Genomic DNA, 56,702 nt, shown 5'->3' with positions numbered 1-56,702 from the left:
GCCAGCTGATAAGCCTTCAGCACATTGTTCAGATACTCTGGGTTCACCCCGGCATTCGCCGCTGTGATCACGAAGCACATCAGCAGCGCCATGATCGAAGACATGTAGAACGCGAACACATATGGCGTAGCGCGTGGGCCTAGTTTGCGCCGGCTGCGCGTGTGGGACAGATTGCTCATGCGATCTCCTGAAGGTTGGCTGAGGGCGCAGGTTAGCAATGCCCCAGCCCGCGGCTGTAGACCATCGGGATTGAGTTCTTTATAAAGAGATTCTTACGAATCCAAGAGCCTGCCATGGATCTGCTCAACGCCATCCGCAGCTTCGTCAAGGTGGTCGAAGCCGGCAGCATTGCCGCTGGCGCCCGCAATCTCGGCCTCAGCCCGGCGGCGGTCAGCCAGAACCTGGCGCGCCTTGAAGGGCACCTGCACGTGCGCCTGCTCAGCCGTACCACCCGCAGCATGGCCCTCACGCCTGCCGGTGCCCAGTACTATGAACGGGTCAGGCACATCGAGCGCGACCTGGCCCTTGCCGAACAAGCGATCACCACGCCCGACAGTGAGCCCCAGGGGCGGCTGTGCATCGCCTCGACGTCTGCATTCGGTCGCCACGTCCTGGCACCGCTGATCCCGGCCTTCAGTGCCCGCTATCCGCTGCTTTCGATAGAGTTGATAACGACTGATCGCAAGGTCAATCACGCCCGCGAAGACGTCGACGTCAGCCTGCGCATCCCCCCGCAACTGGAAGACCAGCTACTGGCGCGGCACATCGCCCGAATCCCGTTCATCTGCTGCGCGTCACCGGGTTACATCGCCAGCAGCGGTCTACCGACCGCGCCAGAGGTGCTGCGTGATCACCGCTGCCTGGTGTTCCGTTACCCGGTGGACGGCCGATTCCTGCGTTGGGGGTTCGTGCGCGACGGCATGCGCTTCGAGGCGGAGTTTGGCACTGTATTGATCAGCGACGACATCGATGCCCTGACCCAGATGGCCCTCAATGATGGCGGAATCACCCGGTTGGCCGAGTTCATCGTCAGGCCACATCTGGCCTCGGGGGCGCTGGTGCCGCTGTTCGAATACAGCGGCAGCGGCCAGGCATATGCCCAGACCGAGCCGATGGATATCTACCTGTGCGTGGCCGACCGTTTCGCCATGACCGCTAAAGTGCGCGCATTCATGGACTACCTGCGCGATGCCTTGGGCGATACCTGGCAGGTCCGGGCATGAAAAAACCGCCACGAGGGCGGTTTTCTTGAGGCAGGTACGAATCAGAAACGGTAGGTGAGGGAAGCACCGATACCGTGAGCGCTGTTCTCGTACTTGGCCTGGTAACGGCCCTTGGTCGGGCTGGCCAGGTTGACCTTGGTGTCCTCTTCCCACAGGTAGGAGTAGGCCACGTCGATGGTCATGTCGTCGGTTGGGCTGTAACCGGCACCAATGCTGATTGCCTTGCGATCACCCGTAGGGATGCGCGGCGAGCGGTCGGTGTTGTTGGTTGGCGACTGGTCGACGGAGAAGCCGGTACGCAGCACCCACTCCTTGTTGACCTTGTAGGACGCGCCAATGGCGTGCGCCCAGGTGTCGTGCCAGTTCTGCTCCTCGCTGATGGTGCCGAACTGAGCGGCCAGCGGTGCCGGGACTTCGTTGTTGACGGTTATGTCTTTCAGGCGGCTCCAGCGGGTCCAGGTGCTGCCTGCGTACAAGGTCCACTGGTCGTCCAGCTCGTGGGTAACCGAGAAGTCCACCGACTCTGGGGTCTTGATCTTCAGGGTGGCGTCGAACTTGCTGCCGCTGAACGGCCCGATCAGGGCGTTGTTGATCTTGGTATTGCCTTCGAGCTTGTAGTCGACCATCGAATGGTAGGTCAGACCCAGGCGAGTGCGATCGGTGGCCTGAACCAGGATACCGACGTTGTAGCCGACGGCAGTGTCGTCGCCCTTGATCTTCACTTCGCCATCATTGACGCCAGGAGAGCGCGGGTTGATGGTGTTCGACCCCAGTTCGCCCTTGATCTTGTTGATGGTTGGGCCAAAACCGATCGAAACCACGTCGTTGAAGGCGTAGCTGACGGTTGGCTGGAAGGTGATGACCTCGACGTGGCTCTTCTTGCCCCAGTAGCGTGCGGCGTCGCCGCTGCCGTAGTCGGTTACCAGGCCGAACGGTACGTAGACACCGAAGCCGACGCTCCAGTGCTCATCGAGCGGCTTGACGTAGTAGCCCATCGGTACCCCTACCGTTGGCACCATGTCACCGTCGGTTTCGCCTGGCAGCGGGCTGCTGCCTGGGCCCGAGATGTCGGTCTTGGCGATGACGGCTGCGCCCCCCACGGTCACTTGCTGGCGCTTCAGGCGGGACATGCCGGCAGGGTTGCCATAAACCGTGCTGGCATCTTCGGCAGCGGAAGAACGACCCGCGAAACCTGTCCCCATGCCGCTGATGCTTTGTTCGTTGAGGGCGAAGCCGGCAGCGAACAGTTGGCTGGAAGCGAGAGCAACGGCTACGCCGAGGGAGGTTTTGAGCATTGCTTTTTTCATTATTAGAAACTCCTTGGGATCTCCGGGGCGAAAAGCTACCAACAAATCACGCGCCGCGCTATAGGCTGAATCACGGGAGATAGAGCGGTTTTGTAGGACAATCCGACCAAAATTCCCTTTTTTCCGGTATTGATGTAGGACGCTTCTTAAGACGCCTGTGGCAATTTCTGCTCAACACACAATTGCCAGGCTTGGGTGAAGTCGCGAAGGCGACCTTGAGGGTGGAAAATCTGCCGCCAGATACGTGCCAGGCCGAGCAGGTCGTCAGCCGCTGGCAAGGGCGTGGATTGCTCTTCGATGAGCATCCAGGCGATGGCGGTGGAGTAGCGCAGGTTCACCGTCAGCTCCAGGTGCGGCCCGCCGAGGAAGGCGTGCTGGCTTGCCAGGCCGCGGACCAGGCTGGCCAGTTCCGGGTCGCGGGCAAGAAAGTGGTCCCAGACGGCCTGGTGGCGGCTTTCGCCAATGCGGTAGAGGCCGTGGCCACGGCGGTCGTGCAAGGCTGAACCGAGTGCCGATTGGCTGGCCGCAATACCGAGCAGAAGGGCCTCGGCGCTGGCGCAATGACGATTCAGATAGACCAGGGTTGGTCGGATCACATACTGACACAATTCATTCGCCGCGATACCCATGATGCCCTCGAGCAGTAAAGGGCCGACGGGCGCTGGAGCTTGGCAGCTGGTGATTGGTCAGGCCCGCCGGAAGCGGTAAGGACCGCTCGAGTTGAAGTGTAGTGTGATAATCGTGGTGTAAAGGGCTGTTTTTAAATCGATTGCTGCCTGCTTCCCGGCGCTATATGCCCTGCGGCAATTAGGCCAAGAACGATCAGGCAGCTCGCGGCAGGTGCCATTCAGGCCTTGAATGCCACGATATTCGCCACTCACGCGGTGAGCGATTGGCGCGTGCGGGCGATCACTGCCTGCAGCGGTTCCGAGCGGCTGTACTGTTCGGGGTACAGGCGTTCGGTGTGGCAGGCGACGCCGTGTTCGTCCACCAGGGTGAAACTGAAGTTGCCCTTGCGTGGGGCAGTGATCAGGCACTTCAACGGCGAGAAGGCCTGGGAGAGGGTGCCAATGGCAGCCTGAATTTGATGATGAGTTTGCATATTGTTTGGATGTTCCTGCTTTAAACACGGGGTTTATGATCCGTGCATGATAGAAACGTTCCAGTGACGCCTTTATTAAGGGACGAACGAACCTGACTGGAACAGGGCAGCCAGAGAGAGCGCAATCAATGTGTGGGCGCTGGGGCTGACTGGTAGGTACTTCAGAAGGCAGGCAGCACGCCGGGGCCAAGGTTCTAGGCCATCGGGGTGGAATCCTGATCAATCTTCCGTTTGATTCGTGCTTGAACAGCGCTGGGCTGGCGAGGGAATCATCGAGTGGGCCGGTCCTGGTTTCAGCAGCGATCGTTCGGGAGAGCGAGTGGGCTGCAAGGACGCTTTTGGCCAGAATTGACTTTCAGCTTGGGTACTAACGGAGCGAACCTTACCGAAAATGTGCGGGCTTTGCAAGCGTTGTACATTTCTTGAGGCGAGCCGCGCAGTATGGCGCGTCTTTGTTCTGATGTGAAGAGGGGGCAACTGGCCTCCAACCGGCCCGATGTGCCAATTTCGTGCATCCAAACGCAGGCTTTCGGTGCACTTGTTCACATTCGAGGCGTGACTTGTAACAGCTCGGCAACAGCCCCGTTCGGGCTCGCCAATGACTTGACTGGCACCTTAAGTCAATGAAAAAAAACACTAATTTTAGCTGGTGAAAAAATCGTCAGTTTGACTGTAGGCCCCATTTCACGGGGCTTTGAGGGCTCATTGAAGGGGTTGTCCACCGAGTTATCCACAGGAACTGTGGATTGTCCCGAGCGCTTGCTCTAGGACGGGCGTGCCAGCAATTCAAAGAACTGTCCGACAATCGACAGGCATCAGCCGACCAGCCAGTCACCCACTCGAAAACGTCAAGAAAAAATCATCGAAAAAAAATTTCAATGCTCCGGAAATCGACAGGTCATGCACGAAAAAAAGGAGTAGAGTGGCGCGCCTTTCGAGTTGCCATTCTTGTTCGGTCATGAAGTTTCGCGGTAAATCCCTCGCCAGCCCCGCTGTTGCCTCACCAGCCCCTTCGCCCAAACGCTTTTCCCTGAAAGTGGCCCTCTGGTTGCTCGACAGCCCGCGCCTGGGTGACAAGCAGCAGGTCAAGCACATCGCCGGGCACTTGCTCAAGCAGCCCGCGCGCGAAGGCGTGGTGGTGGCGCAGAGCCGCTTGGGGCAGATGCTCTGCCGCGAATGCGGCAATGCCAGGGACCGTCGCATCGGTCATGAACTGCTGCGCCAGGCGGCGCGGGCCGGGGACCGGCGCGCGCAGCTGGAGTATGCGCGGCTGTTCCCGGCCGATGTGCCGGAACAGGCGCCCGACCCAGCAGACTGATAAGCTGCACACAACTCGCAATAGTGTGATCGGGGTAAGCATGGCAGTGGATCTGACCAGCATTCTGCTGGGCTTGGTGGCAGGGGCCTTGCCTTGCCTGGGTTGGCTCATGCAGGTGCAGCGCCGCCAGGGCGCGCGTCAGGGCGAGCAGGCCCTGCTCGAAGAGCGCCTGGGCAGCGCGCAACTGGCTCTGGCCGGCCTGCAGGCGCAACTTGATGCCAGCCGCGACGAGGTCAGCGACCTCAGCGAAGCCAACACCGTCAAGCAGACCCAACTGGCCGCCCAGGGTCGTGAACTGGAGCTGCTGCAGATCGACCGCGACAACGCCCGTGATGCCGCCCACGCCTGGCACCTCGAACGCGCCACTCGTGAAGCCGAACTGCGTCGTCTGGAGGCCCAGACTGCGCGTCTGGAGGCCGAACTGCGAGAGCAACAGGACAGTCATCAGCAGCGCCTGGAAGACCTCCAGGAGGCCCGTGACACCTTGCGCGCCCAGTTCGCCGACCTGGCCACGAAAATCTTCGACGAGCGTGAGCAGCGCTTCGCCCAGACCAGCCAGCAGCATCTGGGCCAGTTGCTCGATCCGCTCAAGGAGCGCATCCAGGCCTTCGAGAAGCGCGTCGAGGAAAGCTACCAGCAGGAAGCCCGCGAGCGCTTCTCGTTGGGCAAGGAGCTGGAGCGCCTGCAGCAACTCAACCTGCGCCTGTCCGACGAGGCCACCAACCTCACCCAGGCACTCAAGGGCCAGAAAACCCAGGGCAACTGGGGCGAGCTGATTCTCGAGCGGGTGCTGGAACATGCCGGCCTGGAGAAAGGCCGCGAGTACCAGACCCAGGTCAGCCTGAAGAGCGCCGATGGCGAGCGCTTCCAGCCTGATGTGCTGATCATGCTGCCCGGTGACAAGCAGGTGGTGGTCGATGCCAAGGTCAGCCTTACCGCCTACCAGCAATTTGTCGGCAGCAACGACGACGCCGCACTCAAGCAGCACGTGCAATCGCTGCGCAACCACGTCAAAGGCCTGTCGAGCAAGGACTACAACCGCCTCGAAGGCTTGCACAGCCTGGATTTCGTGCTGCTGTTCGTGCCCATCGAGGCGGCCTTCTCGGCGGCCTTGCAGGCCGAGCCAAACCTGTTCCAGGAAGCCTTCGACCGGCACATCGTGATTGTCAGCCCGACCACCTTGCTGGCCACCCTGCGGGTCATCGACAGCCTGTGGAAGCAGGAGCGCCAAGGCCAGAATGCCCGCGAGATCGCCGAGCGCGCCGGGTGGCTGTACGACAAGTTCGTGCTGTTCATCCAGGACCTGGACGAACTGGGCAACCGCCTGCAACAGGTCGACAAGGCCTACGCCGCAGCGCGCAACAAACTGTGTGAAGGGCGCGGCAACCTGGTCAGCCGCAGCGAGCAGCTCAAGCTGCTCGGGGCACGCGCCAGCAAGAGCCTGCCGGCCGAGCTGCTAGAGCGAGCCCTTTCGGACGAAGCACTGGCCGACGAGGCGGTTACTGAACCAGGCTCAGATGGCGATTGAGCAGGGCGCGCAAGGCTGCCGGCTTCACCGGTTTGGCTAGGTAATCCAGGCCTGCGGCATGCACGGTGGCCAAGGTTTCCTTGCTGCCGTCGGCACTGATCACCACACCGGGCACCGGCTCGCCCAGGCGCGTCCGTAGCCAGCCCATCAGCCCGGTGCCGGTATCGCCGTCGTCCAGGTGGAAGTCCACCAGCGCCAGGTGCGGGCGCATGCCCTTGGCCAGCAGCGCTTCGCATTCGGCGCGGTTGCGTGCGGTCCAGACCTGGCAGCCCCAGCGGCTGAGCAGGCTGTTCATGCCGATCAGGATGCTGTCTTCGTTGTCCACGCACAGCACCTGCAACCCGGCCAGTGGCTGGCTCGTCGTTTCCACCGGGGCGCTCGGCGCCACTGCGGCCTGCTGGGCAATTGGTACATTGACGCGGAATACCGTGCCCTTGCCGGGCCACGAGCGCACTTCCAGCTTGTGGCCGAGCACCCGGCACAAGCCGTCGGCGATCGCCAGGCCCAGGCCGAGGCCTTTTTCGGCGCGGGTCTGGTGGCTGTCCAGGCGCTTGAACTCCTGGAAAATCACCTGCAGCTTGTCGTCGGCAATACCCGGGCCACGGTCCCATACCTCCAGCCACAGATGATCCCCCTGGCGGCGCACCCCCAGCAGGATCGGGCTCTTGCCATAGCGCAGGGCATTGGTGAGGAAGTTCTGCAGCACCCGGCGCAGCAGTTTCATGTCGCTGTCGACCCGCAGGCGGCTGCCGCGCAGGCGGAACTCCAGGCCCTTTTCGGCTGCCAGCACCTTGAACTCGGCGCCTAGGGTGTCGAACAGTTCGTTGAGGGCGAAGGGTTTGGCGTCGGGGGTGATCTTGCCGTTTTCCAGGCGCGAGATGTCCAGCAGGTCGCTGATCAGCTCTTCGGCCGAGCGCAGCGAGCTGTCCATGTGCTGCACCAGTTGCTGGGCCTCTTCGTTCATGCCTTCGGCCTGTTGCGACAGGGCGGCGGAGAACAGCCGCGCGGCGTTCAGCGGCTGCATCAGGTCATGGCTGACCGCAGCGAGGAAACGGGTCTTGGACTTGCTCACCGCTTCGGCCTGGCTCTTGGCTTCCGAGAGTGCCTGGTTGAGCTGCGACAACTCATGGGTACGTTCGGCCACGCGCTGCTCCAGCCTTTCGTTGGCGTCACGCAGCGCCTGCTCGGCTTCGCGGAACGGCGTGATGTCGGTGAAACTCATGACGAAGCCGCCACCGGGCATCGGGTTGCCGATCAGCTCGATCACCCGGCCGTTGGGGAACAGCCGCTCGGAAGAGTGCGCGCGCCCCTGGCGCATCCAGTGCAGGCGCCGCGCCACGTGAACTTGCGCCTCACCCGGGCCGCACAGGCCGCGCTCGGCGTTGTAGCGGATGATGTCGGCGATCGGCCGGCCAACGCTGATCAGCCCGTCGGGGTAGTTGAACAGCTCCAGGTAACGGCGGTTCCAGGCCACCAGGTGCAGGTTCTGGTCGACCACGCTGATGCCCTGGTTGATGTTCTCGATGGCACCCTGCAGCAGGGCGCGGTTGAACTGCAGCACCTCGCTGGCTTCGTCGGCGATGCGCACCACGTCCTCGAGCTGCATGTCGCGGCCCTCGATGGCGGCCTTGACCACGGCGCGGGTCGAAGAGCTGCCGAGCACCCCGGCGAGCAGGCGCTCGGTGTGTTCGATCCAGTCGCCGTCGGCGTTCTGGTTGGGGTTGAAGCCTTTGCCTTGGCGGTAGGCAAAGCGAATGAAACTCTGCCGTGCGCGTTCTTCACCAACGAAGCGCGAGGCCAGGTTGAGCAGGTCATCGATCTGCACCGCCAGCAATGGTTTGCTGCTGGGCCGGGCGCTGGTCTGCTGGCCGATGAAGCGGCCTGCCTGCCAGTGTTCCGACACGCGGGTGCGCGACAGCATCGACACCCACACGAACAAGGTGAAGTTGCCCGCCAGCGACAGCACCACGCCCTGGGTCAACGGGCTGATCGGCAGGTCGAGCGGGTTGCCGTGCAGCCAGGCCAGGCCCGGGAACAGCCCGAGCGACAGGCCCAGGCTATGGGCGATGATCGGCAGCACCAGGGTGTAGAACCACAGGAAGATGCCCGCCGCCAGGCCGGCGAACACGCCGCGGCGGTTGGCCTGCTTCCAGTACAGCGCGCCGAGCATGGCCGGGGTCAGCTGGGTGACGGCGGCAAAGGCAATCTGGCCGATGGTCGCCAGGCTCGCGGTGGAGCCGAGCAGGCGGTAGCTGACATAGGCCAGCAGCAGGATCACCACGATGGTTACCCGGCGCACCGACAGCATCCAGTGGCGGAATGCCTCGAACGGCCGCTCAGCGTTGGTGCGGCGCAGCAGCCACGGCAGCAGCATGTCGTTGGAGACCATGGTCGACAGCGCCACGGCCTCGACGATGACCATGCCGGTGGCGGCCGAAGCACCGCCGATGAAAGCCAGGAGGGCCAGGCTCGGGTGCGCCTCGGCCAGCGGCAGGCTGATGACGAAGGAATCGGAAATCACCGTTCCTGGCAGCAGCATCTGCCCGGCCAGGGCGATCGGCACCACGAACAGCGCGGCCAGCGCCAGGTACAACGGGAATACCCAGCGCGCCAGGCGCATGTCCTGGGGTTCGATGTTTTCCACCACGGTGACGTGGAACTGCCGCGGCAGGCAGATGATCGCCATCATCGCCACGGCGGTCTGCACCACCATCGACGGCCAGTTGATGGTTTCCTGCCAGTAGCTGTCCAGCTGCACCGACTGGCGCGCCTGGGTCAACAGGTCGTCGAAGCCATCGTACAGGTTGAACACCACGAACACGCCCACGGCGAGGAACGCCAGCAGCTTGATCAGTGACTCGAAGGCGATGGCCAGGACCATGCCACGGTGGTGCTCGGTGACGTCCAGGCTGCGTGTGCCGAAGACGATGGCGAACAGCGCCAGCACCAGCGACACCACCAGCGCGGTGTCCTGCACGCGGGTACCGGTGGCGTCGGCATTGGCGCCGATCAGCAGGTTGACGCCGAGCACGATGCCTTTGAGCTGCAGGGCGATGTAAGGCAGCACGCCGACCAGGCAGATCAGCGCCACCACTACCGCCAGGGACTGCGACTTGCCGTAGCGCGCGGCGATGAAGTCGGCGATCGAGGTGATGTTCTGCTGCTTGCTGATCAGCACCATCTTCTGCAGCACCCAGGGCGCGAAGATCAGCAGCAGGATCGGCCCGAGGTAGATCGGCAGGAACGCCCAAAGCTGTTCGGCGGCCTGGCCGACCGCGCCGAAGAACGTCCAACTGGTGCAGTACACTGCCAGCGACAGGCTGTACACCCACGCACGCAGACGCGGCGGCAACGGTGTGCTGCGGCGGTCGCCGTAGAAGGCGATGGCGAACATGACGGCCATATAGGCCAGGGCGACCACGGCGATCAGCCCGCTGGACAACGACATGAAAACTCCGGAGCAAAAAGGATAACGCGGTCCCGATCAATCAGTCTGGCACGCGGGCGGCGCTTCGTCAGCGCAGACGATGGTCGCAGCGGCGAGTCGTCGCAGGGTCAGCGTTTGCCTGTACTGGCCTCTTCGCGGGACAAGCCCGCTCCCACAGGGATCGCGCCAGATTCTAGAAATTGAGCAAGACAGTTGCTCCCACAGGAAACTACCGTGCTCAAGAGCTGCAGCGAACCTGTGGGAGCGGGCTTGTCCCGCGAAGAGGCCAGTAGTGACAACCTCAACCTCTGCGGGTGCCCAGCCAGTAAAACACCCCTGCCAGTATCACCGACATCACCAGCAGGTAGAAGATCACCCCCGGCCACCACCGACCCAGGGCAAAGCCCACCATCACCGGCCCCAGTGCCGCCCCGAGGTTGGACAGGTTCTGCGCCCCGTAATACACCCCGCGCAGGTGTTCCGGGGCGATCAGGTCGATGAACATGTACTCGGCGGGTATGACGATGATCTCACCAAGGGTGAACACCAGCATCGCCAGGCACCAGGCCATTACCGACCCGGCCATGGCGAAACCCAGCAATCCGGCAATGAACAACGCCATGCCGGCCAGCAGCCAGGGCATCAGCTGCTGGCGGCTGATGCGCCGGCCAATCAGGTACTGCAGGGCGATCACCGTGACCGCGTTGGTGGTCACCAGGTAGCCGACCAGCCGTGCCGCTTCGCTGGCGCTGCTGGTCACCACCAGGTACTGCGACAGGTAGGCGGTGAACTGGCCGAACACCACCGCGCTCAGCACGCCCCCCAGGGTAAAGCACACCAACCGGCGGTCGCGCGCCAGCCCCAGAGCCACCTGGGCGAACCCGGCACTTTGCTGCTCCTGGGCGCTGGCCTGCAGCCCACGGTCGCCGAGCCGCCAGTAAGCCAGGCACATGCCCAGGCCGGTCAGCGCCGAGGCGATGAAGGGCAGGTGGTCATCGAACTCGAGCATGGCGACGCCGAGCATCGGCCCGACGGCGTAACCGATATTGCTCAGGGTGTACTTGATGGCGAACACCTCGGCCCGCTGCGCCACGGGCAGCAGCGCGCAGAAGCCGGCCTTGGCGGCAATGTCGACCACGGCCAGGGCCAGGTTGATCAGCACCAGGCAGAGGAAAAACAGCAACGCCGATCGGCTGGCAATGGCGGCCACGAAGGCCATTGCAAACACCAGCGTGCTGGCGCTGACCAGGGTGTGATTGCGCACGGTGTCGACCAGGTGCCCGCCGTACAGGCTCAACAGCGAGGCAACGATCAGCGCGCCACCGATCAGCAGGCCGATCTGGCCGACCGCAAGCTGGAAGTTCTCGGCCAGGTAGACCACCAGGTAGGGCAGGGTGATGGCTCGCGCCACGGTGAGGGTGAAAGTGGTGGCCAGCAGCAGGCGGACGCTGGTGGGGTAGCCTTTGAGGGCGGCGAGCATTGCCACGTCCTTGTTGTGGGTGTTTCCGAAGCCTGAGGATATGTGAGGCCGGCGGCGGCGACCAGCGGAGGATTGACAGCCCGTCAGTCACCGGGAATACTCTGGAAAAATTCATATATATGTTTACATAACAAGACGAGAGCCGACCCATGCACCCACTGTCCGGTGATGCTCGACTGCCACGCTATCAACAGCTGCGCGATCACCTGATCGAGCAGATCGCCAACAACCGCTGGCGCCCGGGCGAGGCCATTCCGACCGAAGCGGCCCTGGCCACCGAGTTCGATATGTCCGTCGGCACCGTGCGCAAGGCTGTCGATGTACTGGTCGCCGAGGGTGTGCTGGAGCGCCAGCAGGGCCGTGGCACCTTCATCCGCCGCCCGCAGTTCCAGTCTTCGCTGTTCCGCTTCTTCCGCTTCGAGACCGCCACCGGCGAGCGGGTGGTGCCGGAAAGCCGCATCCTCTCCATCGAGCCGGTACCGGCACCCTCGGCCGTTGCCCAGGCCCTGGGCCTGGCCGCCGAGGCCGAGGTCATTCGCATTGTCCGTACCCGTCTGCTCGGCGCCCAACCGGTGCTCGCCGAAGAGATCTGGCTGCCGCGCCAGACCTTCCAGCCGCTGCTCGACGTCGAGCTGCAAAGCAAAGGCCCGTTGCTGTACCCGATCTACGAGGAACTGTGCGGCCAGGTGGTCGCCTACGCCGAAGAGACCCTGACCGCCGAAGCGGTCGACGCGGCCCATGGCCGCTTGTTGCAACTGCCGGTCGACAGCCCGGTGGTGGTGATCGAGCGCCTGGCCCGCGATTACGCCGGCAAACCTCTGGAATGGCGCCGCTCGCGCGGCCACGCGCAGCACTTCCGCTACCGCGTCGACATTCGCTGAGCCGTTAACCCGGCCGCTTCGCCTTTTACCCGTCTGCGCCGTTCTGCCACGGCGCAGTGGCTTCGCCTGCCCGGTCGCCAGCGTGCCAAGCGCTTCGGCGCGCCCGGCCGGAACACACACGACTAGAAGGATAACAATCATGTTCAGCTGGTACCGCCAGATCACTTCACGGGAACGCAAGACGTTCTGGGCCTGTTTCGGTGGCTGGTCGCTCGATGCGCTGGAAGTGCAGATGTTCGGCCTGGCCATTCCCGCGCTGATCGCCGCGTTCTCCCTGACCAAGGGCGATGCCGGCCTGATCAGTGGCCTGACCCTGGTTACCTCGGCAATCGGTGGCTGGCTCGGCGGTACCCTGTCGGACCGTTATGGCCGCGTGCGGACCCTGCAGTGGATGATCCTCTGGTTCTCCTTCTTCACCTTCCTCTCGGCGTTTGTCACCGGCTTCTACCCACTGCTGTTCGTCAAGGCCATGCAGGGCTTCGGCATCGGTGGCGAGTGGGCGGCCGGCGCGGTGCTGATGGCCGAGACCATCAACCCGAAATACCGCGGCAAGGTCATGGGCACCGTGCAGAGTGCCTGGGCCGTGGGCTGGGGCCTGGCGGTGGGGCTGTTCACCCTGATCTACTCGCTGGTACCGGCCGAGTACGCCTGGCGGGTGATGTTCTTCGTCGGCCTGCTGCCATCGCTGCTGATCATCTGGGTGCGCCGCAACGTGCCGGAGCCGGACAGCTTCCAGCGCCTGCAGAAAGACAAGGCCATCCCCGGCAGCTTCTTCAAGTCCATGGCCGGCATCTTCCGCCCCGAACTGCTGCGCGTGACCCTGCTCGGCGGCCTGCTGGGCCTGGGTGCCCATGGGGGTTACCACGCGGTGATGACCTGGCTGCCGACATTCCTCAAGACCGAACGCAACCTTTCGGTACTCAACTCTGGTGGCTACCTGGCGGTGATCATTTTCGCCTTCTGGTGTGGTTGCGTGGTCAGTGGCCTGCTGATCGACCGCATCGGCCGGCGCAAGAACATCCTGCTGTTCGCCCTGTGCTGCGTGCTGACCGTGCAGGCCTATGTGTTCTTCCCGCTGAGCAACACGCAGATGCTGTTCCTCGGCTTCCCGCTGGGCTTCTTCGCCGCTGGCATCCCGGCGAGCCTGGGGGCGTTCTTCAACGAGCTGTACCCGGCTGACGTGCGCGGTGCCGGGGTCGGCTTCTGCTACAACTTCGGCCGCGTGCTGTCGGCGGTGTTCCCGTTCCTGGTGGGCCACATGAGCGAATCCATGTCGCTGGGTAGTGCGATCGGTATCGATGCCGGCATCGCCTATGGCGTGGCCATGCTCGCCGCGCTGTGCCTGCCGGAAACCCGTGGCCGCACCCTCGAGGCCACACCCGCGCCGGCAATGGCTGGCGCTGTCGCCAAGTAACCTGACTGTCCTGTGAAAACCATGCCCGACGTTCCTGCTTCACACCTGACCGCCATCGACAGCCATGCCCACGTGTTCAGCCGTGGGCTGAACCTGGCCAGCGAGCGGCGTTACGCGCCCAGCTACGATGCGCCGCTGGGCGATTACCTGGGCCAGTTGCTGGCTCATGGTTTCAGCCATGGCGTGCTGGTGCAGCCCAGCTTCCTGGGCACCGACAACCGCTACCTGCTCAGTGCCCTGCAGACCGTGCCGGAGCAACTGCGCGGGGTGGTGATGCTTGACCGGGACGTCGAGCGTGAAACGCTGCAGCAGATGGATCGGCTTGGGGTCAGGGGGGTACGCCTGAACCTCATGGGCCAGCGCCTGCCAGACCTGACCGGTGGCGAATGGCGGCCGTTGCTGGAGCGCATCGGCGAGCAGGGCTGGCACCTGGAACTGCACCGTCATGTGGCGGACATTCCGGCACTGGTGCGGGCACTCGAACCTTATGGCCTGGATATCGTGGTCGACCACTTTGGCCGGCCCGATGCCCGGCTGGGCCTGGGGCAGCCGGGCTTTGCCGAGCTGTTGACGCTGGGCGGCAAGGGCAAGGTGTGGGTCAAGGTATCGGGCATCTACCGGCTGGAAGGCTCGCCGGAGCAGAATCTGGCGTTTGCGCGTCAGGCCCTGGGGGCCCTTGAAGCGCACTATGGTGCCGAACGGTTGATGTGGGGCAGCGACTGGCCGCATACCCAGCATGAGTCATCCGTGAGCTTTACCACGGTGGTCGAGCAGTTCGAGGCCCTGGGGTGTTCGGCGGAACTGCGCCGGGCGCTGCTGGTGGATACTGCGCGGGCGCTGTTCGGCTTCGAGTGATGTGGCGCCTGTGCCGGCCTCTTCGCGGGCGCGCCCGCTCCCACAGGATCACCAAAGGCTTGAAGACTGCGCGGTACCTGTAGGAGCGGGTGCGCCAACTCCCATAGGATCACCACAGTCTTGAAGACTGCGCAGTACCTGTGGGAGCGGGCATGCCCGCGAAGAGGCCGGCAAAGGCGAAGTGACTTTGAAAGATGCCCCACGGCCTTCACAGGCAGCGGGGCTTTATTATTGATCAGAACCGGAACCGGCTGATCATCTGCTGCAACTGCCCACCCAGTCGCGCCAACTCCACGCTGGATGCCGAAGTCTGCTGGCTGGCCTCGGCGGTCTGTTCGGAAATATCCCGTACCGTCACCACGCTGCGGCTGATTTCTTCAGCCACCGCACTCTGCTGCTCCGAAGCCGCGGCAATCTGCTGGTTCATCAGCTGGATCCCCGACACACGCTGGGTAATCCCCTCCAGCGCCACCCCGGCCTCACGCACCAGCGCCACGCTGCTTTCGGTCAGGCTCTGGCTCTGCTCCATCAGCTCGCTCACCGACCGGGTGCCTTCCTCAAGGCTGCTGATTGCCGACTCGATCTCCAGTGTGGATGCCTGGGTACGCTGTGCCAGGCTGCGCACTTCATCGGCCACCACGGCAAAGCCCCGGCCAGCTTCACCGGCCCGTGCCGCTTCGATGGCGGCATTGAGCGCCAGCAGGTTGGTCTGCTCGGCCACGGCCTTGATCACGTCCATGACCTTGCCGATCCGCTGGCTTTCGCTGCGCAGGGCATCCATGGCTTCGCCAGTGGCATCCACCTGGCTGGCCAGGCGGCTGATCTGGACCACGGCGCGGTTGACCACGCTGTCGCCTTCACGGGCTTCCTCATCGGTGGCGCTGGCGGCCTCGGAGGCTTCGCCGGCATTGCGCGCCACCTCGTGCACGGTGGCGGCCATTTCCTGCATGGCCGTGGCCACCTGGTCGGTTTCCACCTTCTGGTTGTTCGCGCCGGCGCTGGTCTGCTCGGTGATCGCCGAGAGTTCCTCGGTGGCGCTGGCTATCTGCGAAATGCCATCGCGCACCTGGGCGATCAGCTCACGCAGGTTGCGGGTCATGCCCTGCAGGGCGTTCTGCAACTGGCCGACTTCGTCACGCCGGCGGCTGGCCGGTTGTTCGCTGAGGTCACCGGCGGCCACCTGCTCCATGGCGCTCAGTGCCTGGCGCAGCGGCTGGCTGATCTGCCGGGCAATCACCATGGCCGCCAGGGCACCGATCAGCAAGGCGAGCAGGGTGGTGGCAATTTGCAGGGTTCTGGCGAAATGGCTGTCTTTGGCGACCAGCATGGCCTGGTCATCGAGCAGTTGGCCAATGACGCCGTTGAGGGTTTCGATGTCCTTGGCCATGGCCGCGCGGTAGCCGACCAGGTTGCTGACCTCGCCACGGAACGCTTCGACAGCCGCGGCATAAGCCTGCACTTGCTGCTGCAGTTGCTGAAACTTCTGTGGGAAGTTGCCATTGAAGCGAGCGATTAGCCCTGGCAGATCGTTCACCGTGGTGGCGATCTGGGAGTTCATCAGCTTTTCGGTCTCGGCGTTGGTGTTACCCGTGTAGCCGCGAACGTGGTAGCGCAGCAGAATCAGGTTTTCGCGGATCTGGTTGATCGCCTCGCTACGCACAAATCGCTGCTCGGCGTCGGGCAAGGCACGTACCTGGTTGCGAATCTGCTCGATGCTGGCGAACGACTGGGTGGCCAGCACGCCCATTTCCTTCTGCGCTGCGCGCATCTTTTCATAGGCACGGAAACTGGCGGCCTGGTTGGCGCTGTAGCCCTGCAGTGCCTGGTCGGCGGTATCGATCAGCGCCTGGCTCTGCGCCCTGATCATCACTTCGCGCAGCTTGGCCAACGTGGGCTTGAACGCCTCCAGCGCGGCCTGCAACTGTTTGCTTTCGGCGGGCGCACCATTGGCCATGGCGTGACGCAGGCGCGCTTCGCGCAAGTCGCCCAAGGCGTCGTTGAGGCGCGAAACATCGCTCACCACCTCGCTGCGCCGCACCAGGCTGCCCAGGCCATCCCAGCTGATCAACGATTGTGCCAGTGTCAGGCACAGCACCAGGCCGAAACCGAGGAAGAGTTTGTGGGCGATCCTGAGGTCGCCGAACCAGGTAAACATTACTGCCGAGCTCCTTTTCTTATGCGTTGGAGGAGACCTGAGGTCTGTTCCTTCTGTCAGATATAGTCATCTATATGAATTATCGGCGCGTGTAACAAAATCTGAACAGTGCTTTTGATGAAATTGGTGTCACGGTGATATCAAACTGTGCGCTGGTTCCCGAGTCGTCCGGTGTCGCTTGCCAGTGCAAGGCTTTCCCATGAAGATTTGTGGCTTGCAGCGCTCTGCGTGCCTCCAATGACAAAAGACACTCAGGAACAAGGACGATGAGTCACCCCTCGCAATTCACCTTGCTCGGCAAGCGGCGTTTCCTGCCGTTCTTCGTCACCCAGTTACTGGGTGCCTTCAACGACAACCTGTTCAAGCAATCGCTGATCCTGGCGATCCTGTTCAAGCTCAGCCTGGGCGACGGTGACCGTTCGATCTGGGTCAACCTCTGCGCGCTGCTGTTCATCCTGCCGTTCTTCCTGTTCTCGGCACTGGGCGGGCAGTTCGGCGAGAAGTTCGCCAAGGACGCGCTGATCCGCGCGATCAAGCTGGCCGAAATCGCCATCATGGCGGTCGGCGCCATTGGCTTCGTTACCAACCACCTCACACTGATGCTGCTGGCCTTGTTCGGCATGGGCACCCACTCGGCGCTGTTCGGCCCGGTGAAGTACTCGATCCTGCCCCAGGCCTTGCGCGAAGAAGAGCTGGTGGGGGGTAACGGCCTGGTCGAGATGGGCACCTTCCTCGCCATCCTGGTCGGCACCATCGGTGCCGGGGTGATGATGGCCACCGACAGCTATGCCACGGTGGTGGCCGGTGGCGTGGTCGGTACCGCCGTGCTGGGCTATCTGGCCAGCCGCTGGATCCCGCGGGCTGCGGCCGCGTCGCCGCAGATGGCTCTGGACTGGAACATCTTCAAGCAGTCGTGGGTGATCCTGCGCATGGGCCTGGGGCAGACCCCGGCAGTGTCGCGTTCGATCGTCGGCAACTCGTGGTTCTGGTTCGTCGGCGCCATCTACCTGACGCAGATTCCGACTTACGCCCAAGAATGGCTGCACGGTGACGAGACCGCAGTGACCCTGGTGCTGACCCTGTTCTCGGTGGGCATCGCCCTCGGTTCGCTGCTGTGCGAACGCCTCAGTGGGCGCAAGGTGGAAATCGGCCTGGTGCCGTTTGGCTCGTTCGGCCTGACCGTGTTCGGCCTGCTCTGGTGGTGGCATTCCGGCGATGTGCCGGCTGGCGCTGTAGCGCACGATTGGCTGGCGCTGCTGGGCATGCACCAGGCCTGGTGGATCCTGCTGTCGATCGTCGGACTGGGTGTGTTCGGCGGTTTCTACATCGTGCCGCTGTATGCCCTGATCCAGGCGCGCACCGCCGAGGATCAGCGGGCCCGGGTGATCGCTTCCAACAATATCCTCAATGCCTTGTTCATGGTGGTCTCGGCGATCTTCACCATTGTCCTGCTGAGTGTGTTCAAGCTGAGCATCCCGCAGCTGTTCCTGGTGGTGTCGCTGCTGAACGTGCTGGTCAACGCCTACATCTTCAGGATCGTGCCCGAGTTCACCATGCGCTTCCTGATCTGGCTGCTCAGCCACTCGATGTACCGCGTGCAACACCGCGACCTTGAGCGCATCCCCGATGAAGGCGCGGCGCTGCTGGTGTGCAACCACGTGTCGTTCGTCGACGCGCTGCTGCTGGGCGGGGCGATCCGCCGGCCGATTCGCTTTGTCATGTACTACAAGATCTACAACTTGCCAGTGCTCAACTTCGTGTTCCGCACGGCGGGCGCCATTCCGATTGCCGGGCGCAGCGAAGACCAGGCCACCTACGAGCGCGCCTTCGCCCGTATCGCCGAGTACCTGGCGGACGGTGAGCTGGTGTGCATCTTCCCGGAGGGCAAGCTGACCGGCGACGGTGAAATCGATGTGTTCAAGGGGGGCGTCAGCCGCATCCTCGAAGAAACCCCGGTGCCGGTGATTCCCCTGGCGCTGCAGGGCTTGTGGGGGAGCTTCTTCAGCCGCGACCCGGCCAAGGGCTTTTTCAAGCGCCTGTGGTCGCGGGTGACCATCGTGGCAGGCGCCGCCATCCCGGTGGAGGCGGCGCAGCCAGACGCCTTGCGTGAGCAGGTCAGCCGCTTGCGCGGCGGCCTGCGCTAAGGGAGGGGATCAGCTGGCGCTGACTTTCAGGCCGACCAGGCCGGTAACGATCAGCGCCACGCTGACCAGCCGCACCAGGGCCATCGACTCGCCGAACAGGATGATCCCGGCGATCACCGTGCCGACGGCGCCGACGCCGGTCCAGATGGCATAGGCAGTGCCCAGCGGCAGTTCCTTCATGGCCAGGCCCAGCAGGCCCAGGCTGATGGCCATGGCGGCGACGGTGAGCGCGGTCGGGAGGGGTTTGCTGAAGCCGTCGGTGTACTTCAAGCCGACGGCCCAGCCGACCTCGAACAGGCCGGCGAAGAACAGGATGATCCAGGACATGATGCGTCTCCATCGTTGCGAAAGATGGGGCCGTCCCCGGGATGGTCACGCGGTGCGTCGTGAGGTCGTCCTCACTGTAGGCACTATGGTGCACACCAGCAGCTTTGCGGGCAAGCCTGTACCAGCCCTTTCGCGGGCTTGGCCCGCGAAAGGGCTGGTACAGGCGACATCATTGTCGGGCCGGCTCACCACCTTGTGCTTCTACCGACGGATCCTCCATCCGGCGGAACCAGGTCGATAGCAGCGCCCCGGAAATGTTGTGCCAGACACTGAACAGCGCGCTCGGCACCGCCGCCAGCGGCGAGAAGTGCGCTGCCGCCAGCGCCGCCCCCAGCCCCGAGTTCTGCATGCCCACCTCCAGCGCCAGCGACTTGCGCTGGGCCAGCGGCAGCTTGCAGAGCCGGCCGGTCAGGTAGCCCAGCAGATAGCCGAAGGTGTTGTGCAGCACCACCACCGCCATGATCAGCAGGCCCGATTCGGCGATCTTGGCCTGGCTGGCCGCCACCACCGCGCAGACGATCATCACGATGCTTACCACCGACACCAGCGGCAGCACCTGCACCGCCGTCTGCACCCGTGCACCCAGCAAGCGTTGCGCCAGCACGCCGAGCACGATCGGCAGCATCACCAGCTGCAGGATCGACCAGAACATGTCCATGAAGGACACCGGCAGCCAGGCGGAGGCGAGGAACCAGATCAGCGCCGGGGTCAGCAGCGGGGCGAGCAAGGTTGTGACCGAAGCGATCGCCACAGCCAGCGCCAGGTCGCCCTTGGACAGCCAGACCATCACGTTCGACGCCGTGCCACTCGGGCAGCAACCGACCAGGATCACGCCCACGGCGATTTCCGCTGGCAGGTGGAACAGCTGGCACAGCAGCCAGGCCATGCCCGGCATGATCACGAAGTGCGCGACCACGCCGAGGGCTACACGCCAAGGCTGGCGGGCGAGGGCGGCGAAGTCGTCGAGCTTGAGGGTCAGGCCCATGCCGAACATCACCAGGCCCAGCAGCGGCACGATGGCGACCTTGAGGGCGATGAACCACTGGGGCATCAGGAAGGCCAGCACGGCGAACACCAGCACCCACAGGGCGAAGGTGTTGCCGACGAAGCGGCTGAGGGCGGCGAGGGCACGCATGGGGCAATTCCTTTTCTAGTTATAGCTATCTGAATTTCACTGGCCCCTTCGCGGGACAAGCCCGCTCCCACAGGTACTCCACAGTTTTCAGATTCTGTGGAGTACCTGTGGGAGCGGGCTTGTCCCGCGAAAGGGCCGGCACTGGCTAACACTGAACATCAGGCCAGCACCGGTCTTTCAAACCACATCAGACCCCTTGCGGAATCTCTTCGCCACCGAGCACTTCGAACAGCGCCGGCAGGAATTCGGCAAAGGTCATCATCATCAGCTGGAAGCTGGCATCGAACTGTTGCGCGGCTTCATCGCCACCGTCCTGTTCGGCCTGCTCCTGCAGCAGCTCTTCGAACTTCAGGCGCTTGATCACCATCTTGTCGTCGAGCACGAACGACAACTTGTCCTGCCAGGCCAGGGCCAGCTGGGTGACCACCTTGCCAGTGCTCAGGTGCAGCTGGATTTCCTCGCTGGTCAGGTCCTGGCGCTTGCAGCGCACGATGCCGCCGTCTTCGGCGGTGTCACGCAGCTCGCACTCGTCCAGCACATAGAAGCCTTCGGCAGCCTGTTGCGACTTGACCCAGTCCGTCATGGTCGCGGCTGGTGCGATCTTCACCGTGGCCGGGCGTACCGGCAGCGAACCCATCACCTCGCGCAGGGTCGACAGCAGGTCTTCGGCACGCTTGGCGCTGGCCGAGTTGACCAGGATCATGCCCAGGCGCGGGGCGATGGCGGCGAAGATCATCGAGCGGCGGATGAATGCGCGTGGCAGGAAGGCCTGGATGATCTCGTCCTTGATCTGGTCGCGCTCTTTTTTGTAGACCTTGCGCATTTGCTCGGTCTCGATCTCTTCGACCTTTTCCTTCACCGCATCGTTGACCACGCTGCTGGGCAGGATGCGCTCTTCCTTGCGCGCGGCAATCAGCAGGAACTCGCCGCTGACGTGCACCAGAGGAGCGTCTTCGCCCTTGCCGAACGGCGCGATGAAACCGTAGGTGGTCAGCTCCTGGCTGGCGCAGGGGCGGGCCGGCTTGGAGGCCAGCGCAGCTTCCAGCGCTTCAGGCTCGAACGGTACTTCCTGGGTCAGGCGGTAGGACAGCAGGTTCTTGAACCACATGAGGGGGAATCTCTCCTTAATGCATAAGGCGGGCATTATTCTCCGAGCAGTGGTCCCAGGCCAACCCTGTCAGAGGGCCACCAGGGCCATATAAGGCAAGAAAACCCCCGGCTGCGCTAGGTCGTTGAAAGGCCTGGGTTTTTTTTTGAAAAAAGTTGAAAAAGTGCTTGCCAGGGTAACGGACCCTCCGTAGAATGCGCGCCACACCGAGACGAAGGGTGATTAGCTCAGCCGGGAGAGCATCTGCCTTACAAGCAGAGGGTCGGCGGTTCGATCCCGTCATCACCCACCACTCGATGTATAGCGCAGCGGTAGTTCAGTCGGTTAGAATACCGGCCTGTCACGCCGGGGGTCGCGGGTTCGAGTCCCGTCCGCTGCGCCATATTCCACTTCCAGGGCCCACTGAACACCCGGAAGTAACAAAGAAAGCGACCTTAGGGTCGCTTTTTTTGTGCCCGAAATTCGCGATTGATAATTTTAGCGAAAAAGTTGCATCAATGGCTTGCCAGGCTGCTGGAACGTCCGTAGAATGCGCGCCTCACCGAGACGAATGGGTGATTAGCTCAGCCGGGAGAGCATCTGCCTTACAAGCAGAGGGTCGGCGGTTCGATCCCGTCATCACCCACCACTCGTTGAATAGCGCAGCGGTAGTTCAGTCGGTTAGAATACCGGCCTGTCACGCCGGGGGTCGCGGGTTCGAGTCCCGTCCGCTGCGCCATATTCCGCTTCCAGGGCCCACTGAACACCCGGAAGCCACAAAGAAAGCGACCTTAGGGTCGCTTTTTTTGTTTCTGGTCTTACCGGTTGCGCTCTTCTTCGCGCAATGTCAGCACCTCGACCCCATCCTCGGTCACTGCCACGGTATGCTCCCATTGCGCCGACAGGCAGTGGTCCCGGGTAATCACCGTCCAGCCATCCTTCAATGTCCGCGTCCCGCGCCCACCCTGGTTGATCATCGGTTCGATGGTGAACACCATCCCCGGCTGCAACTTCATGCCCATGCCGCGCATACCGAAATGCAGTATTTCGGGCCGTTCGTGCATCTGCTGGCCGATGCCATGGCCGCAGTACTCGCGTACCACGCTATAGCCCGCCGCTTCGGCATGGGCCTGGATGGCGTGGCCGATATCGCCCAGCGTCGCCCCCGGGCGTACCTGCGCGATGCCTTTCCACAGCGCGGCGTAGGTGGTATCGACCAAACGCTGCGCGTCCTCGCTGATCGGCCCGATGCTGTACATCTTCGACGAGTCGGCAATGTAGCCGCCCTGTTCCAGGGTGATGTCGACGTTGATGATCGAGCCTTCTTTCAATACTTCATCGACCTTGGGGATGCCGTGGCAGACCACATGGTCAACCGAGGTATTGAGCGAGTAGGGGAAACCGTACTGGCCCTTGCTGGCCGGGCGGGCCTTGAGGGTGTCGACGATGAACGCCTCGGCGCGGTCGTTGATCTGCATCGTGGTCACGCCGGGGCGGATGAAGCGGTCGAGGTCGGCGAACACCTGGGCCAACAGCTGGCCGGCGTTACGCATCAGTGCGATTTGAGCGGGGGTCTTGAGGATCACCTTGGCCATGAAATGCGGGCTGTAGCTCTTGCTGGAAATTGCCCCAGCATAGCGCCATGGATAGCTTGCTTGCCACCGCGTGGTGCGCTGCCTGTGCCGGCCGCTTCGCGGGTAAACCCGCTCCCACAGGTACTGCGCAGTCTTCAAACCTGTAGCGGTCCTGTGGGAGCGGGTTTACCCGCGAAGAGGCCGGCACAGCTGGCCCACTAATTGCTGAATGACCACTATCCAGGGCTATCAACGTCGACAGCCCAATCCACTCACGACAAAGGCGCCGTGTTGCCCCGCTTGCTTTGCAAGCCCGGGCAGCCGGCGCCTTTTGCGTTCCTGAAAGAGGAGACCGCCCATGACCACCCGCGAAGTACGCAGCGTTTGCCCCTACTGTGGCGTCGGTTGCGGCATCGTCATGAGCGTCGCTGACGGCAAGGTCAGCAAGATCAGTGGCGACAAGCAGCACCCCAGCAACTTCGGCCGCTTGTGCACCAAAGGCCTCACCGCCCACCTGCCACTGACCGCGGCCGGGCGCATGGAAGACGCCTACGTGCGCCAACACCGCAGCCTGCCGCCAGCACGCAGCAGCATGGACCAGGCCATTGCCCAGGCCGGCGAGCGCTTGCGCGGCATCATCGACCAGCACGGCGCGGACGCGGTGGCGCTGTATGTGTCCGGGCAGATGTCGCTGGAGGCCCAGTACCTGGCCAACAAACTGGCCAAGGGCTTTATCCGCACCCGCCATATCGAGTCCAATTCGCGGCTGTGCATGGCCAGCGCCGGCAGCGGCTACAAACTGTCGCTCGGCGCCGATGGCCCGCCCGGCAGCTACCAGGATTTCGAGCGCGCCGATGTGTTCCTGGTCATTGGCGCGAACATGGCGGACTGCCACCCGATCCTGTTCTTGCGCTTGCTCGACCGGGTCAAGGCTGGCGCCCGGCTGATCGTTGTCGATCCGCGGCGCACCGCCACCGCCGACAAGGCCGATCTGTTCCTGCAGGTGCGCCCCGGCACTGACATGGCCTTGCTCAACGGCCTGCTGCACCTGCTGCACCACAACGGCCATACCGATCCTGACTTCATCGCCCGTCACACCGAAGGCTGGGACGAGCTGCCGGCTTTCCTCGACGATTACACGCCGGCGCGTGTGGCCGCCCTGACCGGCCTGAGCGAAGCCGACATCCGCCAGGCCGCCGAATGGATCGGCACTGCCGGGGAGTGGATGAGTTGCTGGACCATGGGCCTCAACCAGAGCGTCCACGGCACTTGGCACAGCAACGCCCTGTGCAACCTGCACCTGGCCACCGGCGCCATCTGCCGCCCGGGCAGCGGGCCGTTTTCGCTGACCGGCCAGCCCAATGCCATGGGCGGCCGCGAGATGGGCTACATGGGCCCGGGCCTGCCGGGCCAGCGTTCGGCGCTGGTGGCGGCTGACCGCGCCTTCGTCGAGGCACAATGGCAGCTGCAACCGGGCAGCCTGCGCAGCGAAGGCGGCGAGGGCACGATCGCGCTGTTCGAACAGATGAAAGTCGGCGAGGTGAAAGCTTGCTGGGTGATCTGCAGCAACCCGGTGGCCAGCGTCGCCAACCGCCAGCAGGTGATCGACGGCCTGCGCCAGGCCGAACTGGTGATCACCCAGGATGCCTTCCTCGACACCGAGACCAACCGCTACGCCGATATCCTCCTGCCCGCCGCGCTGTGGGCCGAAGGCGAGGGCGTGATGATCAACAGCGAGCGCAACCTGACGCTGATGCCGCGCGCGGTCCAGGCGCCCGGTCAAAGCCTGGCGGACTGGCAGATCATCGCCCGGGTCGCCTGTGCCATGGGCTACGCCGAGGCCTTCGACTACCCCGACGCCGAGGCGGTGTACGACGAGATCCGGCGCTTCTGGAACCCGGCCACCGGCTACGACCTGCGCGGCATCGGCTATCAACAGTTGCGCCACAGCCCACGGCAGTGGCCCTGCGCGCCGGGCCGCGAAGATGATCGCAGCCCGCTGCGTTACCTCAACGACGGCAGCAGCCAGCACCGGTTGCGCGATGCCGAGGGCCAGGCGCCTGCCCTGGCATTCCCGACCGCCAGCGGCAAGGCGCGTTTCTACGCCCGGCCCTGGCTGCCAGCGCCCGAGCTGCCGGACGCCGACTACCCGCTGGTGCTCAATACCGGCCGTGTACAGCACCAGTGGCACACCCTGACCAAGACCGCCAAGGTGCCGGCGCTGAACAAGCTGGAGCCTGGCCCCTTTGTCGAAATCCACCCCGAGGATGCCGCCCGTCTGGGCATCGCCGACAAGGACCAGGTCGCCATTCGCTCGCGGCGCGGCCAGGCCGTGTTGCCGGCACGCCTCAGCGACCGGGTCATGCCCGGCAACTGCTTTGCCCCGTTCCACTGGAACGACCTGATCGGCGAGCAACTGGCGATCAATGCCGTGACCTGCGATGAAGTCGACCCACTGTCGCTGCAGCCAGCGTTCAAACATTGCGCCGTGGCCCTGCAGCGGGTCTCTGGCGAGCGTATCGATGCCCTTGAGCTGAACACCACTATTCCGGAGCCTGCGCGCATGCCGACCGCGACCCTGTCCCGCCTGCTTGGCCTGGACACCCTGCCAGCCCCGGTGTTGGCCGATGACGAGCGTCATTATCTGCAGGGCTTTTTGCTCGGCCTCGACCAGGCGCGTGCCGAGGGCGTGCCCAGCTTGCCGGCCAGTGCGCCGTTGGCCGCACATCGGCGGTTGTTCGTCGATGGCTTGCTGGCCGGTTTGTTCGCGCAGCCTGCCGCCGCACCGGCCATCCCAGTGCCGCGCCACCAGGTGCTGTGGGCTTCGCAGACGGGCAATGGCGAAGCGCTTGCCGAGCGTTGTGCCGAACGCCTGCGCAGCGCCGGTCTTGAGGTGCAGCTCAGCTGCATGGACGCGGTCAGCCCCAGCCAGCTGCAAGGCGCCGCCAGTGTGGTACTGATCACCAGCACCTTCGGCGACGGTGACGCGCCTGACAGCGCCACGGCGTTCTGGCAGGCGCTGCAAGGCGAACAAGGCGCCTGCTGCGCGCAGCTGCCATACGCCGTACTGGCCCTGGGCGACTCCAGCTACGACCAGTTCTGCGGTTTTGGCCGCAAGCTCGACCAGCGCCTGGCCGAACTGGGCGGGCGCCGCTTGTTGCAGCGGGTCGATTGCGAAGCGGATTTCGATGAGGCCTTCGCTGGGTGGCTCGAAGCCCTGCTGCCGGAGCTCGCCAGTGCCGGCTCACCAGCACCGCTCAGCGAACCGGCGCCAGTCGCGAGCTACAGCAAGCAGCGACCGTGGTCGGCCCCGCTACTGGAAAATCACCTGCTCAACGGCCCGGGTGCCAGCAAGGAAACCCGCCAGCTGGTGTTCGACCTCTCCGGCAGCGGCTTCACCTACACCGCCGGTGATGCCTTGGGCGTATGGCCGCGCAACTGCCCGGCATTGGTCGAGGAACTGCTGGCGCTGATGCAGCTTGATGGCAAGCAAGTGGTGGAGTTGAAGGGGCAGCTGGCAATGCCGCTGGCCGAGGCCCTGGAAACGCACTTGGAGATCGCCAAGGTCACCCCGCAGCAACTGCAGGTGTTCAGCCGCCATGCTGGGGACCTGCAGCGCCTGCTGCTGCCTGAATGCAAGGCCGAACTGCAGGAGTGGCTTTGGGGGCGGCAGTTGGTCGATGTGCTGCGCGCTTTCCCTCAGCGCTTGCCGTTGGCTACCTGGCTGGACTTGCTCAAGCCGTTGCAGCCGCGCCTGTATTCGATCAGTTCCAGCCTGTTGGCGCATCCGGAGCAGGTGCACCTGACCGTTTCCACCGTGCGCTATGGCGAGCGCAAAGGGGTTTGTTCAACGTTCCTGGCTGACCGCGCGCAGGGGCTGAAGGTGGCGATATTCCCGCAGGCCTCGAAGCACTTTCGCCTGCCTGAAGATGACGACATGCCGGTGATCATGGTCGGTCCCGGCACGGGTATCGCGCCGTTCCGTGCCTTCCTCGAAGAGCGCGAGGTGCGCGGTGCCAAAGGTAAAAACTGGCTGTTCTTCGGCGAGCAGTATGCGGCCACGGATTTCTACTATCAGGAACAGCTTAAGGCCTGGCAGGCGAGCGGGCACCTGCGCCTGGACACGGCGTTTTCGCGGGACCAGGCCGAGAAGATCTATGTGCAGCAGCGCATGCTCGAGCAGGGCGCACAGCTGTGGCAGTGGCTGGAGGCGGGGGCGTATTTCTATGTCTGTGGCGATGCCCAGCGTATGGCCAGGGATGTGGATGCGGCGTTGCGTGAGGTCATTGCGGTGCATGGCGGCGTGGATGCCGATGCCTATGTCCAGGCGTTGAGCAAGGCCAGGCGGTATCGGCGTGATGTGTATTGATGTGCTCCAGGATGGTGAGCGCTGCACTTGTAAAGTGCATCGGCTCTACCGGCCTTTTCGCGGGCAAGCCCGCTCCCACAGGTTTGATGCATCGCAAATATAGCGCAGGCCCTGTGGGAGCGGGCTTGCCCGCGAAGAGGCCGTCACCGGAAGCAGGATTGGCACAGTCCCTGCTTTGTTCCCGTTACAACAAAGCCCTTTGATCAACGGCGATCAACTCGGGCCACCCACCGTGATGAATACAGGCAAAGGCGCCTGGAGCTTCGGCTCCAGGCGCTTTTTTTTTGATCGAGGATCGGCTTATGAAGGCAACAGCGAGCGGGCAACGAGAGCGACTGGTCATCGTCGGCAACGGCATGGTCGGCCACCATTGCGTCGAGCAACTGGTCGAACGCGGCGCCCTTGAGCGCTTCGAACTGCACGTGTTCGGCGAAGAACGCCAGCGTGCCTACGACCGCGTGCACCTGTCGGAGTACTTCGGCGGCAGCTGTGCCGAAACCTTGGCCCTGTGCGAGCAGGACTATTACGGCAACAGCGGTGTGCACCTGCACCTGGGCGAAGCGGTGCTGGACATCGACCGTGAGCGCTGTGAAGTGGTGACTGCCGAAGGCCGCTACGGCTACGACCAGTTGGTCCTGGCCACCGGTTCGTACCCGTTCGTGCCACCGATCGAAGGCTCCAGCGGCAATGCCCGCCTGGTCTACCGCACCCTCGATGACCTCGATGCCATTCGTGCTGCCGCCGGTCAAGCACGCCGTGGCGTGGTGGTCGGTGGCGGCCTGCTCGGTCTGGAAGCTGCCAACGCGCTGAAGTCCCTCGGCCTGGAGGCCCACGTGGTGGAGTTCGCCCCGCGGCTGATGCCGGTGCAGCTGGACGGCGAGGGTGGCGCCGCGCTCAAGGCGCAGATCGAAGCGCTGGGGGTGGGTGTGCACCTGTCGCGCGCCACCCTGTCGATCAGCGCAGGTGAAGCCTACCGCTACCGCATGAATTTCGACGGCGGCGAACACCTGGAAACCGACCTGATCGTGTTCTCCGCCGGTATCCGCCCGCAGGACACCCTGGGCCGTGCCTGCGGCCTGGAGATCGCCGCACGCGGTGGCGTGGTGATCGACAACCATTGCCGCAGCAGCGACCCGCGCATCTTCGCCATCGGTGAATGCGCCTCGTGGAACGGCAGCGTATTCGGCCTGGTCGCCCCAGGCTACAGCATGGCGCGCAACCTGGCGGCGCTGCTGATGGGCGAAGCCGCCAGCGAATTCACCGGGGCCGACATGTCGACCAAGCTCAAGCTGTTGGGCGTGGATGTCGGCTCCATCGGCGATGCACACGGCGCCACGCCGGGTTCGCGCAGCTACCGCTTCATCGACGAGGCCAACAGCGCCTACCGCCGGCTGGTGGTGGATGCCAGCGGCAAGCACGTGCTCGGTGCCGTGCTGGTGGGCGACAACAGTTACTACGACACGCTGCTGCAGTACGCCCAGAACGGTATTGCCCTGCCGGCCGACCCGGCCGCGCTGATTCTGCCGCAGGGCAGTGGCGCACCGGCCCTCGGTGCCGACGCGCTGCCCGACAGCGCGACCATCTGCTCGTGCCACAACGTCAGCAAGGGCGCGGTGTGCGCGGCCATTGACAGCGGCTGCGGCGACCTCGCTGCGGTCAAGGGCTGCACCAAGGCGGCCACCGGCTGCGGCGGTTGTGCGGCGTTGCTCAAGCAGGTCTTCGAACACGCGCTCACCGCCCGTGGCGTCACCGTCGACAAGAGCCTGTGCGAACACTTTGCCTATACCCGGCAGGAGCTCTACGGGCTGGTGCGGGTCGAGGGTATCCGCACCTTCAGCGAACTGCTCGAACGCCATGGCAAAGGCCATGTTGGCTGCGACATCTGCAAGCCGGCGGTAGGCTCGATCCTTGCCTCGTGCTGGAACCAGCCAATCATGGACCCGGCGCTGGTGCCGCTGCAGGACACCAACGACACCTTCATGGCCAACATGCAGAAGAACGGCACCTATTCGGTGGTGCCGCGCATCCCTGGCGGCGAGATCACCCCGGACAAGCTGATCGTGATCGGCCAGGTGGCGAAAAAGTACGACCTCTACACCAAGATCACCGGCGGCCAGCGCATCGACCTGTTCGGCGCTCAGTTGCACGAGCTGCCGCTGATCTGGGGCGAGCTGATCGAAGCCGGCTTCGAAACCGGCCACGCCTATGGCAAGTCGACCCGCACGGTGAAGTCGTGCGTGGGCAGCACCTGGTGCCGGTATGGTGTACAGGACAGTGTCGCCATGGCGCTGCGTCTCGAGGACCGCTACAAGGGCCTGCGCAGCCCGCACAAGCTCAAGTTCGCCGTTTCCGGCTGCACTCGCGAATGTGCCGAGGCGCAAAGCAAGGACATCGGCGTGATTGCCACCGACAAGGGCTGGAACCTGTACATCTGTGGCAACGGCGGCATGCGCCCGCGCCACGCCGAGCTGTTCGCCACCGACCTGGATGACGAAACCCTGGTACGCCTGATCGACCGCGTGTTGATGTTCTACATCCGCACGGCCGACAAGCTGCAGCGCACCTCGGTCTGGCGCGAAAGCCTGGAAGGCGGCCTGGATTACCTCAAGCAGGTGATCCTCGACGACAGCCTGGGCCTGGCGGCCGAGCTGGAAGCGCAGATGCAGCATGTGGTCGACCAATATGAATGCGAATGGGCCAACGCCCTCAACGACCCCGAGAAGCTCAAGCGCTTCCGTACCTTCGTCAACGACCGGCGCGCCGACCCGGACGTGCACTTCGTGCGCGAACGCGAACAGCGCCGGCCGGCGGCACCGCTGCACCTGATCCCGACCGTCGAGGAGGCTGTCTGATGAACCTGTCCAATGCTGCTGTGAAAACCCAAGAGAACTGGCAGGCAGTGTGCCAGGCCGATGACCTGGTGGCCGATTCTGGCGTGGTGGTATGGCTTGACGGTGCCCAGGTGGCGTTGTTCTACCTGCCCGAGCTGGAGCAGAGCCTGTATGCGGTGGACAACCGCGACCCGCGGTCGGGGGCCAACATCATTGGCCGTGGCCTGGTGGGCAGCTTGCAGGGGGAGCTGGTGGTGGCGGCGCCGTTGTACAAGCAGCACTTCAGCCTGGAAAGCGGGGCGTGTCTGGAAGATGCCGGGCAGCGGTTGCGGGTGTGGCCGGTGCGGTTGAATGGAGGTGCTGTGGAGTTGGCGGTGGCCTGATATTCATCTACTGCTTGTCCCGGCCTCTTCGCGGGCAAGCCCGCTCCCACAGGGATCGCACGATCCCTGAGGGCTGTGCAGTACCTGTGGGAGCGGGCTTGCCCGCGAAGAGGCCGGTACAGGCGAGTTAAATGACCAGACCCTGCGGCGTGCGCCCGGCAAACACATCCACCAGGCTGGCCACCACCATTTCCCCCATGCGCGTGCGGGTCTGCACCGTGGCGCTGGCGCGATGCGGTTGCAGCACCACATCCTCACGCTCGAACAAGGCCTCGGGCGCCCGTGGTTCATCGGCAAACACATCCAGCGCCGCGCCCGCGATCTCGCCGGCTTCCAGCGCCGCGATCAACGCCGGCTCATCCACCAGCTTGCCGCGCGCGATGTTGATCAGGTACCCCTCCGATCCCAACGCCCGCAGCACCTCGCGGTTGACCAACGCCTCGCCTTTGTCTGCCGCCGCCGCCAGGATCAGCGCATCGCTGCCCTTGGCCAGCTCTAAGAGATCCGCTTCAAAACCATAAGGCACCTCCAGCGCCTGCAGGTCGGTGTAGCGAATCGGGCAACCAAACGCCGCCGCCCGCTGCGCCACCGCGCGGCCAACCCGGCCCATGCCGACGATGCCCACGCGCATGCCCGACACCTGGCGGGCCAGCGGCAGCGGTGCCAGCGGGGTGGCGCTGGTGGCCCAGCGGCCTGCACGGACGAAGCGGTCACCCGTGCAGATACCCCGGCACAAACCGATCAGCAGGCCGATGGCCAGATCGGCGACGTCCTCGGTGAGGGCACCGATGGTGGCGGTGACCTGGATGCCACGATCACGGGCATAGGCCAGGTCCACTGCGTCGGTGCCGACGCCATTGACCGCGATCACTTCAAGGTTGGGCAGGCGCGCCATCAACGCCTGGCTGATGCCGGTGTGGCCACCGGTAATCACGCCGCGAATGTTGCCGGCATGCTGGTTGACGAAGGCGTCCTTGTCGGCCTGTTCGTAGTAGCGGTGCACCGTGAACAGCTGTTCCAGGCGCTCGCGGATTTGCGGGATGAGGATCGGGCTCAGTTGCAGGACTTCAGGTTTCATCGGTCACTCCATCAGGAACAAAGGTCAGCCACGACCTACGAACGGCATGTTGCTGGCCATCACGGTCATGTTCAGTACGTTGGCGTCCAGCGGCAGCGCGGCGATGTAGCGCACCGCGTCGGCCACATGGCGCACGTCGAGCATCGGTTCGGCGGCGATCTCGCCGTTGGCCTGGCGCACGCCACGGGTCATGCGCTCGGACAGTTCGGTCAGGGCGTTGCCGATGTCCACCTGGCTGCAGACTATGTTGTACGGCCGACCATCCAGCGCCAGTGCCTTGGTCAGGCCCAATACCGCGTGCTTGCTGGCGGTATAGGGGGCGGTGAACGGGCGCGGGGTGTGTGCCGAGATCGAGCCGTTGTTGATGATCCGCCCGCCTTGCGGCTGCTGGCGACGCATCAGGCCGAAGGCGGCGCGGGCGCACAGGAACACGCCGTCGACGTTGGTGGCGATGACGTTGCGCCAGTTCTCCAGCGGCAGCTCGTCGACCGGTACGGCGGGGGCATTGATGCCAGCATTGTTGAAGATCACATCGAGGCGGCCATGCACCTCCTCGATGGTGGCGAACAGTTGCGCGACGCTCTGCTCGTCGCGCACGTCGGTTGGCACGGCCAGGGCTTCACCGCCCGCTGCCTGTGCCTGTTCAACCAGCGCTTGCAGCGGTTCTGCGCGGCGCCCGGCGAGGACCAGGCTGAAGCCGTCTTCCAGCAGGGCGAGGGCGACGGCGCGGCCGATGCCGCTGCCAGCGCCGGTGACCAGGGCGATTTTCTTGTTTTGGCTCATGTGGGGCTCCAGTAGATTCAGGCAGCGTTGGCGGCTTGCCCGGCAGGGCGGGGGCCGACACGCAGTTGCAGTTCGCCGATGCCATCGATGCCAGCGCGGATGGTGTCGCCCGGGTTCAGCGGCGCCACGCCGGGCGGGCTGCCGGTCATGATCAGGTCACCGGGGCGCAGCGGCAGTTGCCGGGACAACCGGCTGATCACCTCGGCCAGGGCCCAGGTCTGCTGGCTCAGGTGCGCACGCTGGCGCTCCTGGCCATTGACCTGCAGCCACAGCGAGGCATCCAGCGGCCAGGCGCATTCGCTGGCCGGGACGATGGCGGTCATCGGTGCCGAGGCCTCGAACACCTTGGCGCCTTCCCAGGGCAAGCCCTCGGCCTTGGCCTTGCGCTGGTGGTCGCGGCGGGTCAGGTCGAGGCCGGCGGCAAAGCCGAACACATGTGCCAGGGCATGCTCCGGGGCGATGTCGGCACCGCCGGTGGCGATGGCGGCTACCAGCTCGATTTCGTGGCAGAACTCTTCGGTCTGCGGCGGGAAGGGCAGCTCGCCCTGCGCCTCGACCACGTTGCTCGCCGGTTTCATGAAGAACACAGGCTCCTGCGGTGCCGGGCCGTAGGACTCCGGCCAAGGGTAGTTGCGGCCCAGGCAGAACACCCGGCCGACCGGGAAGCGCGCAGCGCTGCCGCGGATCGGCAGGCTGACGATGGCCGGTGGGTTGAACAGGTAGGTCATGGGTGGATCCTCCGTACTGGAGTGGCCAGCGTAAGTCAGCGGCTGGCCGGCAAAGTTGGACGAAAGCGGGGATGGCTTGGACTATCCAAGTAACCTGTACCGGCCTCTTCGCGGGCCAGCCCGCTCCCACAGGGTGAGCACAATCCTTGGAACCTGTGGTGTTCCTGTGGGAGCGGGCTTGCCCGCGAAGGGGCCAGGACAGACAACACTCAGGCTGCGGACTTCAGCTCGATGCGATACAGCTTCCCGAGCAGCAGCGAGTAAGACAGGGTGCCCATCAACGCCACCCCGCCGATGAACCAGAACGCCATGGCAAACGAGCCGCTGGCATGCACGATGGCGCCAATCACGATCGGCGTGACGATGCCGCCGATGTTCGCCGCCAGGCTGGTGACCCCGCCGGTCAAGCCGATCAGTTGCTTGGGCGCCACTTCCGACACCGCCGCCCACGACGCCGAGGCGATGCCCTGTGCGAAGAACGCCAGGGTGAGGATGGCGATGCACAGCACATTGGAGTCGGTGAAGTTCACCAGCACGATCGACATGCCCAGCATCGAGCCCACCACCAGCGGCAGCTTGCGGGCGAACGACAGCGAGTAGCCTTTGCGGATCAGCAGGTCAGAGACGATCCCCGCGAGGAGGATGCCGACCGTGGCGCCAATGAACGGCATGACGGCGAAGATGCCGACCTTGATCAAGGTCAACTGGCGCTCCTCGATCAGGTAGGTGGGGAACCAGGTGAGGAAGAAGTACAGCGCCGAGGTGCTGGCGAACTTGCCCAGGCAGATGGCCCAGACCTGGCGATAACGGAACAGCTCAGCCACCTGGCGCCAGTCGAAGCGGGTGCGCTCCTGGCTGCTTTTCACCAGCCCGCCGCCGTCTTCGATATAGGCCAGTTCTTCCTTGCTGACCTTCTTGCAGTTCAGCGGGTCGCGGTACAGCCACAGCCACACCACGCCGAACAGGATGCCGACCAGGCCGGTGCTGTAGAACACATGGCGCCAGTCATAGGTGGTTGCCAGCCACAGCAGCGCGCCGGTGAACAGCGCGGTGCCCAGGTACTGGCCACACACGTAGATGCTGCTGGCCATGCCGCGCTCGCGGGCGGGGAACCACACCGTGACCGCGCGGCTGTTGGCCGGGAAGGCCGGGGCTTCCATGGCGCCGACTGCCAGGCGCAGGCCGAACAGCGAGGCGAAGCCGCTGGCCAGGCCCTGGGCCACGGTGACCGCCGACCAGCTGATCAGCGATACGCCGTAGGTCAGGCGCGAGCCGAAACGGTCGGCGATGAAACCGGCCGGCACCAGGGCCAGGGCGTAGGTCCAGGCGAAGGCGGAGAAGATCAGGCCCATCTCGACCTTGTCCAGGCCCAGGTCCTTGGCCATGAACGGCGCAGCGATGGAAATGTTCACCCGGTCGACATAGTTGATGATGGTCGCCACCAGCAGCAGCGACAGCATGAACCAGCGGCGGCGGGTGGGCAGGCGCTGGGCAGGGGCCGCGTCCAGCGCGTACGACGACGCGGCGCGGGGGGTAGGCGTGCTCGACATGAGTCGACCTCGTTTGTTGTTGTTGGTAGAGGTTGGGCTGCAGTCCCTTTTCTAAGGTGGTCGTACAACGAGTTGAATGCAACGGCGGTTTTAGACCGTTTTTTTCACAGGAGACGAGGTATGGCAGCGCTGTCCAAGAAAATCAGCGGGCTGGGTTTTGCCCGGTTTTCCTGCTGAAAGTCGCGTTTTTTGAGGGCTGCACGGATTTTCGGTTGCGTTGCTTTTTGCAGAAGGGGTTAAATCACTAAATCTAGACATCGTACAACTAGGCCGTGCCTGCCACTGCCTCTTCGCGGGCAAGCCCGCTCCCACAGGGTCTCCAAAAGACTTGAAGGGTGCGCTGTACCTGTGGGAGCGGGCTTGCCCGCGAAGAGGCCAGAACAGGCAGCGCCACACCCACTGAATGGAGCAAGCCGAATGCCCCCCAAGCGCGAGGTCCCGACCTACGTCATGCAGCAGCGCAGCGAGCTGATGGATTTCTACATCCGCGACCAGCGCGGCCGCCCCGCCGAGACCGCGCCGCATCGTCACGAGTACTTCCAGATCCAGGTCAACTTCGGCGGCGACACGGTGCAGCACATCGGCAGCGTGCAGCGCCCGTTCAGGCGCAACACCCTGGCCTTCATCCTGCCGCATCGGGTGCATGTGATCCCGCACCCGGCGCAAAGCGACTTCGTGGTGATCAATTTCTCGCAGACGTTCCTGCTGCCGCACCTGGCCTGCGACCCGATGGACCTGGAGGAGGTGTCGATCCTGCAGGCACCGGAGCTGTCACCGTTCCGCTTCCAGGAGCACCTCGACTTCTGCCTCGATGAGGCCGATTTCGCCGAGGTGCGGCAGATCCTCGAACGCATGCGCGCGCTGGATGCCAACCGCCGATTCGGCAGCCGCGAAATGCTCAAGGGCCTGTTGCTGCAGCTGATCGGCCAGGTTTGCGGCCTTTACGCCGAGCCGTTGCGCGAACTGGCCGACAGCAACGCCGCCCAGCTCAGCCGCCGCGCCGCGCTGGGGCGCATGAGCGAGTACCTGCGCCGGCATATCGACGACCCCGACCTGAACCTGCAGAAAGTCGCCGCCGCCACCTACCTGTCACCGACTTACCTGACCCACTGGCTGCGCAAGGAAATCGGCAAGACCTTCAGCGAGCTGGTGCTGGAGCGGCGCATGCACGCGGCGCGCAACTATCTGCTCAATGGCAGCCGCCCGGTGGGTGAGGTGGCGCGGCTCTGTGGCTTTGCCGATGAAGCCTATTTCTCCCGGCGCTTCCGGCAGATTCATGGCCTGCCACCCGGGCAGTTCCGCCGCCAGCAACGCGACCCGGATACGCCACAGGTGGCGATGCGGTAAGCTTGCCGGCATGAACCTCGACACCCGCATCAAGTACCGCCACCTGCTGTGTTTCCTGGAGATTGCCCGACAGGGCAGCCTGGCCAGGGCTGCCGATAGCCTGGCGATCAGCCAGCCGGCGATTTCCAAGACCCTCAAGGAGCTCGAAGACCTGCTCGAGGCGCGTCTGTTCGAGCGCAATCGCCAAGGCGTCGAGCTGACCCCGGCCGGCACGCGTTTCATGCGCTACGCCGGGCCCAGCGTGCAGGCGCTGCGCGATGGCGTGAGCAGCCTGCGCGGTGAAGCGCGGGCACCGTCGCAGGTGCGCATTGGCGTGCTGTCGACGGTCGAAGGGCTGCTGATGCCTGAGGTGCTCTGCCGGCTGCATCAGCGCCATGAGGCCTTGGTGATCAGTGTGGTGACCGGGGTCAGTGCGCAGTTGCTCGGCCAGTTGCACCTGGGCGAGCTGGAATTGGTCGTTGGACGCATGACCGAAAGCCCGCAGATCCAGGGGCTGTCATTCGAGCATCTGTACAGCGAGTCCATGGCCCTGGTCGTTCGCCCCGGTCATCCCTTGCTGGCGAGCGCACCCGTGGAGCGGCAGCGGGTCGGGCAGTATCCGTTGGTGCTGCCACCACCGGGTACCACCATCCGCCAGCATGCTGACAGCCTGTTCGTGCAGTGCGGCATCCCGATGCCGGCGCAGCGCCTGGAGACCTTGTCGTTGGCGTTGAGCCGGCGTTATTTGCTGGGTAGCGATGGGGTGTGGGTGGCGCCGCGGGATGCGGTACTGCTCGACTTGCGCCGGGGGGAGTTGGCTGAGCTTGATCTTGGTGTGCGCGAGCCAGGTGGGTCGGTGGGGATCTGCCGGAATGCGGCCTTGCCGCTGAGTTTGCCGGGGCAGTGGGTGGGTGAGGTGCTGCGGGAGGTGGCGGGGGAGTATCGGGAGGGGCGGTATCCTTGAGGTGCCAGCCGCAAGATTTCAGCGCCTATGAGATCGAGCGCCGCCCGCGCGGCGCATCGCGAGCTTTGCTCGCTCCTACGTTTGTTTCGGGCCAGTAACGCCTGTGACAGGCGCGCGCGACCCCCTTGTTGGTACGACGCGATATCGCGCCAAACGAGGGTGTCAGAAATTTTGTGTTCGGGCATAACATGAGTAAGAGGTGCATGTATGCCAACCAAAAAGAAACCCCTGCGTGACCTGCCCAAAATCCCCAAGGAGCTGCTGGAGCAGTTCGGTGAGGGCCTGATGACCGCAGAAGCTATCGAGGATGCCTCTGCGGCGTTCAAGAAGGCCTTGATCGAACGCGCTCTGCATGCCGAGCTTGGCCACCACCTGGGTTATCCGCCGGGCGCGCAGCGCCCGGAGGATGAAACCAACCAGCGCAACGGCAAAAGCGGCAAGACAGTGCTAACCGGCGATGGGCCTCTGCGCTTGGATATCCCTCGCGACCGTGACGGCAGCTTCTCGCCCATCCTGATCCCCAAACATGAGCGCCGTTACACTGGCTTCGACGACAAGATCATCGCCATGTACGCCCGTGGAATGACAGTCAGAGAGATCCGGGCCTTCCTGTCCGAGCAGTATGGAACCGACGTTTCACCCGACTTCATCAGCTCTGTGACAGACGAGGTCATGGACGAAATTGGCGCGTGGCAACAGCGGCCATTGGAGCCGATGTACCCGGTCATTTTCTTTGATGCGCTGCGGGTGAAGATTCGCGAAGAAGGCCTGGTGCGCAACAAGGCCATTTACTTGGCTTTGGGCGTTCTACCCGACGGGACGCGCGACATCCTGGGCATCTGGATCGAGAACACTGAGGGTGCGAAGTTCTGGATGAAGGTGTTCAACGATCTCAAGACACGTGGCGTCGAGGACGTGCTGATTGCCGTGACCGATGGCCTTAAAGGCATGCCAGAAGCCCTCAGCGCCGTGTTTCCAGAGACGACATTGCAGACGTGCATCGTGCATCTGATCCGCAACAGCCTGGACTACGCGGCCTGGGACAAACGGCGCGCACTGGCCAAGGAACTGAAACCGATTTACCAAGCCATCAATGCCGAAGCGGCTGAGCAAGCACTCGATGAGTTTGAGAGCGGGCCGTGGGGTGAGAAATATCCAACGGTGGTGGCTGCCTGGAGACGCGCCTGGGATCGCGTGATTCCATTCTTTGTCTTTCCGCCCGCCATCCGGAAGGTGATCTATACCACCAACGCGATCGAGAGCATCAACGCCCAGCTACGCAAGGTCATCAAGACCCGAGGGCATTTCCCGAATGATGACGCAGCGACCAAACTGATTTGGCTGGGATTGCGCAACATAACAGCCAATTGGGGAAAACCGGCCCATGATTGGAAAAGCGCGATGAATCAATTTGCGATTCTGTACGGAGATCGGTTCATCAGGCCAACCTGGTGAAGATCAGGGCCTGCCTGACGGCAGGCCGTTACCGGCCCGCACACAAAAAATCTGACACTTCCCGCCAAACCCCAGAGCGTCCGCGCGCAAATCCCCCAGGAATAATTGGCCCGAAACAAACGTAGGAGCGAGCGCAGCTCGCGATGCGCCGCGCGGGCGGCGCTCGATCTCATAGCCGCTGAATATCTTGTGGCAGCCACCTGCCAGCCCCCACCCAATTTCCCAACTACCCACCTCAGAACCCACCGAAATAAAAAGCCACAAAAACCAGGAAAACCCGGCACAAAGGGTCAATACTGGCCAATGGCTGTAAAGCTTCCATGAAGAAGCCTTTACCTACTGAACTTCCTTACGAAAACCCGCTCTTATGCCGGTAGCCATTGGTGATGGCCGCCTGATAAGCTCGCGGCTTTACCCTGATTGCCCCTATGGCGCATGAACAAGGAAATAGCATGAAACAGCATCGTCTGGCGGCTGCGGTTGCCCTGGTAGGCCTGGTACTGGCTGGCTGTGATCAACAGGCCAGCAGCCCCGAGCTGAAGACTCCGGCACAGAAAGCCTCCTACGGTATCGGCCTGAACATGGGCAAAAGCCTGGCTCAGGAAGGCATGGAAGACCTTGATTCGAAAGCGGTCGCCCTCGGCATCGAAGACGCTGTCGGCAAGAAGGAACAACGCATCAAGGACGAAGAGCTGGTAGAAGCCTTCACCGCGCTGCAGAAGCGCGCCGAAGAGCGCCTGGCCAAGGCCAGCGAAGAAGCCGCCTCCGCCGGCAAGAAATTCCTCGAAGAGAATGCCAAGAAGCCTGGCGTGGTCACCACCGCCTCGGGCCTGCAATACGAAGTCGTGAAGAAGGCCGACGGTCCGCAGCCGAAGCCGACCGACGTGGTCACCGTACACTACGAAGGCAAGCTGATCGATGGCAAGGTGTTCGACAGCTCGGTCGAGCGCGGCAGCCCGATCGACCTGCCAGTCAGCGGTGTGATCCCAGGCTGGGTCGAAGGCCTGCAGTTGATGCACGTAGGCGAGAAGTACAAGCTGTTCATCCCGGCTGAGCTGGCCTACGGCGCCCAGAGCCCGAGCCCGCTGATCCCGGCCAACTCGGTCCTGGTGTTCGACCTGGAACTGATCGCCATCAAAGACCCGGCCCAGCTGCAGGGTGGCGAAGCGCCGGAAGCTGATGCCCCGGCCGAAGCACCTGCCAAGCAATAACGGCTGGTACCTGTACAACGCCCCGTCCTGACGGGGCGTTGTCGTTTGTGGGGGATCATTCGGCGAACCTCGTGAAGTGGGTATTGTCCGAGCAAAGGGCAGTGTGAAGAAGCCGGAAGCTTCTGACGCAAATCGTTTGCGGATCTGAAACCACTGTGTAAAAAACGCCCGATCTGACCGGGGCCCTTGCCTTGTGGGCGCCCGCCGTCACAAACTTCGCCCTGTTCACAAGGTTATCCACAATTAATGTGGATAACCTCTCCCTGCTGGAGGCTCCATGAGCGCACCCTGGAATTTTGCCCGTTTCCTGCCCCTGGCCGAGCGCCTGCTCAGCCGCGGTCGGCTGCCGGCCTTGCTGTTCGCCGTGGCCCGCAAAGGCCCACGCATCGGCCAGTTGCGCGACGACGTCAAGCTGCTGCAGTCGCTGTGCCTGGCCTGGTGGCGCGGTGAGTACCGTGCCATCAGCCCCAAGGCCTTGGTGACCGTCGTCGCGGGCCTGCTGTATTTCGTCAGCCCTGTCGACGCCATCCCCGACTGGATCCTGGGTGTCGGCTTTCTCGATGACATCGCCGTGCTTGGCTGGGTGCTGAAAACCGTGGCCGATGAGCTGGCACGTTTCAAGGCCTGGCGCGACAGCCAGGCGCCTGAGCGCCTGCGGGTGGTCGAGCGCCTGCCCAATACCCCCGAAGCGCTGCGCCTGGAGCGCAATACGCACTGAAAAAGAGCAAGTCCCCACAGACTCCCGCGCTTGGTAATATAATTGGCATAAGCGTTATGCCTACGGATTACATGCGGTAATCCTCACGTAAGGGGGTTGTAATGGGTATTCAGGTCATTAGCCGGGACGGTCAGCCCGAGTACGCCGTCGTACCCTGGGAGCAGTACCAGGCGCTGCTCAAGGCAGCCGGGCAGGCGCCTGCCGAGGTAGCTGCCGAACCAGCGCAACAGAGCGCCCCGGCAGTCAGCCTGCCAGCGTTCAGTGAAGTGGGGCAACTGCGCCAGGCCAAAGGCATCGCCCCTGAGCAGTTGGCGCGTAACGTCGGGGTCAGCCCGGCCTACCTGGCCATGATCGAATCGGGCGAGCGCCAGCCGGATGCTGCGATCCGCCGCGCCCTGGCCTGGCACCTGGGGCTGGCCGGCTGGAGCGAGCCGTCATGAGCCAGGTCAGGATCAGCCGACAGCATTGGCAAAACCTGCTGGACGAGCTTGACCTGGCCCGCCGTCAACGCCACCTGCTGACCTACCGTGCGCTGATCGAGCGCCTGCAGCTGCCCAGCCCGGCCATGCAGACCCTGACCGCCGCGCTGGAGTACCTGGCCGTGCTCGATGCCCGTGCCGAGCAGCCGCTGCGCAGCTCGCTGGTGATCAGCCAGGGTGCCAGCCGTTTGCCGCGCACCGGCTTTTTCGAATGCGTGGAGCGCCTGGGGCGTTTCTCGGGGCCGGTCGATGGCATGGAGGCGGCGTCGTGGCATGCCTCCGAGGTGGTCCGGGTGTTCGAGTACAGCTATCCCGAGCATGCCTGAGTATAAGGGGCTGCCTGCACTGGCCTCTTCGCGGGTAAACCCGCTCCCACAGGGCTATCACTGCCCTTGAATCGTGTGAAATACCGGTGGGAGCGGGTTTACCCGCGAAGAGGCCAGCACTGACAGTGCATCCCGATGGATCACACCACAGGGGCTGCCATCAGCCCCCCGTACATCCAGTGCTTCCAGGTCATCATGGCGGCCAAACAGATCCATGATCTGGCCGAGCGTGGCATTCAGCCCTACCGTCGGCTGCTCGACCAACGCTACCGGCAGTACCTGCGCCAGTAACTGCGGATTCTCCCGCACTCCCAACTCCTGCGGCCGCCCCAGCAGGTACCCCTGCACCAGGTCCACCCCCATCTCGGTCAACACCGCCAGTTCTTCCGGCAACTCGATCCCTTCAGCAATCACCTGCGCTTTCGATGCCCGGGCAATCTGCAGGATGGAGCCGACGAACTCGCGCTTGAGCGGGTCGCGGTGGATGCCATCGATGAAGTGGCGGTCGATCTTGACGTACTCTGGGCGCAGCTCCGACCACAGGCGCAGGCTCGAGTAACCCGCACCCAGGTCGTCCAGGGCAATGGAAAAGCCCATGTCACGGTAGTGGTGCAGGGCATTGGACAGTAGCTGGAAGTCGTCGGTAGGGGTCTGTTCGGTCAGCTCGATCACCACCCGGCCGGGGGCCAGCCCCACGTGTTCGAGCAGCTTGAGGGTGCGCCCGGAAGGGTAGTGGGGTTCCAGTAGCGATTCGGGCGAGATATTGAGAAACAGCTTGCCGTCGAGCCCCTGCTCGCTGAAGCGCCGGCACGCGCTTTCCCGGCACGCGGCCTCCAGCTCGGTCAGGTGACCGGCCTGGCGGGCGATGGCAAACAGGTTCAGCGGCGAGTGCAGCGGGCTATTGGAGGGGCCACGGCTCAAGGCTTCATGGCCGAAGACGCGCCGTTCGCTGAGGCAGACGATCGGCTGGAACAGGCTGTGAATGCTGCGCTGAGCCAGAATGGCGCTCAAGGCACTGAGCTGTTCGGCGACGGTCATGACGATATCCTGAAAATGAAAGGGCCGGGCATTTGCATGCCCGGCCCCTCTATTTCACGACAGTGCGATGACTATTTGATGACGGATCACATTAATCTGCCATCATCGGTCGGCTTACTTCTTCGCCATCTTGGTGCTTTCGCTCAGGTAGTCGATGAGGATGCGACCGGTCTCGGCAAGGTAGGCATCGTCTTCCGGCTTGGTCTTGTCATCTTCCTCAGGCAGGGCGTCCTCGTCGACTTTCTTCAGCTCCTTGAGCGGCTCTTCGCCCTTGGCCTTGCGACGGATGTTCTCCATGGCCAGCTGCTTGGCTTCGACGTCATCGTGGCGGGCACGGCGCTCCTGCTCGTTGAGGCTGACGGTCTTCTCGTCCATCAGCTTCTGGGTCAGGGCCAGGCGATCACGGATGTAGGTGAACTCGGCATCCTTGGCGCTGCGTGCGTCATGCTTGGCCTTGAGGTCGGCCAGGAACGGCTTGAACGGGTCGACTGCCGGCTTGACCACCGGGCGGATGGTGTCCCACGGCATGGCCTCAGGCAGGGCGCTTTCGCCGATTTCCTTGGTGTCGATGATCGACGGGTAGTCGATGTCCGGCAGCACGCCCTGGTGCTGGGTGCTCTGCCCGGAAACCCGGTAGAACTTGGCCAGGGTCAGCTTCAGCTCGCCGTGGTTGAGCGGCTGGATGGTCTGCACGGTGCCTTTGCCGAAGGTCTGGCCACCGACGATCAGCGCGCGGTGGTAGTCCTGCATGGCGCCGGCGAAGATCTCCGAGGCCGAGGCGGACAGGCGGTTGACCAGCAGCGCCAGCGGGCCTTTGTAGAAGGCGCCCGGGTTTTCGTCCTCGAGCACGTCGACACGGCCGTCGCTGTTGCGTACCAGCACGGTCGGGCCTTTCTCGATGAACAGGCTGGTCAGCTCGGTGGCTTCCTGCAGGGAACCGCCACCGTTGTTGCGCAGGTCGATGACCACGCCGTCGACTTTTTCCTTCTGCAGTTCGGTGAGCAGTTTCTTCACGTCGCGCGTGGTGCTCTTGTATTCAGGGTCACCGGCACGGTAGGCCTTGAAGTCCAGGTAGAAGGCCGGGATCTCGATGATGCCGAGCTTGTAGTCACGCCCGTCCTGCTTGAGCTTGAGCACCGATTTCTTCGCCGCCTGCTCTTCGAGCTTCACGGCTTCGCGGGTGATCGAGACGATCTTGCTGGTCTGGTCGCTTGGCGCATTGCTGGCCGGGATGACCTCCAGGCGCACCACCGAGCCTTTCGGGCCACGGATCAGCTTGACCACTTCGTCCAGGCGCCAGCCGACCACGTCGACCATTTCCTTGTTGCCCTGGGCGACGCCGATGATCTTGTCGGCCGGTGCCACCTGCTTGGTCTTGGCGGCCGGGCCTGCCGGCACCAGGCGCACGATCTTGACCTGGTCGTTGTCGCTCTGCAGCACCGCGCCGATGCCTTCGAGCGACAGGCTCATGTTGATGTCGAAGTTCTCGGCGTTGTCCGGCGACAGGTAGTTGGTGTGCGGGTCGTAGGACTGGGCGAAGGTGTTGATATAGGCCTGGAAGATGTCCTCGGCACGGGTCTGGTCCAGGCGCGCCAGCTGGTTCTTGTAGCGCTTGGTCAGGGTTTCCTGGATCTGCTTGGGCTCTTTGCCGGCGATCTTCTGGCGCAGCACTTCATCCTTGACGCGTTTGCGCCACAGCTCGTCGAGCGCGGCCTGGTCCTTTTCCCACGGGGCATCCTTGCGGTCGATCAGCAAGGTTTCCTTGGTGGTGAAGTCCATCTTGTCGACGCCCTTGGCCAGTTCGGCCAAGGCGAAGTCCAGGCGCTGCTTGACCCGGTCGAGGTAGCGCTTGTAGATGGTGAAGCCGGGGTCGAGATTGCCACTCTTGAGGAAGTCGTCGAACTGCGTCTTCCACTTGTCGAACTCGGCGATGTCGGCTGCGGTGAAGTAGCTGCGGGCCGGGTCGAGCAGCTTGATGTAGCTGTCGTAGATGATCACCGAGCGGGCGTCATCGAGCGGCGGCTTGCTGTAGTGGTGACGCTTGAGCAACTCCACCACGTTGAGGCTGGCGACGATTTCGTCACGGTCCGGCTGCAGGCTGTCCCACTTGTTGGCGGCCGCCGCATTGCCGCCGAGCGTGAGGCTGCCCAGGCCAACCAGAAGGGCGAGGGCGGTGCTTGGGAGGAAATGCTTCATGCTGATTCGACGTGGAGGCAATTGATCACGCATAGTAGGCCGTCTTTTCCGTTCGCCGGTTCCATCGGAGCCGGGCAAATACTGCAAAAAGCCTGAGGAGCGGGCTCCTCAGGCTCAGTCTGTGATTCAACTATGGAGGCACTGTGAAGGCATTGCAAGGCGTTGACGGACATGTGGCCTGGGTCGAGGCCGAACGCCCGGCCTGTGACGCGGGCCAAGTGCGCATTCGGGTGGCTGCTGCGGGGCTGAACCGCGCCGATCTGCTGCAGATGAAGGGCTTGTATCCACCACCGCCAGGAGCCAGCCCTTACATGGGGCTGGAGTGCTCCGGGGTCATCGAGGAGGTCGGTGCCGGCGCTGACTGGCGCGTGGGCGACCGCGTCTGCGCGCTGCTGGCCAGCGGTGCCATGGCCGAAGAAGTGGTGGTCGATGCCCGCCACGTATTGCCGGTACCCGAGGGTTTGAGCCTGCACGAAGCGGCGGCGCTGCCGGAAGTTTATGCCACGGCGTGGTTGAACATCTTCCAGCTTGGCAAGGTGAAGGCCGGCGAAAAGGTGTTGGTGCATGCTGGCGCCAGTGGTGTGGGCTCGGCGGCGATCCAGCTGTGCAAGGCCTTCGGCAGCCCGGTGTGGGTCAGCGTCGGCTCCCAGGACCGCCTGGACTACTGTGCAGCGCTGGGCGCCGCGGGTGGTGTGGTGCGTAACCAGAACCTCGATGCGCTTGAAGGCTTGGGCCCGTTCGACGTGATTCTGGACCCGGTGGGTGCCAGCTACGGCGAGCTCAACCTGAAGCTGCTGGCCCGGGACGGGCGCTGGGTGATCATCGGCCTGATGGGTGGGCGCAAGTTCGAGCTGGACCTGGCCCAGGTGCTGGGCAAGCGCCTGGAAATTACCGGCTCGACCCTGCGCAACCGCGATGACGGCTTCAAGGCAGAACTCCTGCGCGAACTGCAGCAGCAGGTGTGGCCGCTGTTTGCCGAAGGTCGCCTGTCGCCGCAACTGGTCGATACCTACCCGGTGGAGTTTGCCCAGGCGGCGTATGCCGAGCTTGAGAGCAACCAGGTGTCCGGCAAGCTGGTGATGGTGATCGACCCGAGCCTGGCGTAAGCAGGCCAGGCCTCTTCGCGGGTGAACCCGCTCCCACCGGGAACGGTGATCCCTGTGGGAGCGGGTTCACCCGCGAAAGGGCCGGTACGGCAATGCAAGATACTCAGGACCAGCTCAGAATCGGCCAGCCATTGGTCTGTGCATGCTCACGTAACACCGCATCCGGGTTCACCACATGCGGATGATCCACCTTCAGCAACAGCGGCAGATCGTTGCGCGAATCAGAATAGAAACTCGCCCCCTCCAGGTTCTCCTGCTCCTGATCCAGCCATTCCAGCAACCGGGTGATCTTGCCCTCGCGGTAGGTCAGCACCCCATGGGTCTTGCCGGTATACACCCCGTTCACCGCTTCCAGCTCGATCGCCAGGTATTCGTCCACCCCGAGCCGCGCCGCAATCGGCCCGACCAGGTGCGTGCCTGAAGCGGAAATGATCAAAATCCGGTCGCCCCGCTGGCGATGTTCGGCAATGCAGCGGCAGGCGTCGCCGTAGATGATCGGCTCGATCACCTCTTCGACCCACGGTTCCACCAGATGCTCGACTTCCTCCAGCGTGCGCCCGGCAATCGGCTCCAGGCTGAAGGCCATGTAGTCCTCCATCTGCAGGTGGCCCTTGCCGTAAGCCTCCATCAGTTCATGGTCGCGGCGCAGAAAGTCCTTGCCATCGACCCAACCCAGCCGGGCCATCCGTTCGCTCCACAGCGACGCACAGTCGCCGTGGATCAGGGTTTCGTCCAGATCGAAAATTGCCAGTGCCATATGTTGATTCTCCTTAGGCCACTTCGCGCAGCGCCGTGGGGTCGATCGACAGGGAAACCCGCTGGCCGTCGGCATGCAGGTCGCCAGGCGAACGGTTGAGCACATCGACCACCAGTTCCACCTCGCGCACTTGTACGCGGTAGCGGATAACGTTGCCAAGCAGGCTGTGACTGCGCACTTCGGCGTCCAGTTCACCGTTGACGCCCAGGGTTATCGATTCCGGGCGGATCGCCAGGCGGCCGGTCACCGGGCGCTGCAGCAGGCGGCTGGCGCTGTCGGCGTCGAGCAGGTTGTAGTTGCCGATGAAACCGGCGGCGAACAGGTCCACGGGCGCGGTGTAGAGGGTTTCGGCATCGCCACTCTGGACGATGCGCCCCTGGTTCATCAGGAAGATCCGGTCTGACATGGTCAGTGCCTCTTCCTGGTCGTGGGTGACGAAAATGGTGGTCAGCCCCAGCTCGCGCTGGATCGCCCGGATCTGCTCGCGCAGGTGCTTGCGGATGCGTGCATCCAGCGCCGACAGTGGCTCGTCGAGCAGCAGCAGGCGCGGGCGGGTGACCAGCGAGCGGGCCAGCGCCACGCGCTGGCACTGGCCGCCGGACAGCTGGTGCGGGTAGCGCCCGGCGAAGCTGCCCAGCTCCACCAGGTCCAGGGCTTCACGCACGCGCTGCTGGCTTTCATCGGCCTTGACCTTCTGCATGCGCAGGCCGAAGGCGACGTTCTGTTCCACGGTCATGTTGGGGAACAGCGCGTAGCTCTGGAACACCATGCCGATGCCGCGCTTCTGCGGGCTCACCGGCACAATGTCGTGGCCGTCGAGGAGGATCTGGCCGCCGTCCACCGGGGTCAGCCCGGCGATGCAGCGCAGCAGGGTGGACTTGCCGCAGCCGGAGGGGCCGAGCAGGGTGACGAACTCGCCGCGCTCGATCTGGCAGTCGATGTTTTCGAACACCGGGCTGCCGGCGTAGCTTTTTTGCAGGTTCTGTACGCTGACGAAGCTCATGTCAGGTGTTGTCCTTGTTCAGGCGGTTGGCGACCCAGGTCAGCACCAGCACGAAGGCGAAGTACGAGATCACCAGCGCGCTGTTGAAGTGGCCGCTGCTGTTGCGCATGTTGTTCAGGTACACCTGCAGGGTCTCGTAGCGGGTGCCGACCAGCAGGTTGGCGAACACGAACTCGCCGAACAGGAACGAGAACGACAGCAGCAGCGCCACCATCAGGCCCTTGCGCAGGTTTGGCAGTACCACCAGCAGGGCGGCCTGCCAGGTGCTGGCGCCGAGCAGCTGGGCGGCATCCATCAGGTCGCGCAGGTTGATCGCCTGCAGGTTGTTGGTGATCGCCCGGTACATGAAGGGCAAGGCGATGGTGAAGTAGCAGCCGATGAGGATCCACGGCGTGCCGACCATCGCCATCGGGCCGCTGCCATACAGCTGCAGCAGGCCTACCGACGACACCACCGGCGGTACCGCGAACGGCAGCAGGATGAGGATGTTCATCAGTGCGTCGAGTTTCGGGAAGTGGTAGTGCACCACGAACAGCAGCGGCAGGATCAGCACCACCGACAGCAGCAGTGCGCCCACGCACACCAGCAGCGACTGGCCGAACGCGGCCAGGAAGCGTGGTTCGCTCCAGAGGGCGACGTACCACTTGAAGGTCAGGCCGCTGGGCAGCAGGCTCGCCGACCAGCTGGTGGCCAGTGAGTAGAGCAGGGTGCCGGCCAGCGGTAGCAGCAGGATCAGGAACAGCAGGTACACCACCAGCCGGTGGTAGAGCCCGGCAGATGTTTTTTCAGCGCGCATGGTAGCTCCTTTTGAGCAGCCATTGATGAACCACGGTGACCAGTGTCATCAGCCCCACCAGCACCATCGCCAGGGCGCTGGCCAGGTTCGGGTCGAGGCTGATGTCGCCGGCCACCAGGCCGGCGATGCGGATCGGCAGCACGTTGAAGTTGCCGGTGGTCAGGGCATAGACGGTGGCGTAGGCGCCGAGGGCGTTGGCCAGCAGGATGACGAAGGTGCCGAGCAATGCCGGCGTCAGCACCGGCAGGCCGATATGCCGCCAGAACTGCCAGTGGCTGGCGCCGAGCAACGCGGCCGACTCGCGCCAGTCTTCGCGCAGGGCGTCGAAGGCGGGGTAGAGCAGCAGCACGCCGAGCGGGATCTGGAAGTAGGTGTACACCAGGATCAGGCCGCTCTTGGAGTAGATGCTGAAGTCCTCCAGCAGGCCGATCTGCTTCAGCAGCAGTGTGAGTGCGCCGTTGAAGCCGAGCAGGATGATGAAGGCGAAGGCCAGCGGCACCCCGGCGAAGTTGCTGGTCATGTTGGCGAAGGCGCTGACGAAGTCGCGCAGCTTCGAGTCGACCTGGCGCAGTGAATAGGCGCCGAGGGTGGCGATGACGATGCCGAACAGGCTCGACCAGAAGCTGATCTCCAGGCTGCGCTGCAGCGCCTGCAGGTAGAACTTCGAGGCGAACACCTTGCTGAAGTTTTCCACGCCCCAGCCTGCTTCCGACTGCAGGCTGTTGATGGCCACCCAGGCCAGCGGGGCGATCTGGAAGATCACGAAGAACACGGCGAACGGCAGCAGGCAGAGTAGGGCCAGGTAGCGGCCACGGTTACCGGCCTTCACTTGAGCAGCTCCCGGCACACGGTCTTGTCGTGCGCTGCGCCAAGCAGCTCGCAGATGGTCCCGCACAGTTCGGTCTGCAGCGGTTTGGCGGCCGGGTCAAGGCTGAAGGCGTCGCCGAACACGAACAGCGGCACTTCACGCTCCTCGGCCAGCAGGCCGTTGTGCGAGCGGTCGTTGTTCATGCCGTGGTCGGCGGTGACCAGTACCTGGTAGCCCTCTTCCAGCCAGCCTGGCAGGTAATCGGACAGCAGGATGTCGGCACTGCGCGCGGCATTGCGGTACTGGCTGCTGTCCAGGCCATGGCGGTGGCCGACATCGTCGATGCTCATCGGGTGCACCAGGAGGAAATTCGGCGCATGGCGGCGGCGCAGGTATTCACCGTCGGCCAGCAGGTGTGAGTCGGGGTAGCGGTCGTCCCAGTAGAACAGGCCATGCTGGATCGGCAGTTTCGGCGCGTGGGTGTGGCGGTCGCGCTGTGGGTCGAAGGGCGAGCGGTTGTACAGCTCGCTCATCCAGTGATAGGCCGCCGCCGCAGTGCCCAGGTTGGCCTCGCGGGCGTAGTGGAACACGCTGCGCTGGTTGGACAGGCGGTTGACGTTGTTGTGCACGATGCCGCTGTCGATCGGTGCCACACCGGTGAGGATGCACTCGTACAGCGGCCGTGACAGTGACGGCAGTTCGCATTCCACACGGTACAGCGCGGCGCGATCGGCCTCGACATAGGCGTGCAGGTGGCCCATGGCGTGGTGGGCGACCTGGTAGTTGAGGCCGTCGAGCAGGACCAGGATGACGTTTTGATTCATTCGAAGCTCCGCGGGTTTTCAAGATCGGCCGCTGTGCGGCCTTTCGCGGGGCAAGCCCGCTCCCACAGGTCATTCACAGGCCTTGAGCCCTGTGGTGTTCCTGTGGGAGCGTGCTTGACCCGCGAACGAGGGCGCAGCCCTCGCGATTACTCCATCTCGATGATCACTTGCTCCTGCCACTTCTGCGGCAGTGCCTTGGAGGTGGCTTCCCAGGCTGCGGCATCCTTGATCGGTTGCGCCGCCTTGTACTGTTCGTTCGGCAGCAGCTTGGCCTGTACATCCTCCGGCAGCTTCAGGTGTTCGGCACGGATCGGCCGCGCATGCCCCTTGGCCAGGTTGATCTGGCCGGCGTCGCTGAAGATGTATTCACGCGCCAGCTTGGCCGCGTTCGGGTGCTTGGCGTACTTGTTGATGATGGTGGTATAGCCGGAGATCACCGTACCGTCCGACGGGATCAGCACTTCGAAGCGTTTGGGGTCGATCTGCTCGCGGTAGCTCAGGCCGTTGAAGTCCCACACCACGCCGACCTCGACCTCGCCTTTCTCGATGGTCTGGATGGTCGGGTTGGCCAGCGACAGGCGCTTCTGCTGCGCCAGCTTGGTGAACAGCTGCAGGCCCGGTGCCAGGTTGCTTTCGTCACCCTTGTAGGCAATGGCGGCAGCCAGCACGCCGTTGGCGGCCTGGGCGGCGGTGCTGACGTCACCGATGGCGACCTTGTACTTGCCCTTTTCCAGGTCGTGCCAGCTGGTCGGGCGGTCGCCTTCCTTGACCAGGTCCTTGTTGATGATGAAGGCGATGGTGCCGGTATAGGCCAGCGCCCAGTGGCCGTCCTTGTCCTTGGCCCACTCAGGCACCTGGTCCCAGGTGCTCGGCTTGTACGGCTGGGTCACGCCCTTGCTGGTGGCGATCGGGCCGAAGGCGGCACCGACGTCACCGATGTCGGCGCTGGCGTTGTCCTTCTCGGCCTCGAACTTGGCGATTTCCTGGGCCGAGCTCATGTCGGTGTCGCTGTGCTTGAGGCCGTATTTGCTGGCCAGGTCGTCCCAGGTGCCTTTCCAGTTGGCCCAGGCATCGGGCATGCCCACGCTGTTGACGTTGCCTTCCTTGCGGGCGGCGTCTTCCAGGGCCTTGAGGTCGGGGCCGGCGGCCATGGCCGAGGTGCACAGGGTAATGGCCGAACCGAGCAGTGACGCCATGAACAACTTTTTCATCCGTAGCTCCTTGGGTGGGTGCCTTTAGCGATCGTTGTTATGAATGAAGCGGTTTTCGCTGACCGTTGGTCTAGGTCAGCAAAGCTTGAGCCAAGGTAGGCCGCTTGCGTGACAGTTTGATGTAGGGCAGGGCCCGCACAGGCCTTGAAGCTACAGCGTAGACCAGGTAATCGCCCCGGTTCTGCTGGCTTGGCGCGTTTCTGGCAGTGCCGGGGCAAGGCCTTTGTCACAGGATGTTCATCAGCCCTGCCTAGGCTTGCACTATTCTCCAAAGGCCCCGTCATGGGGCTGGACTAGTCCAGATAGGTAACCTTTTGATGCAGTCGACGCCACCGCGCGCGGTAACAGCCATCTGCCATGCCCTGCAGGAGCAGATCGAGCACGGCCTGCTGGCGCCGGGCGGCAAGCTGCCGGCCGAACGCAAGCTCAGCGAAGTGTTCGCTACCACCCGCATCACCCTGCGTGAAGCGCTGGTGCAGCTGGAGGCCCAGGGCCTGATCTACCGCGAAGAGCGGCGCGGCTGGTTCGTCGCACCCCAGCGCCTGACCTACGACCTGATCGAGCGTAGCCACTTCCATGCGATGGTGCGTGATCAGGGGCGGGTGGCCAGCACCGAGTTGCTCTCGGCGCGCCTGCAACCGGCTTCGGCGGCAATCTGCGCGCGCCTGCAGCTGCCGGCGCTGTCCAGTGTGGTGCGGATCTGCCGCTTGCGGCGCATCGATGGGCGGGCAGTGCTGTATGCCGAGCACTATCTGAACCCGAGGTACTTCCCGGGGATCCTCGATCAGGACCTGGCGCAGTCGCTGACCGAGATCTACGGGCGGGTGTATGGCATCCAGTACGGGCAGGTGTGCTTCGAGATCCTGCCGACCGCCCTGCCGCTGGAGGCTGCGGGGGCGTTGAAAGTATCGGTGGGTAGCCCGGGGTTGCACATTACCCGGGTCAACAGCGACCAGCATGGGCACTTGATCGACTGTGACCTGGAGTACTGGCGGCACGATGCCATCCGCATCCGCGCCCTGGCTGGCTGAGGTGCTGGATTCTTCGCGGGCAAGCCCGCTCGCACAGGTACGTCACAGTTTTCAAATGCTGTGCTGTACCTGTGGGAGCGGGCTTGCCCCGCGAAAGGGTTCTAACTGGAGGAACCTGATTCTGCCATCTTGCCACCCCCGGCCGTGACTACCTGCACCGACAGGCGCGGCGTGGCCAGGTCCAGCCCGGCCTCGTCAAGCTGGCGCTTGAGCGCCAGGTTGAAAGCCCGCGACACTTCCCACTGCTTGATCGGCGCGGTCTTGAAGCGTGCCCGCAGGATTGCCGAGCCCGATTCGAAACTCTCCACCCCCTGCAACTCCAGCGGTGACCAGATGTTGCGGCGCATCAGCGGGTCGTTGCGCAGTTTCTGCCCCACTTCGCGGATCAGCGTGATCGCCTGGTCGATGTTCATGCTGTGCGGAATCGCCACGCGGAAGATCGCGTAGCCGAACTCGCGGGAGTAGTTCTTGATGCTCTTGATCTCGCTGAACGGGATGGTATGCACGATGCCGTCGATGTCACGCAGGCGCACGGTGCGGATGGTCAGGCCCTCGACCGTGCCCAGGTGGCCGCCGACATCGACATAGTCGTCGATCGCCAGCGAGTCTTCGATGATGATGAACAACCCGGTGATCAGGTCGGCCACCAGCGACTGCGCGCCAAAACCGATGGCCAGGCCGATCACACCGGCACCGGCCAGCAGCGGCGTGACGTTCATGCCCATGTTGGCCAGGGCGACGATCACCGCGATGATGAAGATGACCACGAACATCACGTTGCGGATCAGCGGCATCATGGTCTGCGCGCGGGCGTTGGCCAGGCCGCGGCGCGACCGCACCAGGGCATGGTGCACGGCGGTATCGGCGAGGATCCATACCAGCCAGGCAACGATCAGCGTGCCGGCCAGGCCCAGCAGGCGCACACTCACTTCATGGCCCTCGCCTTCGGCGAAGCCGATCATCGACAAGCCCCACACGCGCAGCCCCAGTTCGATGAACACCAGCCAGATGAACAGGTGCACCAGCAGGTAGCCGAAGTTGCGCAGGCGCTCGGCATACACCGCCTGGCGCTTGCTGGCGCGTTTCGGGTTGGCGGCGTGGCGGCGCACCAGGCCGTTGAGCACCATGCACACCACCACCAGCACGGTGCACATCAGCGACTGGCGCAGGGCGGTGCTGGTGTCGCCGGCGGAAATGAAGGTGGCGAACAGCGACACGGCCACCAGGATCAGCGCCGGCACGAACCAGAAACTGCCGAGGATCTCGATGGTGTCGCTCAGGGTGCGCCGGGTCAGGCGCCGGGCCAGGGGCTGGTTGCGGATCAGGTGGGCGATCGGCCGGCGGAAGCGCAGGATGAACAGGCCCGACGACAGTGCCGCGATGACATTGGCCAATGTCGCCAGGGCATGGGCCAGGTGGGTACCCAGGGCGACCAGCATGCGCGGGTCGCTCATGGCCTCGCCAAAGGCGGCGAAGCTGCCGATCAGCCACAGCGGGCGGAAGGCCTGGTGGCGCAGGATATGCAGGGCGCGGTGACGATGGGGGCCGTCGAGCAGCGAGAAGGCGATCACGCAGATGGCCGAGAAGCAGGTGCCGACCACCAGTGCATAGGCCAGCACCATGGCCAGCGACTTGCCCAGCGACGGCGGTAGGGCGAAGCTCAGGTAGATGGTGAAGACCAGTGCCACCAGCCATGGCCCCAGCTTGCGCAGGGCAAAGCGCACCAGGTCCCAGGTGCGCGGGTGTTGGGGCAGCTCCTCGGTCAGGCCGAAACGCACCCGCACGCGGTGGCCGACCCAGTTGAAGGCATAGGCCAGCAAGCTCCACACCGCGATGACTGCGGCAAAGCCGAACAGGATAGCCGGCCACTGATGCACCGGAACGATCAGTTCGGTCAGTTCGACCTGGGCCTGTTCTATTTCCTGCGACCAGCGGTAGAAGGGGCTGGAGTCACCGCTGAACTGTTTTTCGAAGTCGTGCAGGGCGCCGCCGATCAGGCCCAGAACACCCTGTTCGACGGTAGGTTGCGATTGCTTGGTGGCGTCGCGCAGTTTCTTCAGGTCGGCCAGCAGCTTGGCACGTTGCTGGTCGTTCTCGAGGTTCTTGATCACCTCGTCCAGCGATTTGCCCAGGGGCTCGGTGGCTTCGGGCTGGGCGGGGGCGCTGGAGCCCAGCAGGCTGGGCAAGCCCGCCGCCTGGGCCGGGGACATGAAGATGAACAGCAGCAGGGCTAGGCAACGCAGAAAGGCTGGCACCGGGAAATCTACCTCAGGTCAAACGATTGACCGAGTGTAGAGGTTTATGTCGGCAGTTTCTCCAGGATCGTCCAGCAGGTGAGGCCAAAGATGCCCAGTGTGCCGATCCACATCATCAGCACGCCGATGTTGCGCTCGCGCAGGCTGAAGCCGATGGTCAGCAGCATCAGGAACAGAAACACCGGCACGAACAGTGAGAGGAAGGGGGACATGGGCAGCAGTCCTTCTGCTTGGGGGCCATATAACAAGCATAGCGGGTTGGGCAGAAGGGGGATTGATCCTGGACAGTTGTTTTCAGGCCCGGCCTCTTCGCGGGGCAAGCCCGCTCCCACAGGTCTTCCACAGGGCTCAAGCCCTGCGCGGTCACTGTGGGTGCGGGCTTGTCCCGCGAAAAGTCCGGGCCTGCCTACATCAATCTCAAGGCAGCTCGCGGCTACGGTAGAAGGCACTCAGTACCTTCACCAGATGCGCCAGGTCATGGCTGCCGCACAGTTCACGAATCGAATGCATGGCAAAGGTCGGCAAGCCGATATCCACCGTCCGCACACCCAGGTGGCTGGCGGTAATCGGCCCGATGGTCGAACCACAGCCCATGTCGCTGCGTACCACGAAACTCTGCACCGGCACTTCCTCGGCCATGCACAGGTGGCGGAAGAACCCGGCGGTTTCGCTGTTGGTGGCGTAGCGCTGGTTGTTGTTGACCTTGATCACCGGCCCGGCGTTGAGCTTGGGCCCGTGGTTGCCGTCGTGCTTGTCGGCGTAGTTGGGGTGCACGCCGTGGGCGTTGTCGGCCGAGACCATCAGCGAGCGCTGGATGGTGCGTACGTAGGCGTCGCCGTCCGGCAGCAGGCGCTGCAGGGTCTGTTCGAGCATCGGGCCGTCGGCACCACAGGCCGAGCAGCTGCCGACTTCTTCATGGTCGTTGCACACCAGCACGCAGGTCTCGTCGCTGTCGGCACCCAGCAGCGCCTGCAGGCCGGCGTAGCACGACAGCAGGTTGTCCAGGCGGGCGCCGGCGATGAAGTCGCCATTGAGGCCGATCAGTGCGGCGTCCTGGGTATCGTAGAAGCTCAGCTCGTAATCCAGCACCACGTCGGCGTTGAGGTCGTGCTCGCGTGCCAGCTGCTCGGTGAGCACGGCGCGGAAGTCGATGCGCTCGTCACCGGCCACCTGCGCCAGAATCGGCGGCAGCTCGTTCTGCGGGTTGATCTGCCAGCCTTCGTTGGCGGTGCGGTTCAGGTGGATCGCCAGGTTGGGGATGATCGCGATCGGCAGCTTGAAGTCGATCAGCTGGCTTTCGACCTTGCCGTCACGGCGGAAGGTGACCCGCCCGGCCAGCGACAGGTCGCGGTCGAACCACGGCGCCAGCAGCGCGCCGCCGTACACTTCAACGCCCAGTTGCAAGAAGCCCTGGCGCTGCAGCTCGGGCTGCGGCTTGACCCGCAGGCACGGGCTGTCGGTGTGCGCGCCGACCATGCGGATGCCGTTCAGCAGCGGCGGCTGCTTGCCCAGCTTGATGGCGATGATCGAGGAGTCGTTGCGGGTAACGTAATAGCGGCCACCGGGCACCGCGGCCCAGCTGTCACGCTCGTCCAGGCGCTGGTAGCCGGCCGCCTCCAGGCGCTGGGCCAGGCTGGCGGTGGCATGGAAGGGCGTCGGGGAGGCCTTGAGGAATTCGATCAGGCCGGTATTCAGTGCTTCGCGCATAACTCACTCCAGACAGCAGTGGCGCGAGTTTAGCCTATTGAGTCGAAAATTTGTGTCGGCCTCTTCGCGGCTAAAGCCGCTCCCACTGGGACCGCACTGCTCTCAAGGCTGCGCAATACCTGTGGGAGCAGCTTCAGCCGCGAAGAGGCCGGTACAGGCCTAGCAAGATCAGAAGGGGGCAGGGCACTCGAACTTCAGGCGCTCACCGCTGACCGGGTGGGTGAAGCTCAACATCGAGGCATGCAGGCACAGCCGTTCATGGGCCGCCAGCGCCTCTGGGTTGGCATACAGGCGGTCACCCAGCAACGGATGGCCGATCGACAGCATGTGCACGCGCAGCTGGTGCGAGCGGCCGGTGATCGGCGTCAGTTCGACGCGGCAGTGGTCCCCGCAGCGCTCGACGATACGCCAGAAGGTCAGGGCATGCTTGCCCTGCTCGTGGTCCACCACGTGCCGCGGTTTGGTGGGCGGGTCGTAGCGCAGCGGCAGGTCGATGCTGCCGCTGTCCAGCGCCGGCTGGCCCCAGCACAACGCGGTGTAGGCCTTTTCAGTCTCGCGGTCGTGGAACTGGCGCGACAGCTCGCGGTGGCTGTCGGCATCGCGGGCCAGCAGGATGATGCCGGAGGTTTCCCAGTCCAGGCGGTGCACGATCAGTGCGTCCGGGTAGCCGTTTTCCTGCAGGCGGGTGATCAGGCAGTCCTTGTTGTCCTCGGCACGGCCAGGTACCGACAGCAGCAGGGTCGGCTTGTTGATCACCAGGATGGCGGCGTCTTCATGGAGGATCTGGATGTTCGACAGCGGCATTGCGGAGT

Annotated in this window: 46 protein-coding genes, 4 tRNA genes and 1 pseudogene (1 of these 51 only partly in view); 23 read left to right on the top strand and 28 right to left on the bottom strand. The window is 63.9% G+C overall.

Features of this window, described 5'->3' with window-relative positions; translation table 11 throughout:
• Nucleotides 1–179, bottom strand: partial view of a DUF2798 domain-containing protein gene (locus OCX61_RS21005; protein WP_261941207.1) — the 5' portion only. The gene continues 82 nt to the left of window position 1, outside the view; the window shows 179 of its 261 coding nt (coding positions 1–179); its start codon is at nt 177–179; its stop codon lies beyond the left edge, outside the window.
• A 114-nt stretch (nt 180–293) separates the two neighbouring features.
• On the opposite strand from OCX61_RS21005, the gene OCX61_RS21000 reads away from it, so the two are divergent.
• Nucleotides 294–1,223 carry a LysR family transcriptional regulator gene (locus OCX61_RS21000; protein WP_261941206.1) on the top strand — a complete coding sequence of 310 codons (930 nt, stop codon included), beginning with the start codon at nt 294–296 and terminating at the stop codon, nt 1,221–1,223.
• Between the two features lie 41 nt (nt 1,224–1,264).
• On the opposite strand, the gene OCX61_RS20995 is transcribed toward OCX61_RS21000, so the two are convergent.
• The 3 genes from OCX61_RS20995 to OCX61_RS20985 form a co-directional block, all read right to left on the bottom strand.
• Nucleotides 1,265–2,530, bottom strand: a complete 1,266-nt coding sequence (locus OCX61_RS20995; protein WP_261941205.1) for an OmpP1/FadL family transporter — start codon at nt 2,528–2,530, stop codon at nt 1,265–1,267.
• A 146-nt stretch (nt 2,531–2,676) separates the two neighbouring features.
• Complete coding sequence (locus OCX61_RS20990; protein ID WP_085675364.1) at nt 2,677–3,159, bottom strand: hypothetical protein; 483 nt, start codon at nt 3,157–3,159, stop codon at nt 2,677–2,679.
• 248 nt (nt 3,160–3,407) lie between these two features.
• Nucleotides 3,408–3,632: a hypothetical protein gene (locus tag OCX61_RS20985; RefSeq protein WP_012313162.1), complete on the bottom strand. Its 225-nt coding sequence runs from the start codon at nt 3,630–3,632 to the stop codon at nt 3,408–3,410.
• A 958-nt stretch (nt 3,633–4,590) separates the two neighbouring features.
• Between OCX61_RS20985 and OCX61_RS20980 the strand changes: the two genes are divergently transcribed.
• Together OCX61_RS20980 and OCX61_RS20975 are read left to right on the top strand one after the other, a co-directional pair.
• A complete protein-coding gene (locus OCX61_RS20980; protein WP_261941204.1) occupies nt 4,591–4,950 on the top strand; it encodes an SEL1-like repeat protein in 360 nt (119 codons plus the stop codon).
• Between the two features lie 154 nt (nt 4,951–5,104).
• Nucleotides 5,105–6,478, top strand: a complete 1,374-nt coding sequence (locus OCX61_RS20975; RefSeq protein WP_261944349.1) for a DNA recombination protein RmuC — start codon at nt 5,105–5,107, stop codon at nt 6,476–6,478.
• On the opposite strand, the gene OCX61_RS20970 is transcribed toward OCX61_RS20975, so the two are convergent.
• Together OCX61_RS20970 and OCX61_RS20965 are read right to left on the bottom strand one after the other, a co-directional pair.
• Nucleotides 6,450–9,926 carry a hybrid sensor histidine kinase/response regulator gene (locus OCX61_RS20970; protein WP_261941203.1) on the bottom strand — a complete coding sequence of 1,159 codons (3,477 nt, stop codon included), beginning with the start codon at nt 9,924–9,926 and terminating at the stop codon, nt 6,450–6,452. The genes OCX61_RS20975 and OCX61_RS20970 overlap by 29 nt on opposite strands.
• A 280-nt stretch (nt 9,927–10,206) precedes the next feature.
• Complete coding sequence (locus OCX61_RS20965; protein WP_261941202.1) at nt 10,207–11,385, bottom strand: MFS transporter; 1,179 nt, start codon at nt 11,383–11,385, stop codon at nt 10,207–10,209.
• A 149-nt stretch (nt 11,386–11,534) separates the two neighbouring features.
• Between OCX61_RS20965 and OCX61_RS20960 the strand changes: the two genes are divergently transcribed.
• The 3 genes from OCX61_RS20960 (at nt 11,535) to OCX61_RS20950 (ending at nt 14,535) form a co-directional block, all read left to right on the top strand.
• Nucleotides 11,535–12,266, top strand: coding sequence for a GntR family transcriptional regulator (locus tag OCX61_RS20960; protein WP_261941201.1), 732 nt, complete (start codon nt 11,535–11,537; stop codon nt 12,264–12,266).
• A 139-nt stretch (nt 12,267–12,405) separates the two neighbouring features.
• A complete protein-coding gene (locus OCX61_RS20955) occupies nt 12,406–13,680 on the top strand; it encodes an MFS transporter (RefSeq protein ID WP_261941200.1) in 1,275 nt (424 codons plus the stop codon).
• A 21-nt stretch (nt 13,681–13,701) separates the two neighbouring features.
• The gene (locus OCX61_RS20950) at nt 13,702–14,535 is read left to right on the top strand and encodes an amidohydrolase family protein (protein WP_261941199.1); all 834 of its coding nucleotides are present in this window, start codon (nt 13,702–13,704) and stop codon (nt 14,533–14,535) included.
• 235 nt (nt 14,536–14,770) lie between these two features.
• Here the strand turns inward: OCX61_RS20950 and OCX61_RS27430 are convergent, their stop codons facing one another.
• Nucleotides 14,771–15,475 carry a methyl-accepting chemotaxis protein gene (locus OCX61_RS27430; RefSeq protein ID WP_410011123.1) on the bottom strand — a complete coding sequence of 235 codons (705 nt, stop codon included), beginning with the start codon at nt 15,473–15,475 and terminating at the stop codon, nt 14,771–14,773.
• Nucleotides 15,476–15,673: 198 nt separating this feature from the next.
• Nucleotides 15,674–16,690: pseudogene (locus OCX61_RS27425) on the bottom strand (methyl-accepting chemotaxis protein); the annotation flags it as partial.
• Between the two features lie 266 nt (nt 16,691–16,956).
• On the opposite strand from OCX61_RS27425, the gene OCX61_RS20940 reads away from it, so the two are divergent.
• Entirely contained in the window at nt 16,957–18,834 is a 1,878-nt protein-coding gene (locus tag OCX61_RS20940; RefSeq protein ID WP_261941197.1) for a 1-acyl-sn-glycerol-3-phosphate acyltransferase, read from the top strand.
• Nucleotides 18,835–18,843: 9 nt separating this feature from the next.
• On the opposite strand, the gene sugE is transcribed toward OCX61_RS20940, so the two are convergent.
• From sugE to rdgC, 3 genes are all read right to left on the bottom strand, one after another.
• Complete coding sequence (sugE, locus tag OCX61_RS20935; RefSeq protein WP_085675375.1) at nt 18,844–19,161, bottom strand: quaternary ammonium compound efflux SMR transporter SugE; 318 nt, start codon at nt 19,159–19,161, stop codon at nt 18,844–18,846.
• 169 nt (nt 19,162–19,330) lie between these two features.
• The gene (locus tag OCX61_RS20930; RefSeq protein WP_261941196.1) at nt 19,331–20,296 is read right to left on the bottom strand and encodes a bile acid:sodium symporter family protein; all 966 of its coding nucleotides are present in this window, start codon (nt 20,294–20,296) and stop codon (nt 19,331–19,333) included.
• A 187-nt stretch (nt 20,297–20,483) separates the two neighbouring features.
• Nucleotides 20,484–21,404: a recombination-associated protein RdgC gene (rdgC, locus tag OCX61_RS20925; protein ID WP_261941195.1), complete on the bottom strand. Its 921-nt coding sequence runs from the start codon at nt 21,402–21,404 to the stop codon at nt 20,484–20,486.
• Between the two features lie 216 nt (nt 21,405–21,620).
• Here rdgC and OCX61_RS20920 point away from each other — a divergent pair.
• The 4 genes from OCX61_RS20920 to OCX61_RS20905 all read left to right on the top strand — a co-directional run bounded on the left by OCX61_RS20920 (nt 21,621) and on the right by OCX61_RS20905 (nt 22,122).
• Nucleotides 21,621–21,696: transfer RNA gene (locus OCX61_RS20920), tRNA-Val, on the top strand.
• A 13-nt stretch (nt 21,697–21,709) separates the two neighbouring features.
• Nucleotides 21,710–21,786 (top strand) — tRNA-Asp (locus tag OCX61_RS20915).
• Nucleotides 21,787–21,956: 170 nt separating this feature from the next.
• Nucleotides 21,957–22,032 (top strand) — tRNA-Val (locus OCX61_RS20910).
• A 13-nt stretch (nt 22,033–22,045) separates the two neighbouring features.
• A tRNA-Asp gene (locus tag OCX61_RS20905) sits at nt 22,046–22,122 on the top strand.
• A 79-nt stretch (nt 22,123–22,201) separates the two neighbouring features.
• On the opposite strand, the gene map is transcribed toward OCX61_RS20905, so the two are convergent.
• The gene (map, locus tag OCX61_RS20900) at nt 22,202–22,978 is read right to left on the bottom strand and encodes a type I methionyl aminopeptidase (RefSeq protein ID WP_261941194.1); all 777 of its coding nucleotides are present in this window, start codon (nt 22,976–22,978) and stop codon (nt 22,202–22,204) included.
• A 337-nt stretch (nt 22,979–23,315) separates the two neighbouring features.
• Here map and OCX61_RS20895 point away from each other — a divergent pair, with 337 nt between their 5' ends.
• From OCX61_RS20895 to nirD, 3 genes are all read left to right on the top strand, one after another.
• A complete protein-coding gene (locus OCX61_RS20895) occupies nt 23,316–27,326 on the top strand; it encodes a bifunctional nitrate reductase/sulfite reductase flavoprotein subunit alpha (protein WP_261941193.1) in 4,011 nt (1,336 codons plus the stop codon).
• Between the two features lie 302 nt (nt 27,327–27,628).
• Nucleotides 27,629–30,178, top strand: a complete 2,550-nt coding sequence (gene nirB, locus OCX61_RS20890) for a nitrite reductase large subunit NirB (RefSeq protein ID WP_261941192.1) — start codon at nt 27,629–27,631, stop codon at nt 30,176–30,178.
• A complete protein-coding gene (gene nirD, locus OCX61_RS20885; protein WP_261941191.1) occupies nt 30,178–30,540 on the top strand; it encodes a nitrite reductase small subunit NirD in 363 nt (120 codons plus the stop codon). Before nirB ends, nirD begins: the two co-directional genes overlap by 1 nt.
• 127 nt (nt 30,541–30,667) lie before the next feature.
• On the opposite strand, the gene OCX61_RS20880 is transcribed toward nirD, so the two are convergent.
• The 4 genes from OCX61_RS20880 to OCX61_RS20865 all read right to left on the bottom strand — a co-directional run bounded on the left by OCX61_RS20880 (nt 30,668) and on the right by OCX61_RS20865 (nt 34,679).
• Entirely contained in the window at nt 30,668–31,618 is a 951-nt protein-coding gene (locus OCX61_RS20880; RefSeq protein WP_261941190.1) for a 2-hydroxyacid dehydrogenase, read from the bottom strand.
• Nucleotides 31,619–31,642: 24 nt separating this feature from the next.
• Nucleotides 31,643–32,401 (bottom strand): SDR family oxidoreductase, encoded by a 759-nt coding sequence (locus OCX61_RS20875; protein WP_261941189.1) that lies wholly within the window; start codon nt 32,399–32,401, stop codon nt 31,643–31,645.
• A gap of 17 nt (nt 32,402–32,418) precedes the next feature.
• Nucleotides 32,419–33,129, bottom strand: a complete 711-nt coding sequence (locus tag OCX61_RS20870; protein WP_261941188.1) for a fumarylacetoacetate hydrolase family protein — start codon at nt 33,127–33,129, stop codon at nt 32,419–32,421.
• A 209-nt stretch (nt 33,130–33,338) separates the two neighbouring features.
• Nucleotides 33,339–34,679 (bottom strand): MFS transporter, encoded by a 1,341-nt coding sequence (locus OCX61_RS20865; protein WP_261941187.1) that lies wholly within the window; start codon nt 34,677–34,679, stop codon nt 33,339–33,341.
• Nucleotides 34,680–35,096: 417 nt separating this feature from the next.
• Between OCX61_RS20865 and OCX61_RS20860 the strand changes: the two genes are divergently transcribed.
• The 7 genes from OCX61_RS20860 (at nt 35,097) to OCX61_RS20830 (ending at nt 41,158) form a co-directional block, all read left to right on the top strand.
• Entirely contained in the window at nt 35,097–36,026 is a 930-nt protein-coding gene (locus OCX61_RS20860; protein WP_261941186.1) for a helix-turn-helix transcriptional regulator, read from the top strand.
• 10 nt (nt 36,027–36,036) lie between these two features.
• Nucleotides 36,037–36,969 (top strand): pca operon transcription factor PcaQ, encoded by a 933-nt coding sequence (gene pcaQ, locus OCX61_RS20855; protein ID WP_261941185.1) that lies wholly within the window; start codon nt 36,037–36,039, stop codon nt 36,967–36,969.
• Nucleotides 36,970–37,176: 207 nt separating this feature from the next.
• Complete coding sequence (locus OCX61_RS20850) at nt 37,177–38,424, top strand: IS256 family transposase (protein WP_261940477.1); 1,248 nt, start codon at nt 37,177–37,179, stop codon at nt 38,422–38,424.
• Between the two features lie 452 nt (nt 38,425–38,876).
• Nucleotides 38,877–39,635 (top strand): FKBP-type peptidyl-prolyl cis-trans isomerase, encoded by a 759-nt coding sequence (locus tag OCX61_RS20845; RefSeq protein WP_085675388.1) that lies wholly within the window; start codon nt 38,877–38,879, stop codon nt 39,633–39,635.
• A 277-nt stretch (nt 39,636–39,912) separates the two neighbouring features.
• The gene (locus tag OCX61_RS20840; RefSeq protein WP_261941184.1) at nt 39,913–40,353 is read left to right on the top strand and encodes a YkvA family protein; all 441 of its coding nucleotides are present in this window, start codon (nt 39,913–39,915) and stop codon (nt 40,351–40,353) included.
• A 101-nt stretch (nt 40,354–40,454) separates the two neighbouring features.
• Nucleotides 40,455–40,793, top strand: a complete 339-nt coding sequence (locus OCX61_RS20835; RefSeq protein WP_261941183.1) for a helix-turn-helix domain-containing protein — start codon at nt 40,455–40,457, stop codon at nt 40,791–40,793.
• Nucleotides 40,790–41,158 carry a hypothetical protein gene (locus OCX61_RS20830; RefSeq protein ID WP_060509068.1) on the top strand — a complete coding sequence of 123 codons (369 nt, stop codon included), beginning with the start codon at nt 40,790–40,792 and terminating at the stop codon, nt 41,156–41,158. The genes OCX61_RS20835 and OCX61_RS20830 overlap by 4 nt, the downstream gene beginning before the upstream one ends.
• 57 nt (nt 41,159–41,215) lie before the next feature.
• On the opposite strand, the gene OCX61_RS20825 is transcribed toward OCX61_RS20830, so the two are convergent.
• Together OCX61_RS20825 and OCX61_RS20820 are read right to left on the bottom strand one after the other, a co-directional pair.
• Nucleotides 41,216–42,196 carry an EAL domain-containing protein gene (locus OCX61_RS20825; protein WP_261941182.1) on the bottom strand — a complete coding sequence of 327 codons (981 nt, stop codon included), beginning with the start codon at nt 42,194–42,196 and terminating at the stop codon, nt 41,216–41,218.
• Nucleotides 42,197–42,310: 114 nt separating this feature from the next.
• Nucleotides 42,311–44,392, bottom strand: a complete 2,082-nt coding sequence (locus tag OCX61_RS20820; protein WP_261941181.1) for a carboxy terminal-processing peptidase — start codon at nt 44,390–44,392, stop codon at nt 42,311–42,313.
• A gap of 143 nt (nt 44,393–44,535) precedes the next feature.
• On the opposite strand from OCX61_RS20820, the gene OCX61_RS20815 reads away from it, so the two are divergent.
• Nucleotides 44,536–45,498 (top strand): NAD(P)H-quinone oxidoreductase, encoded by a 963-nt coding sequence (locus OCX61_RS20815; RefSeq protein WP_261941180.1) that lies wholly within the window; start codon nt 44,536–44,538, stop codon nt 45,496–45,498.
• A 103-nt stretch (nt 45,499–45,601) separates the two neighbouring features.
• Here OCX61_RS20815 and OCX61_RS20810 read toward each other — a convergent pair whose 3' ends face one another.
• From OCX61_RS20810 to OCX61_RS20785, 6 genes are all read right to left on the bottom strand, one after another.
• Nucleotides 45,602–46,255, bottom strand: a complete 654-nt coding sequence (locus OCX61_RS20810; protein WP_261941179.1) for an HAD family hydrolase — start codon at nt 46,253–46,255, stop codon at nt 45,602–45,604.
• 13 nt (nt 46,256–46,268) lie between these two features.
• Nucleotides 46,269–47,258 carry an ABC transporter ATP-binding protein gene (locus OCX61_RS20805; RefSeq protein WP_261941178.1) on the bottom strand — a complete coding sequence of 330 codons (990 nt, stop codon included), beginning with the start codon at nt 47,256–47,258 and terminating at the stop codon, nt 46,269–46,271.
• Between the two features lies 1 nt (nt 47,259).
• Nucleotides 47,260–48,054, bottom strand: coding sequence for an ABC transporter permease (locus tag OCX61_RS20800; RefSeq protein WP_261941177.1), 795 nt, complete (start codon nt 48,052–48,054; stop codon nt 47,260–47,262).
• Nucleotides 48,044–48,883 carry an ABC transporter permease gene (locus OCX61_RS20795; protein WP_103449558.1) on the bottom strand — a complete coding sequence of 280 codons (840 nt, stop codon included), beginning with the start codon at nt 48,881–48,883 and terminating at the stop codon, nt 48,044–48,046. Before OCX61_RS20795 ends, OCX61_RS20800 begins: the two co-directional genes overlap by 11 nt.
• Nucleotides 48,880–49,686: an alkaline phosphatase family protein gene (locus OCX61_RS20790; RefSeq protein WP_261941176.1), complete on the bottom strand. Its 807-nt coding sequence runs from the start codon at nt 49,684–49,686 to the stop codon at nt 48,880–48,882. Before OCX61_RS20790 ends, OCX61_RS20795 begins: the two co-directional genes overlap by 4 nt.
• 146 nt (nt 49,687–49,832) lie before the next feature.
• Nucleotides 49,833–50,897, bottom strand: a complete 1,065-nt coding sequence (locus OCX61_RS20785; protein ID WP_261941175.1) for an ABC transporter substrate-binding protein — start codon at nt 50,895–50,897, stop codon at nt 49,833–49,835.
• Nucleotides 50,898–51,214: 317 nt separating this feature from the next.
• Here OCX61_RS20785 and OCX61_RS20780 point away from each other — a divergent pair, with 317 nt between their 5' ends.
• Nucleotides 51,215–51,928 carry a UTRA domain-containing protein gene (locus OCX61_RS20780; RefSeq protein WP_261941174.1) on the top strand — a complete coding sequence of 238 codons (714 nt, stop codon included), beginning with the start codon at nt 51,215–51,217 and terminating at the stop codon, nt 51,926–51,928.
• A 101-nt stretch (nt 51,929–52,029) separates the two neighbouring features.
• On the opposite strand, the gene OCX61_RS20775 is transcribed toward OCX61_RS20780, so the two are convergent.
• The 4 genes from OCX61_RS20775 to OCX61_RS20760 form a co-directional block, all read right to left on the bottom strand.
• Entirely contained in the window at nt 52,030–54,183 is a 2,154-nt protein-coding gene (locus OCX61_RS20775; protein ID WP_261941173.1) for a mechanosensitive ion channel family protein, read from the bottom strand.
• Nucleotides 54,184–54,227: 44 nt separating this feature from the next.
• The gene (locus OCX61_RS20770) at nt 54,228–54,395 is read right to left on the bottom strand and encodes a hypothetical protein (RefSeq protein WP_177408523.1); all 168 of its coding nucleotides are present in this window, start codon (nt 54,393–54,395) and stop codon (nt 54,228–54,230) included.
• Between the two features lie 205 nt (nt 54,396–54,600).
• The gene (locus OCX61_RS20765) at nt 54,601–55,890 is read right to left on the bottom strand and encodes a M18 family aminopeptidase (RefSeq protein WP_261941172.1); all 1,290 of its coding nucleotides are present in this window, start codon (nt 55,888–55,890) and stop codon (nt 54,601–54,603) included.
• A 168-nt stretch (nt 55,891–56,058) separates the two neighbouring features.
• On the bottom strand, nt 56,059–56,694 hold the full coding sequence (locus tag OCX61_RS20760) for an RluA family pseudouridine synthase (RefSeq protein ID WP_019472567.1): 636 nt from the start codon (nt 56,692–56,694) through the stop codon (nt 56,059–56,061).
• Between the last annotated feature and the right edge of the window lie 8 nt (nt 56,695–56,702).

The sequence above is a fragment of the Pseudomonas sp. LRP2-20 genome, assembly GCF_024349685.1.
Classification (GTDB): Bacteria; Pseudomonadota; Gammaproteobacteria; order Pseudomonadales; family Pseudomonadaceae; genus Aquipseudomonas.
The sequence above is the reverse complement of the archived record's forward strand: the minus strand, read 5'-3'. Positions and strand labels throughout refer to the sequence as shown.

What these genes read in the sequence shown, in the direction of transcription:
- OCX61_RS20760 (WP_019472567.1), bottom strand. Translation starts at nt 56,694, where the DNA reads ATGCCGCTGTCGAACATCCAGATCCTCCATGAAGACGCCGCCATCCTG.
- OCX61_RS20870 (WP_261941188.1), bottom strand. Translation starts at nt 33,129, where the DNA reads ATGACCTACCTGTTCAACCCACCGGCCATCGTCAGCCTGCCGATCCGC.
- OCX61_RS20835 (WP_261941183.1), top strand. Translation starts at nt 40,455, where the DNA reads ATGGGTATTCAGGTCATTAGCCGGGACGGTCAGCCCGAGTACGCCGTC.
- OCX61_RS20970 (WP_261941203.1), bottom strand. Translation starts at nt 9,926, where the DNA reads ATGTCGTTGTCCAGCGGGCTGATCGCCGTGGTCGCCCTGGCCTATATG.
- OCX61_RS20965 (WP_261941202.1), bottom strand. Translation starts at nt 11,385, where the DNA reads ATGCTCGCCGCCCTCAAAGGCTACCCCACCAGCGTCCGCCTGCTGCTG.
- OCX61_RS20850 (WP_261940477.1), top strand. Translation starts at nt 37,177, where the DNA reads ATGCCAACCAAAAAGAAACCCCTGCGTGACCTGCCCAAAATCCCCAAG.
- pcaQ (WP_261941185.1), top strand. Translation starts at nt 36,037, where the DNA reads ATGAACCTCGACACCCGCATCAAGTACCGCCACCTGCTGTGTTTCCTG.
- OCX61_RS20875 (WP_261941189.1), bottom strand. Translation starts at nt 32,401, where the DNA reads ATGAGCCAAAACAAGAAAATCGCCCTGGTCACCGGCGCTGGCAGCGGC.
- sugE (WP_085675375.1), bottom strand. Translation starts at nt 19,161, where the DNA reads ATGTCCTGGATCATCCTGTTCTTCGCCGGCCTGTTCGAGGTCGGCTGG.
- OCX61_RS20955 (WP_261941200.1), top strand. Translation starts at nt 12,406, where the DNA reads ATGTTCAGCTGGTACCGCCAGATCACTTCACGGGAACGCAAGACGTTC.
- map (WP_261941194.1), bottom strand. Translation starts at nt 22,978, where the DNA reads ATGGCCAAGGTGATCCTCAAGACCCCCGCTCAAATCGCACTGATGCGT.
- OCX61_RS20980 (WP_261941204.1), top strand. Translation starts at nt 4,591, where the DNA reads ATGAAGTTTCGCGGTAAATCCCTCGCCAGCCCCGCTGTTGCCTCACCA.
- OCX61_RS20895 (WP_261941193.1), top strand. Translation starts at nt 23,316, where the DNA reads ATGACCACCCGCGAAGTACGCAGCGTTTGCCCCTACTGTGGCGTCGGT.
- OCX61_RS20940 (WP_261941197.1), top strand. Translation starts at nt 16,957, where the DNA reads ATGAGTCACCCCTCGCAATTCACCTTGCTCGGCAAGCGGCGTTTCCTG.
- OCX61_RS20845 (WP_085675388.1), top strand. Translation starts at nt 38,877, where the DNA reads ATGAAACAGCATCGTCTGGCGGCTGCGGTTGCCCTGGTAGGCCTGGTA.
- OCX61_RS20950 (WP_261941199.1), top strand. Translation starts at nt 13,702, where the DNA reads ATGCCCGACGTTCCTGCTTCACACCTGACCGCCATCGACAGCCATGCC.
- nirB (WP_261941192.1), top strand. Translation starts at nt 27,629, where the DNA reads ATGAAGGCAACAGCGAGCGGGCAACGAGAGCGACTGGTCATCGTCGGC.
- OCX61_RS20780 (WP_261941174.1), top strand. Translation starts at nt 51,215, where the DNA reads ATGCAGTCGACGCCACCGCGCGCGGTAACAGCCATCTGCCATGCCCTG.
- OCX61_RS21000 (WP_261941206.1), top strand. Translation starts at nt 294, where the DNA reads ATGGATCTGCTCAACGCCATCCGCAGCTTCGTCAAGGTGGTCGAAGCC.
- OCX61_RS20960 (WP_261941201.1), top strand. Translation starts at nt 11,535, where the DNA reads ATGCACCCACTGTCCGGTGATGCTCGACTGCCACGCTATCAACAGCTG.
- OCX61_RS20820 (WP_261941181.1), bottom strand. Translation starts at nt 44,392, where the DNA reads ATGAAGCATTTCCTCCCAAGCACCGCCCTCGCCCTTCTGGTTGGCCTG.
- OCX61_RS20865 (WP_261941187.1), bottom strand. Translation starts at nt 34,679, where the DNA reads ATGTCGAGCACGCCTACCCCCCGCGCCGCGTCGTCGTACGCGCTGGAC.
- OCX61_RS20930 (WP_261941196.1), bottom strand. Translation starts at nt 20,296, where the DNA reads ATGCGTGCCCTCGCCGCCCTCAGCCGCTTCGTCGGCAACACCTTCGCC.
- OCX61_RS20785 (WP_261941175.1), bottom strand. Translation starts at nt 50,897, where the DNA reads ATGAAAAAGTTGTTCATGGCGTCACTGCTCGGTTCGGCCATTACCCTG.
- OCX61_RS20770 (WP_177408523.1), bottom strand. Translation starts at nt 54,395, where the DNA reads ATGTCCCCCTTCCTCTCACTGTTCGTGCCGGTGTTTCTGTTCCTGATG.
- OCX61_RS20830 (WP_060509068.1), top strand. Translation starts at nt 40,790, where the DNA reads ATGAGCCAGGTCAGGATCAGCCGACAGCATTGGCAAAACCTGCTGGAC.
- OCX61_RS20790 (WP_261941176.1), bottom strand. Translation starts at nt 49,686, where the DNA reads ATGAATCAAAACGTCATCCTGGTCCTGCTCGACGGCCTCAACTACCAG.
- OCX61_RS27430 (WP_410011123.1), bottom strand. Translation starts at nt 15,475, where the DNA reads ATGGCCGCCACCGTGCACGAGGTGGCGCGCAATGCCGGCGAAGCCTCC.
- OCX61_RS20800 (WP_261941177.1), bottom strand. Translation starts at nt 48,054, where the DNA reads ATGCGCGCTGAAAAAACATCTGCCGGGCTCTACCACCGGCTGGTGGTG.
- OCX61_RS20805 (WP_261941178.1), bottom strand. Translation starts at nt 47,258, where the DNA reads ATGAGCTTCGTCAGCGTACAGAACCTGCAAAAAAGCTACGCCGGCAGC.
- OCX61_RS20825 (WP_261941182.1), bottom strand. Translation starts at nt 42,196, where the DNA reads ATGACCGTCGCCGAACAGCTCAGTGCCTTGAGCGCCATTCTGGCTCAG.
- OCX61_RS20810 (WP_261941179.1), bottom strand. Translation starts at nt 46,255, where the DNA reads ATGGCACTGGCAATTTTCGATCTGGACGAAACCCTGATCCACGGCGAC.
- OCX61_RS20995 (WP_261941205.1), bottom strand. Translation starts at nt 2,530, where the DNA reads ATGAAAAAAGCAATGCTCAAAACCTCCCTCGGCGTAGCCGTTGCTCTC.
- OCX61_RS20860 (WP_261941186.1), top strand. Translation starts at nt 35,097, where the DNA reads ATGCCCCCCAAGCGCGAGGTCCCGACCTACGTCATGCAGCAGCGCAGC.
- OCX61_RS20990 (WP_085675364.1), bottom strand. Translation starts at nt 3,159, where the DNA reads ATGGGTATCGCGGCGAATGAATTGTGTCAGTATGTGATCCGACCAACC.
- OCX61_RS20840 (WP_261941184.1), top strand. Translation starts at nt 39,913, where the DNA reads ATGAGCGCACCCTGGAATTTTGCCCGTTTCCTGCCCCTGGCCGAGCGC.
- OCX61_RS20765 (WP_261941172.1), bottom strand. Translation starts at nt 55,890, where the DNA reads ATGCGCGAAGCACTGAATACCGGCCTGATCGAATTCCTCAAGGCCTCC.
- rdgC (WP_261941195.1), bottom strand. Translation starts at nt 21,404, where the DNA reads ATGTGGTTCAAGAACCTGCTGTCCTACCGCCTGACCCAGGAAGTACCG.
- OCX61_RS20985 (WP_012313162.1), bottom strand. Translation starts at nt 3,632, where the DNA reads ATGCAAACTCATCATCAAATTCAGGCTGCCATTGGCACCCTCTCCCAG.
- OCX61_RS20880 (WP_261941190.1), bottom strand. Translation starts at nt 31,618, where the DNA reads ATGAAACCTGAAGTCCTGCAACTGAGCCCGATCCTCATCCCGCAAATC.
- nirD (WP_261941191.1), top strand. Translation starts at nt 30,178, where the DNA reads ATGAACCTGTCCAATGCTGCTGTGAAAACCCAAGAGAACTGGCAGGCA.